Source organism: Rossellomorea aquimaris (assembly GCF_020172085.1).
Taxonomy (GTDB): Bacteria; Bacillota; Bacilli; order Bacillales; family Bacillaceae_B; genus Rossellomorea; species Rossellomorea aquimaris_E.
In genome coordinates this window covers 1-57,671 of record NZ_JAIVAT010000005.1, presented here as the reverse complement: position 1 = coordinate 57,671, position 57,671 = coordinate 1, and the positions used below count along the sequence as shown (strand labels likewise).

The window sequence follows — 57,671 nt, the reverse complement described above, 5'->3', positions numbered from 1 at the left end:
TCGCAAGGGTATGCGACCCGTTTGCAATAGAAACGTGATGACAGGGTCTTTGTATTCACCGCACGTCAGTTTCTTGATATATTCTTCAATCGGGATGGTTTTGGCCACTTTATGATAAGTGGGAATGCGACCGCCACCCAGTAAGCGGTCCAATTGTAAATGGACGACAATTTCATACATGGCATCCATCAGTACCTTCCCTAACTTAAATCCCCTGTAGTCAGGTTCGATGCATAAATCCACGACATATAAAGTATTTCCATTGTTATTATGATTTCTAATAAACCCGTGATCGGTCATTTCTTCCCATGTATGATGGGGATCTGAAGGATTGAAATCCACAATCAGACTCGTCATGCTACCCACCACTTTTCCGTCCACTTCCACACAAATAGATCCTAATGGGAAATGTAATACATGCTGGATAAGCTGATCCTTACTCCACCATAGATCTGAGGGGAAAGGTGGGGGAAATGCTTTTTTTTGGATTGAAATCAGGGCATCAAAATCATCTTCCGTATAATTTCTGATAACGGCTTTGTGTATATGGTCATCCTTGAAGACATACTGTTCTTTCATATACATAGCAAAACCTCTTTTCCCAGGATTCCCTCGTTTATTATACTTCATGAAAGCGCTTTTTTAAAGTGTTTTACTAAAATAACTTTTTGGCACTAATCAAAAAACAATCACAAATTTAAGGGTAATATCATTTTTAAAAAAGTTTATAAAAAAAGAATAAAAAATGGTTTATCAATCAGAAAAGCGGGTATTCTATAACTAAGCATGAAATTGGAGATTAATTTCTCACTAACACCCCCTTTTCCTTTTTTTGAACTAACTCAGTTATCTGTGTTGGTTCTTTTTTTGTCTAAAATATGTCCTATGAATAGTACATCAGCTGAAGTCGGATAATAATTATATGCTGAGCTGACAAAGGTTCAGCACAACAGATGAAGGGGTGAATGGATAATGGCCAAAAGGACAAATAAAAATGATCCACAACAAAAAAATAAAAAAGGATTCGATTCTTCAAAAATCAATGAGGAATTTGCCCACGAAATAGGAAGCGCGGCTACAAATAAAATTCACAAAGACAAAGCTAAAAAAGAAAAAGCATCAAAAAACAATGGTGAATATAAAGATTAATATAGAAGAGGGACGGACCTTGAAACAAGGTCCGTCCCTCTCATTATGATTGGATAAAGGATTGAATCCGGTTGAGTCCTTCTTTCAGTTGATCCATGGAGCAGGCATAGGATAGGCGGAAGAATCCCTCACCAAGTGGGGAAAAGGCGCCTCCCGGAACCACAGCCACTTTTTTCTCCTGGGCAAGGGCCAGGGAGAATTCGAATGAGTTCAATGGGATGTTGTCAGGGATTTTCACAAAGAAATAGAAAGCACCATGGGGTTTTACCAATCCCTTAAAGCCCATTTCCACTAGTCGATCATATACGTAGTCCCTTCGTTTCTTGTATTCGGACTTCATCTCGAATGCATCGTCTTTCCCGGCCGTTAGAGCTTCATAGGCAGCCTTTTGAGAGATGGAGGATGCACAGGATACATTGTATTGGTGTACTTTCAAAAGATGTTTGGAAATGGACTCAGGAGCAAAGATAAGGCCAATCCGCCATCCTGTCATGCTATGGGACTTTGATAAACCGTTCACCACGATGGTTTGTTCTCTTAAATATTCAGCAATGGAATAGTGAGGCTCGTCAAAGGTTAGTTCACTATAAATTTCATCAGCCAATACAAAGATGTCACGACTCTTAAGGAGATCCGCGATCTCTTTCAGTTCTTCCTTAGTTAAGCTGACCCCCGTTGGATTAGAGGGATAAGGAAGGATGATGCATTTGGTGGATGGGGTTAAATGTGCCTCGATGAGAGCGGCATCCAATTTGAATTCGTTTTGCGTAATATCAATATGGACCGGATTTGCTCCACATAATTTGATGATAGGCTCGTATCCCGGATATACGGGCCCTGGAAGGAGACAATCGTCTCCTCTGCATAAAATCGTCCGAAGAATCACATCGATTCCCTGGGATGCACCATTTGTGACAATGACCTCTGTCAAAGGGTCATATTGCAATCGATATTTCTCTTTAACGAATGAACAAGCTGCCTTGCGTAACTCGAGAAATCCTGCGTTGTGCGTATAAGAAGTGAAATTATCATCAATGGCTGCTTTCCCTGCATCCTTAATATGTTGTGGGGTAGGAAAGTCAGGCTGGCCGATTGTAAGGGAAATCATGCCGTCGATATCGGCCACCATGTTGAAAAATTTTCGTATACCTGAAATTTGGATGTCCCTAACCAGGGGATTGATATGCTGTTCCAATATGTACACCTACTTTAGTAATTTGATTCATATTTTAACACTAATTCATACTTTTCTATAAGGGTTTTGTTTGAAGGAAGGAGAAAAAGGGAATTGATAAATTGAAATAAGTCAGGTAGGGAGATCCATATGATACGAACAAGTGTAATCATGGAAAATGGGGAAATACAAAGTGATGTTCCCTTATCAAGAATAAAAGAAAAAGACGTAAAATGGTACTGGGTGGATTTTTCTGAGCCTACAGGGAAGGATGTACGGTTACTTAAACTGTATTTTCGATTTCATCCCCTCGCAATAGAGGATTGTTTGGACGATTTCAGTCAACGTCCAAAGCTCGATTTCTATGATCAATACATATTTGTCCTTATGCACGGAGTCAATCCAAAAAGCCTTGATTCCCATGAAGTAAATATGTTCGTGAATTCGAGGTTTATCGTGACGTTTCATAAAGAGCCTGTCCAAGCGATAAATCAATTATGGGGGAAAATGAAGGAAGAAGGGGAACAGCTGAGTCCCTTTAAGATCATGCATGGAATTGTAGACCGACTTGTGGATGATTACTTCCCCCTTGTCTATAAGATTGAAGATCGCCTCAATACGACCGAGGATAATACAAATGAAGAAGCCGACAGTGACCTTATGGATGAATTATTCGATATTCGTCACGATATGTCAAAACTCAGGAGAACCCTTGTACCGATGAGGGATCTTTTATACCGGATCAGTAACTCCGGAAGGTTAAATTCATTGAAGGAAGAACAATTATATTTCAATGATGTATATGATCATTTGATCAAACTGGTAGAAATGCTTGAGTCTTACAGGGAATTTTCATCCGATATACGTGATAATTACCTTTCAATCAATTCGGATAAAATGAATAACATCATGATGACCCTGACAGTCATCACGACGATCTTCATGCCCCTTACGTTTATTGCAGGGTTATACGGAATGAACTTTGTCTACATGCCTGAACTGGATGAGCGAAGTGGGTATTTTATCGTTCTCATGGTCATGGGGATTATCGCACTCATTATGTTCGGTTTCTTTATGAAAATAGGGTGGCTCAGATTCGGCACAAAAAGGCGCAAAAAGCGTAGAAGGCTGCTTCGTCTGAAATAATCAATAATAATCAGGTATTCCATGTGGAATACCTGATTATTATTGATAACTATTCCTTCAGAAGCCATCCTTTTTCAATGCCCATTCCAACCCATTCATTTATCTGTGAATAAATTGTAGGGGAGGCAGCCTTTATCCATTCATTTCGGTTTAACACCTGGTGAGCATAAATGTTATGCTCCATCCATGATTTTCCTTCAGTAGAAATATTCAAGAGAAGAGGCTGAATATGGTCAATGATTGATGCATAAAGAGCTTCATTTGTTTTACCCTCCTCGAATTCCTCCCATAGAGACCTATATTTGGTTCTTGCTCCTTCAGGGAGGAGTCCAAAGATTCTCTCGGCAGCACGTACTTCCCTTTCATGCTTGTCCTAATACCCATTTACATCAAAAGCGTACGTATCTCCTGCATCGATTTCCACAATATCATGTAGAAGCAGCATCTGAATGGATGTGAACAGATCTGTTTCGTTTTTTCGTTCAAACACTTCAAATAAGGTCATGGCCATCACACATACATGCCAGGAATGCTCGCCGCTATTTTCTCTTCGGCTCCCATCGCTTACGTACGTTCGGCGCTCGATTGTTTTCAGTTTATCCACTTCTTTGATGAATTTCATCATTTCTTCCAGCATGGTGTACCCTCCAAGAATTTGTATTTCTTTTTATTATGGGGAGGGATTGTGATTTCTGCAACTGTTCCATGATTGCCATCATATAAATTTGGTTCAAAATGTAGATTTTTTTGTGAAAAAACGTTATATTGGTTGAGGACAATAGAAGAAGAATTGGGATAAATGACGATTCCCGAGAGGTTCTAGCACAACCCTCTATAAAAAACTAAGGAAAACGACATCCTTAGGTGTCGTTATTTTTTGTTAGTGGCGGTTTTAATGCCGGAATTATAGAGTCTTACAGAATCTCTTTCTTCTTTTCATGGCAAAAGAGCCTGTAGAAAAGAAAGGAGAGCCATATATGAACACAGAAAAAGCGTTAGTGGTTTTCAGCGGAGGTCAAGATAGCACCACGTGTTTATTTTGGGCAAAGAAAGCATTTAAAGAAGTAGAAGCTGTGACATTTAACTATGGTCAGAGACATGTTGCGGAACTGGACTGTGCACGAGAGATTGCAGAGGATCTGAATGTGCCTCACCATGTATTGGATATGAGTTTATTGAATCAACTGGCACCGAGTGCATTGACAAGAGTGGATGAAGATATTACCCAAAAAGACGGGGAATTACCTTCGACCTTTGTTCCAGGAAGGAACCTATTATTCTTGTCATTCGCAGGGATTCTGGCAAAGCAGATCGGAGCGAAACATATCGTAACGGGTGTATGTGAAACGGATTTTAGCGGCTATCCTGACTGCAGGGACATTTTCGTAAAATCCTTGAATGTATCTCTCAATCTTTCTATGGATGAGCAATTTGTGATTCATACACCGCTTATGTGGATCAATAAGGCACAGACGTGGGAAATGGCCGACAATTTAGGAGCTTTTCAATATATTCAGGACAATACCCTTACGTGCTATAACGGACTGAAAGGCAGCGGTTGTGGCGAATGTCCAGCATGTGAACTTAGACAAAAGGGACTTGAGGAATATGTGAATGATAAAAAAGGAGGAGAGGGCCTATGATTCAACAGATTTATCCTACTCCTGACCATCACTATGAGTTTGAATTAAACAAAGACATGCATTTTGCAGCGGCTCACCATATTCCACATGTTGATGCAGGAAGTTGCCAAAATGTTCATGGACATACGTACTTTGCCAATATTACCATCGGTGGGGACCAGCTCGATGACTCTGGATTCCTCATTAATTTTCAACACATAAAAAAACTGATTCACAAACGATTCGATCACACCCTGATCAATGAGGATGATATGTTTACCTCCAATTCAGGCATGGAATTTCCTACAACTGAAGTGATGGCAAAAGTCATGTGGGAAATCATTCAGTCGCATTTAGACACGCTTCCTCATCAGCCAAAGTGTCTTCAGGTGTTTTTAAGAGAGACTCCCACAAGTTATGTCATATACAGACCAAAGGGGAATCGATCATGAAGAAAATTCCCGTTCTTGAAGTGTTCGGCCCTACCATTCAAGGGGAGGGAATGGTCATCGGCCAAAAAACGATGTTTGTCCGGACTGCCGGTTGTGATTACAGCTGTGCCTGGTGTGATTCAGCCTTTACATGGGATGGATCTGCAAAAGAGGACATAGAACTTTTGTCTGCTGAAGATGTGTGGAGTAGACTAAAGGACATTGGTGGAAATCGTTTTTCACATGTAACGATTTCCGGTGGGAACCCTGCCCTATTAGCCAACCTGAAGGAGCTTATCGACATATTAAGTGAAAATGGTATTGAATCTGCTCTTGAAACTCAAGGAAGCAGATGGCAGGATTGGTTTTATGATATTAGTGACCTTACCCTCTCTCCGAAACCGCCAAGTTCGGGGATGGATACCGACTATGAGAAGCTTGACCTGATCGTTAATCGATTATCTGAGAATTCTTCACAGTTCAGCTTAAAAGTGGTTGTCTTTAATGATCGTGATCTGGAATATGCCACAGGCATCCATCATCGATATCCACATGTCCCTTTCTATATCCAAACAGGAAATCCTTCAGTTTCTGAAGGGGATACGGACAAGCTGGTATCTGATTTGCTCTTGGATTATGAAACACTTATTGAAAAAGTATGTGAAAGAGAAGAATTAAATAATGTACGCGTCCTGCCTCAGCTCCATACTCTTGTATGGGGGAATAAGCGGGGGGTATAGATAGAAAAGCGATTGATAGGAACATGATCAATCGCTTTTTTTAATTTGTATAATCAAGAACGTGAATCATCATTGCTTTGATTACGGCTTTTTTGCCCTTCTATATAGGAAAGTTCATCAGGTTCATCTTTACCGTCCGCGTTCTTTCCAAGAGCAATCACGGGCATGGTGTTCTGTGCAGGGAGAATGTGGTCAGTAATATCGTTAAAATCAGGCATGCTCTTATTTTCAACATTTCTTCGATCCATTATTTTAACACCTCCTATATTTAGTATGTATAGGTGTGGCGATAATAATCAATGAGAATCATTTACCGCAAAGTATCATGGAATAGAGTGGATTTTTTCATATGTTCCTGTAAAGAAGTTGGGTAAATGTTCGATATAAAAAGGGATGGCAATAATGTATGGAAGGAAGAAGTCAATTGAAACAATCAAATGGAATACTTCTAGAGAGTGGAACAAATGAACTCGAGATTGTTGAATTCGAGGTTGGACATAATAAATTCGGAATCAATGTGATAAAAGTAAAGGAAATCATTCAGCCGACGACGGTTATTCCGATTCCCCATTCACATCCCCATGTTAAGGGAATCGTTCAATTGAGGGGAGAGGTTTTACCGGTTGTGGATATGGCAAGAGTGCTTGGAGTGGCAGAAGAAGAAACGTCAAAGTCCAAATACATAGTAGCTGAATTCAACCAACAGAAAGTCATTTTTCATGTTCATAACGTTACCCAGATTCACCGAATTTCGTGGAACCAAATCGAAAAGCCTTCCGAAATGTATTCAGGAGTGCATTCAGGAATCATAGGAGTGATTAAACGGAACGAATCCATGATCCTTTTGCTGGATTTTGAGAGTATCATGCTTGAGATCAATCCTGAAACAGGAATTAGAGTAGATCAAGTGAAAAAATTAGGTCCCAGGGAGAGAATGAACAAGAGAATTGTTGCAGCAGAGGATTCTCCCTTACTTCGGAAGCTCCTTCATGACACCCTAAAGGAAGCGGGTTATGAAGATGTGGAGTTTTTTGAAAATGGGGCAGATGCATTTCAATATTTAGAAACACTTGCTGAGGGAAATAAAGGCGTAAAGGAAAGTGTACAACTTGTTTTGACAGATATTGAAATGCCACAAATGGATGGCCATCACTTGACCAAGCGAATTAAGAACCATCCCAAGCTTAAGACGCTGCCCGTCATTATTTTCTCTTCTCTGATCACCAATGATTTAAAACATAAAGGTGAGATGGTGGGAGCGGAAGATCAAATCAGCAAACCAGAAATTGCGGAGCTCATCTTAAAGATTGATCAGTATATTCTCTAAGGATAGAATAAAGGGTTCTGACAAATGTCAAAACCCTTTAAAGAATATACGCGTTACTGTACTAAAATCATAGGGTGTTAAAAGAAGCTGTCGCCCAACTTTTTAAAAACGGGCTTTTGATACTGGCTTTTTCCTGTCTTTCGTATCTGGTCAGAATGATCCGACATTCCTGTATATTTCTCCAGGATTCCTTTTGCCTGCTGTAAACTCATTTTGCATTTAGGATTCCTTGATTGTTGATCGAGTGATCCAAGGTGGGGAAGCTCTTTGAAATCTTCCTTTGTTGGTGGAAGATGAAACGTATATTCTCCACAATCAACCAAAACGTCAGACTGTTGCTGGCTATTCTTTGGGTTTCTAGAGAAGTGGAGTCCAACTTTCTTTGCCTTACCTTCCCGGATCATCTTCATTAAGGCTCGTTTTTTTAAAGAATATAAGTATTTTGGGTTACCTGCTGTTTTCGCATGACGATTCACAGTGAAAATAGCTTGAGAGAGGGTAATGACGGATGTGGAAGAAGGGGTGGATTTACTAGTGTTTCTCAAGTTATTGGCTCCTTTCTAATGTATTCATTCCCATTATAACCCCTTTTCCTTAGATTGGAAAGGTACCGTGGGGAGTTTATCATTTTGGATATAGATTGTTGATTGTAGGTAATTCTGTAGCTTTAGAGGGATAGAGAAGGATAACAACAAAGAGGCTCTACCTAATACAAGCAGAATTAGGCGAGCCTTTTGATTATTTTCCGGGGTATATATTAATATTCTCCGTAAGGTTATACGGTGATGATTGAAAATTGTTACCTCCATAGGGTTGTGGATATCCAGGATAAGGATACCCTCCATAAGGCGGATAAGGTGGGTAGCATGCAGGACCATAACATGGTCTGTTAAAAAGTAATGGACTGATGGCCAATCCCGCTAAGCCACCGGCTAAGAATGGTAGTCCGAAGAATGGGAAGAAGCGCTGATCGCCTCCTCTAAAGGGTTGATAGCTTCTGTATGGGTAATATGCGTGTCGATACATAATCGTAAAAAACCTCCTCTCTCTATATTTAGTCTATGGATTATGATTAACCTGTGCGCCTGTCTCATATATATTGGGCGGTGAAAAGGACGAGGGAAGAATGGGGGTAGAACGAATATTCTTACAAGAATGTAGGATTATCTTGGATGAATGAGTAAAATGGAGTCAGTGCATGATTCTTATAAATTCATAAGCATAGAAGGATGACGAATCCATGAAATGGACAGAAAGAAATACCATTAATCAAGACCGGAAGTTCCTGGACAGGGTATTGAAGGAAATAATATTAGATCATATTCACGACATGGTTTTCATAATGAAAGTAGAAGACGGAAGAAGATTTAAATATGTATATGTAAATGAGTCTGCCAAACGTTATACATCGATCCGTCAGGAGGATATGGGACGTTTTCTTGAGGAAGTGATTCCGGGAGAAATGGCTGATGACTTAATGAAGAAATATGTGGAATTGGTGGAGACAGGGAAAAGGATCAGCTATCAGGATGTATATAATGTGAATGGGAATAGTGTGATAAATGAGTCCATCCTTACTCCAATCAAGACTGAACAGGGTCAAATAGAGTATGTTATTTCGATCACGAGGGATATTACACCCTCAATGGAAGAAAAGAAACATTTGTTAAGGGCGAAGGAACGATACAAATCGATCATCGAACATAATTTGGATGCCATATTCATACTTGACTCAAATGGGTTCATCACCGATTCCAATGGAGCAGGAAGCTCACTGACTGGCTATGCAAAAGAAACACTCGTCAATATGGAGTTATTTGACTTGTTCCATCCTCAAAATAAGGCGCTGTTAACCGAGTATCTTTATAAAACGTTACAGGGTAATCCCTCTTCGATCGATCATTGTCTGCTTATGAATGAAACGGGTGAGGATAAAATAACACAATTGAAAATGGTACCCATCGTGGTAGATGAAAAGTGTGATGGTTGCTATATCATCGTGAAAGATATCACGGCCAATCATATGCAAAATGAAATGATTCATTATATGGCTATGCATGATCAATTGACTGGTCTTTGGAATCGAAAGGCACTGGATGAACATATCCCCTTAATCATTCACAATATGGAAGAAAGAGGAGTTGAACTTTCTTTATTATATCTGGATATAGATCGGTTCAAATTTGTGAATGACACGCTTGGCTTGAAGGGGGGAGACCACCTTCTTAGAAGAATCACCGAGCGCCTGATGACCCTTACGAATGAAGACTGCTTACTATATAGGCAGGGAGGAGATGAATTTCTCTTCCTATTGAAGAATAGTAGTTTTGACGATACAAAAACGAAGGCAAAAGAAATCCTGTCTTTGTTCATCGACCCTTTTACAGTAAAGAACCAGGAGTTTTACATTTCTCCTTCCATTGGTATAAGCCGCTATCCTGCAGATGGATATGACTCGAACTCACTCATCCAAAAAGCAGCACAGGCATTGTTTGAGGTGAAAGAAAAGGGGAGGGCACATTACCTTTTCTACCAAACGCACATGAAATCAAGTTTTCCAAACCATATAATTATGGAATCCCACTTGAGAAAAGCAATAGAGAAAGAAGAGTTGTTCATCCATTATCAGCCTCAGGTCAATTTATCAACCGGAACGATTGACAGTTTTGAAGCTTTGATCAGATGGAATAATCGAAAGTTTGGATTCGTGTCACCAGCTCAGTTCATCCCACTTGCAGAAGAAACCGGTTTGATTCACCAAATTGGCGAATGGGTACTTGAGCAGGTGTGTATACAATTACAAAAGTGGAGAAACAAAGGGTACAGGTCGGTACGCGTGGCAATCAACATTTCGCCCAAACAATTCCTTCATGAGCATTTAGTGGACACGATCGATTTCTACTTATCAACCTATTCAATACCTGCTTCCTGTATAGAGATTGAAATTACTGAGGGAGCCATGCAAGACACACAGCAAACGTTAAAAATGCTGAAAAAACTTAAAAACCTGGGAATATTCATATCGGTGGACGACTTTGGGACGGGTTACTCTTCACTCCATTATTTGAAACGGTTCCCGATTGACATATTAAAGATCGATCAGTCTTTCGTTAAGGAGATCGGCATGAACCAGAAGGACTCTGCCATTACGACCACCATTATTCACCTTGCCCATAGCCTGGGGCTTGAGGTTATTGCCGAAGGAGTCGAGCGTGAGGGGCAGGTCGACTTTTTGAAGGAAGCGAAATGCCAGAAGGCACAGGGGTATTTCTTTAGTAAACCGATAGGGCCGAAAGAAATCGAACAGCAGCAATTTGTTCTTATGTGATGATGTTGAGAGCTCTCGGGATATTCTTACATCCTGAATGACCAGAGATGATCCTGCTAATTGTTTGACAGAATGATTCCTATGACTTATTTTAAAGTGAGGAGAGTTATAGGTTCATAGATGGAATGCGTAAGCATCGCTTTAAATATGGATCACGGTTTCGAATGCTTTAAAAAGGAGAGGGATTATGAATCAGACAAAACGTATGGATATCCTCTTCCTCCCAACCGAAAGAGGAACGATTAACGTGTATGTATCCGGCTTTAAATCTCCTCGATCTTTAGGTCAGGTAGTTGTTACGTATAACGATGTTTCCGTTGAAGCAAAAGGATATAAAAGAAATAAAACCATTATCAAAGCATTAGCACAGTTACACGAACTCATTGTAAACAACCCGGAAGGTTAGCTTTATTGGACTGATTTTTAAGAAAACAGTGTTTTCTTAAAAATCAGTCTTTTTTTTCGTAATAATGGTTGTAATACGATTTTATATGATAATATATGAGTGAGTATTCATTCATTAACAAGGGGGAGTTACATATGGGAGAAGAGCAAGTTGTCATTGTAACAGGCGGTTCAAATGGTATGGGGAAATATATGGCGAAGCATTTCGTTGAAACCGGTGCAAGTGTAGTCGTCACTGGGAGGAATGAGGAAAGACTTCAAGCGGTGAAGGAAGAATTTTCATCTCTAAAAGGGAATATTGAAGTATTTCAGATGGACGTAAGGCAAGAAGAGCATGTCAAGGCAATGGTTGAGTTTACGGCTGAAAAATTCGGGAAAATCGATGTGCTCATCAACAATGCTGCTGGAAACTTTATTTGTCCTGTTGAGAAACTTACACCGAATGGATGGAAGTCCGTCATAGATATCGTATTGAATGGAACTTTTCTTTGTTCACATGCTGTAGGGAACTATTGGATTGAACAGGGTCAAAAGGGATCCATCATTAATATGGTTGCGACATATGCCTGGAATGCGGGAGCAGGTGTCGCTCATTCGGCCGCAGCAAAAGCCGGTGTTTTATCGCTCACAAGAACCCTTGCCGTTGAATGGGGTCATAAATACGGTATTCGTACGAATGCGATTGCCCCGGGACCTATTGAACGGACCGGTGGGGCTGAGAAGCTTTGGATCTCAGAGGAAGCCGCAAAAAGAACCATTGACAGTGTACCACTAAAACGATTGGGGACACCGGAAGAAATAGCAGGTCTTGCCTATTTCATCGCATCTGAAAAAGCGGCTTATATTAACGGGGAATGCATTACCATGGATGGAGGTCAGTGGCTGAATCAATTCCCATTTTAATCTATTGGAGAGGCAATTCTTGTCTTCATAAAGCCTTCCCAATCCTGTCCAAGTGGCAGGGTTGGGAAGGCTTTTTCGTGTTTTCTTTTTTAAATAAACAGAATAATTGTGTTATAATTATGCAAAAAACATGAGTGTAGGTGGGGGAGTACGAATGGATGCATTAGAAGTATTAACCAATATAGATAAAGTGATTCCGTACTTTCAACCGATCTTCAGTGCAGATGAACATAAAATCATCGGTTACGAGGTATTGGGAAGAATGGTTACAGGAAATGATGAGGTTGAAAGCCTTGGCCCATTCTTCGGTGATGAGGAAATACCCGATGAGTATAAAATTGAAGTGGATGAGCGTGTCACTCGTCTGGCACTGGAAAAATTCTTAGTAGAGAAACAAGAGGGTTACATATTCCTAAACCGGGATGCGCGATTACTTATGCTTGACCACGGCGAGTCTTTCCTCGAGCTTCTATTGGATCATGAAAAAAAAGGGTTGGATTTGAACCGGACGGTCATTGAACTGTCTGAAAAAACATTTGTAGGGGACTTTGATCAATTGGTCCATCTACTTCTCTATTACAAAACATATGGCATTAAAATTGCCATCGATAACATTGGCGGTAACAGTGGCCAATTGGATCGGCTTTCCCACTATTCCCCCGACATTTTAAAAGTAGACCTATATCAACTGCGTAATGACGCGGGGAATAAAGCGTATAAAGATATTCTATATAGTTTATCGATGCTTGCCAGGAAAATCGGGGCATCCCTTTTATTCGAAAATATCGAGATCAACTATCAGCTCCAGTTTGCCTGGTTGAATGGTGGCCGATATTATCAGGGATTCTATCTAAAGCATCCGTCTGCCTCCTTTTTGAAACCTGATCTTCTCAAGGAGAAATTGAAGGAAAAGTGTCAGGATTATATCCGATATGAAAAAAAGCATCTGGAAGCGGGATATGAATTCGCAGAAGTCCTCCATAAAGAAGTCAGTCAGAAGTTAATGATGATCAAAAAACAGAGTGTAGAATTTGATGATCTCCTTTTTGAGATGGCCAAGCAATTTACGGATAAATGCTTCCGACTTTATATATGTGATGAGAATGGGTTTCAAGTAACGAGTAATGTGGTGAAATCCGATCAAAAATGGGTGGTAGAACCAATGTACAAAGGAAAGAATTGGAGCTGGCGCCCATACTTCCTTGAGAATATCATCCGGATGAGAATTGACAAAAAAGGATTATTATCTGATATCTATAGTGACATTGATTCAGGTGAATCCATCAGAACGTATTCGTATCCATTTGGAAATGGTCTATATCTCTTCATGGACCTTTCCTATGAATTTTTATTTGAAGAGGACGGTTTGCTTTTTTAAGTTGCTTGTCGGGCATGAGTAAGCCGCCTCCGCTTTTCGAGATGTCCAGCTCCAGGGGCTTGGGGCTCGAGGTCATAAGTCAAGTCACCCAAAAAGGCAAAGAACGCCTTTCCGGGTGACTCGTCTTATGCTTGTCGCCCCAGTGCGAGCCCCTTGCGCTTTTCGAGATGTCCAGCTCCGGCGGCTAGGCCCTCGAGGTCATAAGCTAAATGGTCCAAGAAGGCAAAAAAACGCCTTCCCGGCCCATTCATCTTATGCTTGTCGGGCCTGACCCAGCCGCCTCCGCTTTTCGAAATGTCCAGCTCGGGGCTTAGAGGCTCGAGGTCATAAGTCAAACCTGCCAAAAAGGCAAAGAACGCCTTTCCGGCAGGTTCGCCTTATGCTTGTCGCCTCTGGGCAAAGCCCCTCCGCTTTTCTTTGTATACCCTTCTGTTGTTGGGACAAATTAACTTTAAGGACATTTTGTAAGGAGGGGCTAAGATGAGTATTTTTATGATTGTGCTTGCCTTGATTGTGTTGGCGCTTGCCGGTTATTCGTTGGTGTATACCTTTAAGTTGGCCGGCCAGGAGAAGCGATTGAAGGGTGATTTTGATACAGATATTCCCGACGTTGTAAAGGAGCACCCTTTTATTCGGAATCCCGTGTTCCTGTCTATTCTAATCGGGACCATTTTGATTACATTATTCATAATCTACTGGTCCATTCGATATTTATCGTGATATTAAGGATGCTGCATGAACATTGTGCAGCATCCTTTTTTGGTTAAATGTACCACTGTAAAATGTGTTTGATCGGCAGAAGCAGGGGGAATTTTACAACCAAACCAAAAAATATGTCAGTCATTGTTACGATTTAACGAATGAATCGTATCCCATCGACATTTTTCCGTTGCTACAATAATTTCATCTAGTATTTAAAGGAGGGAATGCAAATGGAAAAGAAAAAGTTTTGGTTATTGTTGTTTATCATCGGCATCATTTCAGCAGCAAGTGGACAGGCAGGGCAAACACAAGCATCAGAGTTCACGAAGGAAAACGCATTAACTGTTGTAGAAAATGCATTTCGCACTCAAGTATCATTGAGTGAAAAACCACAATCACAAGAAAAGATCGAAGGCAAACTTTCAAAATATTTAACCGCCGATATGACAGAAAGCTTTATGAGTGAAAATGTTTATAAAATAGACGGAGGATTTATCACATTTGGCTCTGATTTTGCCTCCTATTATATTCCGTTTTTCAGCTACGATGAATCCACCAATGTGAAGTACATAAATGGCCATTGGTATATTTGGGAGGAACGTACAAATGAAGAGGAGGGACCGATTGAGAGCGTAGAAGGTATAGAAGCTGTGGTGTTGAGTGAAGAAGAGGGTACCTGGAAAGTGTCAGCGATCACATATGATGTACCTGATTTTGTACAATCCCGATAAAATATGAAAGCAGGCCAGGTTCCCATGCACATGGGGAACCTGGCCTGCTTTTTATGTTTTGCTGCCCTTATTTTGTTAAAGCAGTTGTTAGGGCTTCCAAATTAAAGCCTGAAATCACTTCTGAACCGATCGTTACGGTTGGAGTGGAATAAGCCTTTAAGTGGTTGATAAGATAATCCCTAGCTTGAGCATCTTCCTTTATGTTCACTTCTTTATATTTCACATTTTGTTCTTTCAGGAACATCTTGACCACTTCACAAGGTGGGCATTCCGGTTGAGAATATAGTGTGACTTCCTTCATTTTATATGATCTCCTTTATGCTGTTTATTTAAATAATCTACGATTCCCATTGCAGAAACGTTCATATCGAGCTGTAACAATGTAAAAATTGGGTTCTCGGGATCAACCCCTCTTTGCACCATTTCCTTTCTTGTCCGTTTACTCAATGCAGAAGTAATGGTCTTTACATTCTGCTCCATTGTAACATGGGAAGAATACAGTTCCACACTCATTATCATGAAAAGATCGAGCCATCTATCTACTTCTGAAAGGGCGAACGATACATCCTCCGTCACACCATAATGTCCAAAATATAAACGGTCCAGATCAAGGTCTTTAAACATGTTGATGGAACTTTTCATCTTGTCCGGATCAAACTGATTGGGCGAGGTTGAGGGGAAATAAAAACGTTCCGATCCAAGGGAATATTGAATTCCACACGTATCACCTGTGAACATTCCATTTGAAGCAGAATCAAAGATACTGAGGTGATGGTTGGCGTGACCCGGCGTATGATAAAACGTTAAGGTACATGAATCACTCAGATTCAGCTTTTCTTCATGTTCCATGATCAGGATCCGTTCTTCGGGGATAGGTATGATCGGGTTGAACAGTTCATCGAATTTTTCCCCGTAAACCGCTTTTGCACCTGAAATCAAACGTGCAGGGTTTGCGATATGACGCTTTCCTTTCGGGTGAACAATGATACTCGCATTAGGGCACTCCTTTAAGAAAAGCCCTGCTCCCCCAGCATGATCAAGATGGATATGGGTTAAAATTATGTATTGAATATCTTCAGGATTAATGTTTAACTTAGAGAGACCTTTTTTTAGATGAGATATTGAAGGACTGGCAGACGTTTCGATAATGGTCAGTGCCTCTTCGTCCAAAATATAACTGCCTGTGCGTTCCTTAAATGATAAATCCATTAAGTCGACGATTGAGATTCGGGAATCAATAGGGTATACACTCATCAAACCAATCCTTTCGGTGAAATAAGAATGTTATTCCCTTTCATTATAAAGGAATTTTTGAGAAAAAAGGACAAAACATTAGATTAAACAGGATATTATCTGGTACAATGCAAAAGCTATGACCAAGAATTAGATCAGGAAAGGAGAGAGTGATTATGTCTCAGCTTCTTGGAATTATACAAAGATTAAAATCATTACAAGAGCAAGGTGAACAAGGGGAAACTCAACAACGATTTTTTGAATACAATGGTAAGAAAATCTGTGAGGTAAAGTATCTTCCTAAACAGGATACATTCGAAATCGAAGTCATGAATGAAAAAGGAAACAGCTTTCCTTTCGATAACATAGACATCACGGCCATTGAGATTTTTGAACTTCTACAGGAAGCTCAACAAGATTAATCGAAACAAAAGGTAACCATTATGGTTATCTTTTTTGGTCTATTAGTCAATCGTCAAAACATACATTTTTCTTCCAGTATGTTAAAATGAATAGTGTCTGCTTGGCACTAAATTCATATTTTCTAAATGAGGGGTTATAGATGATTTCAATGAGTAGCAAGGAGTTATTAGAAACGAATATAAAGGATTTTATTATTCCTTCTGAGAAAGTAGCTCATGTACAAGTAGGGAATTCCCTGGAACATGCGTTATTATTGCTCACAAAGAGTGGTTACTCAGCCATCCCTGTTCTCGATCCGACTTTTCGCTTTCAAGGTTTGATCAGCTCTAGTTTAATCACCGATTCCATTCTTGGTCTCGAACGCTTTGAGTTTGAAAAACTGGAAGCCAAAAAAGTAGAAGAAGTTATGACAAGCGATGTTCCAATGGTTTCACTACAATCCGACTTCAAGAAGGCTTTGGAATTATTGGTCGATCACCCATTTTTATGCGTGGTGTCCGATGATGGATATTTTGAAGGCATCATGACCAGGAGAGTTGTGTTAAAACAGCTTCAACGTCAGCTGTTCAAAAGGGATTAAATCCTTTAAGGCAGTTACATAACGACATAACAAAGAGGGTGGCAGGCTGCCATCCTCTTTATTTGTTCATTTGTACCTGTGTCTTAGAAGAATAGGCTTTTTCCTAATTGGAGAATAAGAATGAAGGTCAATATGTTTAAAAGAATTCGTACATGACGTAAGGATAACCTGGTTGCCAATCTTACAGCGAATTGTGCACCGATGAGAGCACCAAGCGCAAATGGGAGGGCTACACCCCATTCTACATGGCCATTATGGAAATACACTATAAATGCACCGAGACAACTGAAGAACGTTTGAAAACGGGTGAGTGCAACTGATTTTAAATAAGACTGTCCGTGAAATAAGTGAGTATACATCAGCATGGTTGCTTGACCTGGTCCGAATAGTCCGTCATACGTACTAATGAAATACAAAAAGCCGAAGATTCTAAAGTCTTTCCGTTTAGTCTCCTTTAATTGGAATCCTTTCAAGAGACTTAAGCATAGTGCAATGATAAGAAAGAAGAATGCCATCCATTCTAGGACGAAAGGGGGGATTTTATCCGACAGAAAGGCTCCGGACAGCCCCCCGGCCAGTGCTATGGGAAGAATCGGAATACATTCCTTCCATGTGACCTTTTTGTCTTTCACTAAATAAACAAAGCTCGAAAGTGAACTAGTAATGTTCGAAAACTTAGCTGTTGCAATGGCTGTATGAATAGGCAATCCGATGAGGAGCATGATGGGCATGCCGATCAGTCCACCGCTGCCTGCAAGTGTACCAACTAAAGCGACTGCCAACCCGGTAAAAAATAAGATCACTTCCACTGATTCTCACCTCATTTCCTGTTACTCTCAGTATATTCCTATTGCACCAATAATGAAATTTTATATAAGTTAAGATATAATATAAGAAAAACTTATGAAGGTGAAAAAATGGCATTTTCGGAATATCAACTTCTCCATGTACTGGCACAGGAAATGAATATGAGGAAAGCCGCTGAACGATTATTTGTATCGCAGCCAGCATTGTCCCAGAGGCTCCAGACGATTGAAAAGGAATGGGGGACGAAATTGTTTATTCGTTCACAAAAAGGTCTTTCCCTTACACCTGCTGGGGAGCTTGTGGTGAAACTTGCAGATGAGATGCTCCTTAAAGAAGAGAGTGTGAAGGAGCGGATTCAGGCTCTTGAGTTTGAAGTGCACGGAACACTGAAAATTGCCTGTGCTTCAATCGTAGGTCAGAATTGGCTGCCAAAGGTTCTAAAACGCTTTGTTGATACCTACCCCCATGCAAAGATCTCTCTAATGACAGGGTGGAGCAGTGAAATTCTTAAAGCCATTTATGAAGATGAGGTCCATATTGGTATCATCAGGGGAACACCCGACTGGAAGGGGCCGAAACACCATTTGTTTCAGGATACTCTGTACCTGGTGGATAGGGAGATTCAGTCCATAGATGAGGTGATGAAAACAGATCGGCCCTTTATCCAATTTAAGAGTGACTCCAATTATTATCAGGAAATACAGGACTGGTGGCATCGTCAGTTTCAGACAACACCTAAACGGACGATAGTGGTAGATCAAATTGAAACGTGTAAGCAGATGACCCTGAATGGGATCGGCTATGCCATTCTACCAGCCATTACGTTGGACGGGATGGAACAAGACATTTATAAGATCCCTTTGATGGATGAGCATAATTCACTCATCCATCGTGACACTTGGTTACTCGGTTACGAGTCGGCCTTTCAACTAAGACAAGTGGAAGCCTTTGTGGAAGTTGTAAACGAATTCATTCAGGAAAACTCATAGTATTCGCGATTATGGGTTGTCTTCCACCCTTTAATTTGATAAAGTAATTCAAGAAACGAATTCTGAATTTTATACATAATTACGGAGGGAATTCTTATGAACATGATGGATGCAAACGAAATTATTTCTTTTATTCAAAATAGTACAAAGTCAACGCCTGTAAAGGTCTATGTAAAAGGGAACTTGGACGGGATCGACTTCGGTTCCTCACAGACGTTCCTTCAAGGCACTTCAGGTGTTGTTTTTGGAGAGTGGAGTGAACTTTCTACTATTCTTGATGAAAATAAAGATAAAATCGAAGACTATGTAATCGAAAATGATCGTCGCAATTCTGCAATCCCCCTACTTGACTTAAAAGGGGTCAAAGCCCGCATTGAGCCAGGTGCAATCATTCGCGATCAAGTGGAAATCGGTGACAATGCCGTCATCATGATGGGTGCAATGATCAATATCGGATCAGTGGTAGGAGCTGGAACGATGATCGATATGAACGTTGTACTTGGTGGACGTGCAACAGTAGGAAAGAATTGTCATATTGGTGCAGGAGCTGTCCTTGCAGGCGTCATTGAACCGCCATCTGCAAAGCCTGTGGTCATTGAGGATGACGTAGTCATTGGTGCCAATGCCGTTGTGCTTGAGGGTGTAACCGTCGGAAAAGGGGCTGTCGTAGCAGCCGGTGCGATAGTCGTAGACGATGTTGCGCCTTATACGGTTGTCGCAGGTACCCCTGCAAAGAAATTGAAGGATATCGATGATAAAACCAAATCAAAGACAGAAATTAAACAAGAATTACGTCAACTGTAATTCGAACTATCAATAGCATGATTTAAGAAAGAACGGACGGATGACGTCTGTTCTTTTCTTGTAAGGTCACTTATTCACGATCTATCAATGTTTTTTCTCATAATAGGAGGGTATTTATGACAACCGTAGACTTTAAGTCGATCAGGAGAGATCTCCACCAAATACCGGAACTGGGGTTTCAAGAATTTAAGACACAGCAATACTTATTGAATTATATATCCGGTCTGCCAGCTGACCGATTAGAAATTAAGACTTGGAAGACAGGGATTTTTGTTAAGGTTCATGGTACTAATCCTACAAGGACGATCGGGTACCGTGGGGATATTGATGGACTTCCTATCCAGGAAGAAACGGGATTGGATTTTCCTTCATCACATGAAGGGAGGATGCATGCCTGCGGACATGATCTTCACATGACGATTGAATTGGGAGTTCTCACTCATTTTGTACACCACCCGATAGAAGATGATCTTCTATTTATCTTCCAACCTGCAGAGGAAGGACCGGGTGGGGCGGAGCCGATGCTCCAAAGTGATATCATGAAGGAATGGAAGCCTGATTGCATCTTCGCCCTTCACATCGCCCCTGAATACGAAGTGGGCAAGGTTGCCGTCAAAGAAGGGCTTCTTTTTGCCAATACGTCGGAATTATTTATTGACTTTAAAGGAAAAGGCGGGCATGCTGCCTATCCTCATCATACCAAAGATATGATTGTGGTGGCCTCTTTCTTTGTCACACAAATGCAGTCCATCGTCTCTCGGAATGTCGATCCGTTGGACAGTGCGGTCATAACGGTAGGAAAGATGGAAAGCGGAACGGTCCAGAATATCATTGCCGAAACGGCAAGACTTGAAGGGACGATCCGTACCCTTTCCACACAGTCTATGGACAATGTGAAAAAGCGACTGGAAGCGTTGATTGAAGGAATGAAAATAAGCTATGACTGTGATATCGCAGTCAATTACGGAAGCATGTACCGGCAGGTATTCAACGATCCAGGATGGACCAATCATTTTATGTCGTTCTTAAGGGATACGGACCGAGAGCTGATCATCTGTAAAGAGGCGATGACAGGTGAAGACTTTGGATATATGCTTGAGGAAATACCAGGTTTTATGTTCTGGCTTGGAGTCGATTCCGCATATGGTCTCCATCACTCGAAATTAAACCCGAACGAAGAAGCCATCGATTTTGCCATCTCACTTCTTACCGATTATATCGAGACAATATAATTTTTTATAAGAGAAAGGACGCTTATCCTATGGATGCGCGTCCTTTTTTTTTACCCTGTAAAAGGGATACTCCAGAAAATCTGCCAATCTTTACAAAAACATCTTGAGAATAATCTGCAATAGTGTAAAAATACACTTAGGCTAGTTGGGCGAAAAAGGAAAAATAAAAGAAACTTTTTCCTTCTGAATTTCGTCTATGTTCTAGAGAGATAGAGAAAGAGAAAGGGGAATGCATGTGAAAAGGTGGGGAAAAGCATTATTCGTCGTGTTGTTAGGCTTATTGATGTTTCTGTTTATACAGGACACAACACTTGCAAAAGGACAAATAAAAATTTCAGTGGAAGAAGGAATCGACGGAAAAGTAAAGGAAGGGCGAGGTTTTCCTCTTAATGTTACGGTAGAAAATTCAGGTTCCGATTTTAAAGGGGATCTACTATTTGATTATGCTCCTTCCTATCAGACTGGAGGAGCAAGGGCATTGTCCATTGATGTTCCGGCTAATTCAGAGCGTACATACACATTTTCCATAACCGGTTTCAATGATGAAATCAGACATAATTCAAATCTTGAAACCATCCATCTGTTTGAAGGGTCATGGAAAGATGGAAAAGAAGTGAAATTTAAAGGAGATAAACGACTAACACCCAATTTCATCTATAGCAATAACACGACAATTGGTATATTAAGTGAAAATCCCGATCGCTTAAAAGGGATAAAAGGTACTTCTATGGGGGGGAACCGGGTCCAGGCATTGACTCTGACGAAAGAAACCTTCCCTGAAGAAGGAGTCGGCTTACAGATGCTAGATTATATCGTCATTGACCAATTCAACGTAACTGAACTCAGTCAAAATCAACAGAAGGCTTTAAAGCGATGGGTTGAAAATGGCGGGGTCTTAATGGTTGGTGCAGCTCCTCGATTGGAGGAAAGCCTTGGTTCTGTAGCCACAATGTTACCTCTTACCATACAAGAGGTAGAAACAGAGCTTTCCGATACCTCTTCCTTTAATGTGAAGAAAAGCATCAAAGCTTCTTTCAGCACGTTGCCTATCTTTAAAGGTAAAGTGAAGTCGGATGCAGAAATCATTGTTAAACAGGGGGATGTACCTTTAGTCACAAAGAGTGACAGAGGATTGGGGGAAGTATGGCAAACGTCCTTTTCATTGGGAGATCCCGCTTTGAACGACTGGGAAAATTATGATGAGTGGTTTGCGAACATGTTGTCTAAAACGGAACCCTACTATTTACTTGGACAGCAAAATGGTGATCAAAGCTTCTTGGAAAGAATTTATTATGATGTAGCAGACAGTAATGAACTTTTTCCATCGACCAATTTTAAAGTCAGCACGCTCGTTATCATTCTGATTTTGTATTTGATTGTCATTGTGCCTCTTTTGTATTTCTTATTAAGGAAACTGGATAAGCGTGAACAGGCATGGTGGATCATCCCGGCCCTATCAATCCTCGTCTCGACAGGGATTTTCGTAACCGGTGCCAAAGACCGTATCTCAAAACCCCATTTGAATCAAATGAGCGTTCTGAAAGTCGAGGATGATAAAAGCGCACATGGTATTTCAGCGTTTACGGCTCTTTCCAACTCCGGGGGGAATTATGACTTTGTGTCTGATAAGAACCAACTAGAGCTAACACCGGCAAGGATGAGGAATAATCCAGGTGGAGGCAATCAGTATAAATTCGCCATAGAAGAACTTAGTAAAGACGAAAGAAAGATCATCTTTAGAGATGTAGAGTACTGGTCAACGAGAACGGTGCTGGGAACCAGTGAGAGGGAGGATCTCGGGAGTTTCATCCCTGAATTGGTATTAAAGGATAAAACGATTACTGGAAAGATAAAAAATGAATTCCCATACGACTTTACCGATTTGTATATTTGGTCCGGTTCACGAATCTATCGAGTGGGTGAAGTAAAAGCTGGAGAAACCTTGACGATTGATAAAAAACTATCAACTGAATATTTATCATCGCCGATAGGGAACCCCAATATGGCAGCACCATTTCCGAATCAACAAAGCATCAAGCAGCAAAAGAAGGAAAGGTTGGAAAACTTCGCTTCGCAAATGATTTCAGCAGATAATGAGAATAATTCACCCGTCATATTTGGATATACAGAAGCTGAAATTTTCAATATGAAAATTAAAAATAAAGAATCTAAATCCGAAAATTTTTCGTTACTTTATCAACACTTTCCTTCACTAGGGCAGTATAAGGGTGCATTTACTCTTCGTAGTGAACAGTTGGATCTCGATGTCAAGCCGATAAAAGGACAAATCATCGAGCATTATTCCCATAATGGTGCAGATGAAATGGGACTGGAAGATGGTACATATGAAATGACCATCCAGCTGCCTAAACAAATGGATGTATCCAAGGTCGCTCTTCATTCATTAAATATGACACTGCACACGGGAGGGATTCTTCAGTACTCACTTATAGAGCCCAATACCGACGAGAAGCTTCTTCTTGAAGAATCATCTGCCAATACTATAGAAGTAAAGGAAAACTTGAATAACTATATGAATGACAATGGGGAAATCGTTTTTGAGTTTGAAAAACGTTCACAAGGGGATCCGTTTGTTCGTCTTCCTGCCATTGTGTTGAAAGGGGAGGTTCAGCCATGATTGAAATTCACAATTTATCCAAACGCTATGGGTCATTCCTTGCCTTGGATGATCTGAATTTATCCATTGATAAGGGAACAGTATTCGGTTTTGTCGGCCAGAATGGTGCAGGGAAGTCCACTACATTTTCAATACTTTCAACCCTTCTTGCCCCTACCACGGGAACGGCTACCGTAAATGGATACAATATCAGCAGTGAGCCGAAATCGGTGCGAAGACAAATCGGCTATATGCCCGATTTCTTCGGTGTGTATGATCAATTGAAAGCGGATGAATATCTGGATTTCTATGGTGCCAGCTACAAAATACCCGCAGCTCAAAGAAAAAAACTCATTCCACAGCTGTTGGAACTGGTGAATCTTTCTCATAAGAAAGATTCCTATGTGGACCTTTTATCGAGAGGAATGAAGCAGCGATTATGTCTGGCAAGATGCCTCATCCATGATCCCGAGGTCCTAATCCTTGATGAACCGGCTTCGGGGCTTGATCCGAGAGCGAGGATCGAAATGAGGGAAATCTTGAAGGAATTGAAGAAAATGGGTAAGACCATTTTAATCTCTTCCCATATCCTCCCTGAGCTAGCAGAAATGTGTGATGAAATCGGTGTGATCGACAATGGAAAACTTGTGGCTCATGGTTCTGTATCAGACATTCAATTTCAACTTCAGGCAGATAAACTGATTGTAGTGAAGGTTAGGGGACTTGTAGAAAGTGCTGTGGCATTTTTTGAAGATGATCCTTTTGTTTCTAAAATTGAAGTGAATGAGGAAACTAGAACCGTCCAATTCCTCTATAAAGGAGAGGAACGCGAGCAGACTGAATTATTGAAAAAAGCCATTCTGAATGATATTCCCATTTTGAGCTTCAAAGAAACAGAAACAAATCTGGAGGATGTCTTTATGGAGATCACGAAAGGAGTGACTCTTTCATGAAACAATTACTTATTAATCCCATGTTGAATAAGGAGTTTAAGCTTCGCTTTCGTTCGTTTAAATCATTTATCGGAATGTTGTGTTACCTTATCGCCATAGGCATTGTTGTAATCGGCTTCATCTACTTGCAAACACGATCTTCTAATACAGGCTATTTCCGCCCTGAAGAGAGCAGATCCATGTTTATGATTCTCTCTTTCTTGCAGCTTGCACTCGTTTTATTCATTACCCCCGGTTTAACAGGTGGGGTGATCAGCGGTGAAAGAGAGAAGCAAACGTTAAGCATGTTGTTAACGACAGAACAAAGTTCAATGAGCATTATCCTGAGTAAACTTGTTTCGTCGGTTTCTTATTTGCTGCTGCTCGTGATATCAAGTTTACCTTTATACAGCTTTGTTTTCTTGTTCGGTGGAGTATCTCCTTCAGATTTATTCACTGTGTTTGGATATAGTTTATTTCTCGTATTTACATTTGGCTCAATGGGAGTATTTTATTCAACAGTCATCCGCAAAACGATTGTATCCATGGTCACAACCTATGCAACGGTACTTTTTCTCGTGGGGGGGACATTATTCCTCTTCATGCTTTCCTTGGCAATTGGGAACGGTCCTTATCAAAATCAGACCACTCCAGTGCCGTACCTCATTGCGATGTTTAATCCTGCGATTGTTATCATGGGGCATTTTGAACCGATGGCCATTGAAGAAATCTATACACGAAGCGGAATCAAGTTTCCGTTATGGATCTCATTCCTGAGTATATACACTGTATTGGCACTGTTGTCATTGAGCTTAAGCATATTGAAGCTAAGACCGAACATGAAGGTGAAGAGCACAAAATAGAGGGTGAGAAGATGGACTCGAAACAATTTCTTCAATTACTTAAACAAATAAGGAAGAAACTCCTGATCAGGCAATTATGGCATGCGATCCAGCTCCTGGTTTTCTACACAGGAGCTCTTGCCCTGTGCGTCATCACTCTGGCAGCAATCACCCCCATTCCATACTGGGATAGGGGGCTTTGGATCGGGATCATCTTCATTTTTATAGTAGGTGGGCCAGCGGCCTTTCATAAAAGATCCACCATGCTGGATAGCGCACGCTACTATGATCACTTCATAGACGATAATCGAGTCACTGCAGCATATAGCAGTCTTCACAGTGAGCATGCATTATCACCCTTGGTTCTCCGTGATGCCCTGGAGAAAATGAGAGCGGCTTTACCTGAAATAAAGAAGGTTCGAGAAAGAATCATTCAGCCAAAATTGATGCTTTCCACCATTATGCTCGTACTTTTAGCCCTTCTGATATTCAATCAAAGAGATCACATGTTTAAAGAAGCACAGAGGTTGGAGGATGAAAAGGAAATCATTGCCCAATCAAACGAACGCATAAAAAAGAAGGCAGATAAAAAGGAGAATGCTGCCATTAAAGAAAGGCTTCTGAAGGAAAACGAAAAACTTAAGAAAAAGAAAGTAGTAACAGATCGATACGAAGAAATAACGAAAAAAGTAAAGGAACTGGATCTTCAGAAGAACAAAATGAAAAAGCAACATGCCAAGCTGGAAGAACTGAAGAAAGAAATAGCTGGTTTAAACATACCCGAAATTCAAGATGCCATTAGCGATAAAGACGTAAAAAAACTTCAACAGGGTTTCAATCAACTATCAAAACAACAAAAAAACAAGCTTATGAAAGCATTGAAGGATCATGATATCGCCTCTTTAAAAGAGTTAGAGGAAGTTTTGAAGGAAACAAAGGACTCGGAACAAATACAACAGTTGGCTAAACTTCAGGAGGAACTACAGGAGGAAGCAGAAGAATTAGGGGAATCCATCGGGGAAAATGCTGCGGAGGGTTCAGCTCAAAATGCGAAATCCAATGGAAACGGTGGAGCATCCTCTAAACAATCAAACACCCAGTCAAAAGGAGGTAAACAGACGGCCTCTTCTAAAGGTAGCAGTGGTGGTAAAGGGGCTGAGAACTCCTCTGGTCAAAAGGGAAATGGATCTGGAAACGGTTCGGGCAGTGGAAATGGAAATGGTGTCGGTAGTGGTCAGGGGTCCCGGGATATGCTATCAATTCCTGAGAAGGTAGAGGGAGAAGATAAGGTGGAACTCGACTCAGGTGAAATAGGTGAAGGTGAACGGGGAGATCAGTTTCAGACCGACGGACCGATTCAAAGAGGATCCTTAAGGCCTTATGAAGAAGTGTATCAGGACTATTATTCTTCATATCGGAATGGCTCAGACCGAGCTGACATCCCAAAAGATTTAGAACAAATCATCGAGTCCTACTTTAGTGAAATCGATCCAGGAGAGTGAAGAGGATGAATATCGAAGAAAAGGAACAGCAGTTTAAGGAAGCTGCCATGAAAATAAAAGAGGTGAAGGAGGAAGTACAGCGGTTCATCGTAGGTCAGGTAGACATTGTAGATGGGGTGCTTTGGACCATCCTGGCAGGGGGCCATACACTCTTGGAAGGTCTGCCCGGAGTAGGGAAAACGATGCTGGTTCGCACCCTTTCGGAAGTGATGGACCTTAGCTTTTCCAGAATACAATTTACCCCGGATCTAATGCCGACTGACATTACCGGGACAATGGTCATGAAGAAGGAAAGGGATCAAGAAAGCCCATTTGAATTTCATGAAGGGCCATTATTTCATCATCTGGTATTGGCGGATGAAATCAACCGTTCAACGCCCAAAACCCAAAGTGCCCTGCTTGAAGCGATGGCTGAGCATACAGTTACGGTAGTAGGAGAAACCATGACTTTAGAGAAGCCGTTTTTTGTCCTCGCCACACAAAACCCCATCGATCTAGAGGGAACGTATCCCCTCCCAGAAGCCCAGGTAGACCGTTTTATGAGTAAAGTACTCGTTTCTTATCCCTCTAGAGCTGAGTTGAAGCAAATCATTATGCGCACCACTGGAACAGAGGAAATTTTTCTTGAGAAAAAGGTAAGTCAAACGGAGCTATTGAAGATCCAGGGACTCGTAAAAGAAATCATGGCGACAGAAGAAATGATTGATTTTGCCATCGATCTCATAGACGCAACCCACCCAGATGGTGAGAAGACAACCGGGAACATCAAAGAATATGTGGACTTTGGGAGCGGGCCAAGAGGTCTTCAAAATGTCATACTGATGGCAAAAGCCAGAGCTTTAACACAAGGGAGATATCATGTGTCCATAGGAGACATTAAAAAAGTGGCACCTCTTGTATTGAGGCACCGGATCATCCTTAATTTCGAAGGAGAAGCCATGAATGTAAAGATTGATGATCTCATCTGTGAATTAATTGATTACATACAAAAGGGTGAGCATCAGTGAAATCCTTTTGGAACTCCCAGTTTTTAGCCCAGTTAAAAAGGCATAAGATCAGCGGTAGTCGAATGAGGATAGGGCATCATAAGGGATCGCGCATGGCAACATTCCAAGGCAGTTCCCTGGAATTCTCTGATTATCAAATGTATGAGATTGGTGACGATGTCAGGCAAATCGATTGGAATGTATATGCCAGAACGGAAAAAGTGTATATAAAAAGGTATCTAGATGAAAGGGAATTAAAGGTTCATATTTTTCTTGACTGCACGAACTCCATGTTGTCCGGGGATGAGAAGTGGAAGAGAGCGAGAGAATTGGCAGGAGCAATTGCATTTCTTGCTTTATCAAATGATGACCGTCTCACCTTGCATTGCATCGGGGTTCAAAAGACTTTCACCAAAAAAGGCGCACGGGACGCAAAAGGCATCCTGTTTGATATTCAAGAGCTATCACCAAAAAGGGAAGTGTTGGACAACACATTATTTTTTGATGAAATGGCAAAAGGTGACCGGACAAAAAGCGGAGTATCCTTCATCATCTCTGACGGCTTGGAACCCATTTCTGTGATCGAGGATGCCCTTAGGAGGCGTTCGATAAAAAAGGAAATGACCTACTTCATTCAATTGCTGGATGAGGAGGAGGTTGCACCAGCGTATAAAGGTGATGTGAAATTAATCGATAGCGAAAACCATCAGGAAGTGAATGTATCATTGAATCGCCAGCTGGTTGGAAAGTACCAGGAACGGTTGCTGGAACATAACAAACAGATCGAATCATTATGCCGGAAATGGGGATTTGGCTATCTGCGAACCAACAGCCTTCCGCCATTGAATGAGGTGTTTTTTAAAGAGTTTAAAGAAAATGGATGGATCCGCTGAGGTGATTGCATGGGAATAGGAAATCCAATCTTTTTTTTCTTATCTGCTTTTATAGTAGCAGTCATATTGATGTATTTCTTCCGAAAACGTTATCAAGATCAGCTTGTGCCCTCTAGCCTATTATGGGAAGAGGTGATGAAAGAATGGCAGGCATCGCCATGGTTTCATCGATTACAGAAAAATTTACTTCTTTTTATGCAGGTGCTGATTCTCCTCTTATTGATGCTAGCCCTCGTAAAACCATATACACTGGGTGAAATGGGAGAAACAGATCATACGATCATACTATTGGATACCTCTGCTTCCATGAATGCCACCATGAATGAACAATCGCACTTTGAGTTAGCGAAAAAAGACATTCAATCATTGATAAGCGATGCAGATGGAGATATAACCCTTCTTGCGGTGGGGAGTTCGGTATCCACTATTCTTTCAGAAGAGATGAATGACCAAGTTGTGATCAAGCAACTGCAAGATATTCCATTATCCAATGATCATGAAGATATGCAGAAAGCGTTTCACCTCGCTCAAGCACTTGGGAAAGGTTCCGAGTCCATTATCCACATCTACTCTGACTCGGTAAGAAAAGCCAATTTTACAGAAGAAAAAATCACGACTCCGGTTCAGGTGCACAATCTCCTAAAGAATTCCAAGAACGTTTCCCTTACAAGCTTCGGGGTGGAGAAAGTGGGGTCCCTCTATCAAGGAGTCGCTGTCATTGAAAATCAAAGCAAAGACATGCAATCAGGGAAGATCACCATCTACGCTGCTAATAAAATAGTCTCATTCAAGCGACTTGAAATCGGTGCAGGGAAAGAAGAGGTAATTCCCCTGCCTGAATTACCGGAAAGTCCAGTATATAAGGCCGAAATATCTTTCCAGGATGATTTCAAGGTTGATAACGTCCTATCCAGTATCCAAGCCACTTCAAAGCCAGCCATCTCGGTAATAGGTGAAATAAATCCTTTCCTATTAAAAGGATTTCAATCACTTGGCGTCGAGGTGAAGACCATTGCAGGAAATCAATTGAAAAAAGGTGACGGAATTCTCGTTACGACAAATGATAAGTGGAAAGAGTTATCGGTCAAAAACCCTGCCATGATCATTCCTGGATCTTCTGCACAATTGACGGGGCTTACATCCGGAATCGACGTGAAAGAAGGTGACCCCCTGTTAAAGCATGTGGACTTGGAAAAAGTATATGTGGAAAAAGCGGGTTCCATTGAAATGGAAGGATTGGAAACACTCGCAATGAGTGATTCCATACCGCTGATTCAAAAAGGGGAACGAGATGGCATAAAGAATGTCCTTGTGAACATGCGACTGAACGATACGGACTTTCCACTACATCCCGGATTTCCGATTTTTCTTCATAATGTCTATCAGTACTTATCAGAAGATCAAGGATTTATAGGGTATTTTCAGCCTGGCGAGGAAAGAACTGTCCCCGGCGGGAAATGGGATATCTATTCAGGTGGAGATGAGTATATAAAAGAATCCGGTGATGGGGATGTCTTTAAAGCTCCTTTGAATCCCGGGGTATATCAAGCAGTCCAGGGGGATGTAATGAAGTATTTCAGTGTAGTACTTGACGACAGGGAAAAGCAGCTTGGAGGAGAATCCTTTACACTAGAATCTTCAGAGAGAAAAGGAGAAAAGGAAGAAAAAACTGTGCCCCAAGTTCTGTCTTCATGGTTTCTGTTGTTGGCGATCATTGTGTTTTTTATAGAGTGGGAGGTTTATAGACGTGGGAATCGAATTTAATGAAATTCTATGGTTATGGTTCCTGGTTCCCCTTGGTTTCGTCCTCTTCCTCTATGCTAAACAGGGTTTTGCCAAAAAGGATGGTAAAATCATTCTTTTATTAAGAGGGAGTGCCATGAGCCTTGTGATACTGGCCCTTGCCAATCCGTTCATCATTCTGCCAGTAAAGGATAAGTCGGTCCTCTTTTTAGTGGATCGATCAGCTTCTGTCTCGAATCAGGAGGATCAAGTCCTTGAAATGATCAATCAGAGCACTCATTCAAAAAAAATACAGGATCATTATGGGATTATTGCATTTGGAGAAAATGCTGAAGTTGAACAGACCCTTTCAGATGAGCAGAATGATTTAGATCGATTTAGAAGTGAAATCAATGTAGGTCATACAAACCTCCAGGAAGGGCTGGAATATGCCTCAAGTCTTCTTCCGGAGGGAGGGAGGATTGTCGCCTTGACAGACGGTAAAGAAACAATGGGCTCAGGGGAGGAGGCGATCCCATTACTGAAAGGAAAAGGCATCGAAGTGGACTGGTCCCCTCTCGCATCCGATACGCAAGAAGACGTGGCCGTACTGAATCTCTCTACCCCCTCCATTCAATATGAAGGTGAAGAAACAACCATCACGGTCAATACGTACAGCACCACTCAAAAAGAGATTGACATGCGCATAACACTGAATGATCGAACGATCATAAAAGAAAATCTACGTGTGCAGGAAGGAGACAATGAATTTCAGTTCAAGCATATAGTCGCTGAGACCGGCTTATTAGTGTACAAGGCAGAGGTGTTTTCAAAAGGAGATGAAAGTCCTGAAAACAATTCACACTACCATCTGTCCCGTTCAGAGGGTGCCGCCAAAGTGATGCTCGTAGAAAATGAAGCCGGTGATAGCCCATTAATTCCGATCTTACATTCACAAGGTGTTACGGTGGATATCTATAAGCCTGAACAATTGCCGGGTAAACTGACTTCCTATTTGCAATATCAGAGTATTATGTTTGATAATGTAGCGGCCACAAGCATACCAGAAGACAAAATGCTTCTTATGGAAAAAAGCGTGAAAGAATTCGGAAGAGGATTCATTATGTTCGGCGGTAATGACAGCTTTGCCCTTGGTGGATACTTTAAAACACCGATTGAACGATTGCTCCCTGTAGATATGGATGTGAAAGGTAAGAAGGAATTACCGTCACTTGGACTGGTGATCGTTTTGGATCGATCGGGCAGTATGGATGGGGAGAAAATCGCCCTTGCAAAGGAAGCTGCCGCAAGAACGGTTTCTCTTCTAAGAGACAAAGATACGCTGGGAGTCATTGCATTTGATGACCGGCCATGGGAAATCGTCAAAACGCAACCCCTGACCGATCGAAAAAAAGTAGAAGAACAGATTCGCTCCATCTCTTCAGGGGGAGGAACGGAGATCTTCAGCTCCTTACAGCAAGCCTACGAAAGTCTAGAAAGTCTTCCGTTAAAGAGAAAGCATATCGTCCTTTTGACCGACGGGCAATCAGCCACTACCGGGAATTACCAGACCCTGGTGGAAGATGGCCATGATAAACATATCACTTTATCCACTGTTTCGATCGGTGAAGGGGCGGACAGGGCACTCTTGAACGAATTGTCCGAGTGGGGGAAAGGGAGGTTTTATGATGTCGTCGATGCCAGTGTGATTCCGAGCATATTAACAAGGGAGACCGTGATTACGACCAGAACCTATATTGAAGATCAACCATTTTATCCTTCTATTGCATCTTCGAAGTGGTCAACGCTATTTGCGGGAGGGATCCCCAAAATGAATGCTTATATTGGCACCTCCCTGAAAGGTACGGCCCAAATGGAAATGGAGAGTGGGAAGAAAGATCCGATCCTGGCTACTTGGAGATACGGGCTAGGGAGGTCTTTTGCCTTTACTTCTGACACGAGTGGTAAATGGACGGGGGATTTTGCCAGGTGGCAAGGATGGCCGGTGTTCGTGAATAATCTCGTTAGCCGCTCCTTTCCTGAAATTCACTCCAATCCTTTCACCATCGATGTGAATGAAAGTAACGGAAATACCAGATTAAAGTTATCATCTTCTGACGGGAGCGTATCACCACTTGAAGTGACGGTCTTATCCGAGGATGGAAATCCGATTCCTGCGACAACCAGAATCACATCACCGGGAGATTATGAAGTCGAATTTGAAGACCACCTGTCTCCCGGACTATACAATATGAATATTTCCAACAGAGGAGATACTGCTGGGAACTCGTACCAGACAGGCTTTTCCGTCCCATATTCAAAAGAATACAGCTTCAGGGGGGGAGACGGATCCCTGAATACAATCGTGAAAGAGACCGGTGGAAGGAAAGCATCTTCACCGAAAGAAGCTTTCAGGGACCTTCATACCCACACAAACAAAGAACTGTCCATACAGTCCATGCTTGTCATGGCAGGATTTCTGCTTTTCTTTAGTGAAATATTTATTAGACGATTCGGGACAGGCTCTTTTAGAACTATATGGAAGATGGTTAAACCGAAAAGGACTTCACCTACCGTTAAAGAAAAAACAAGTGTAGAACAACTAGGCAGAAAAGTGAAACGGGATCGACAGAACATCGAGCGGAAAAAAGCGGACACTAAACCATCATTACATGCTGTCGGTGAATCAAAGACACCCGTAAAGAAAGTGAAAAAAGAGAAGAACAAGCAGGAAGAAGGATCAAAAGAGAGTGATGATCGAATCAAACGCCTTCTGGAAGCAAAGAAGAGAAAAGATAACTAAAAAAGAGAAGGCGGCGGCCTTCTCTTTTTTAGTCTTTAGCTTTCTTTCTTTTCAATGAAGACCTGGTGTGGATAAGGGATTTCGATTCCATTTTGATCGAGTGCCTCTTTTAATGACTTACGAAGCTTCCTTTCCACTCCCCATTGCTCCATATTCTTCGTTTTACATAATACTCTAAGAACCACATCGGAGGATCCGAGCGTCTGAACTCCCAGTACATTGGGACCTTCAACAATGTTTTCATCTTCTTGGGCAATAGAATCGCATACCTGCTGTAGAACGACCATCGCCTTATCAATGTCATCATCATAGGATATTCCAATATCGACAAGTGCTCTCATATTTCCACGGGAATGATTGCTGACACTTGTAATTTCCCTGTTCGGTACATAATGAAGGGTCCCATCAAATCCGCGGATATGAGTCGTTCTCAAGCCGACCTCTTCGACGATTCCGGAGAAGCTGCCGGTCGATACATAGTCACCCACGTCAACTTGCTTTTCAAGTAGAATGAAAAATCCGGTAACCACGTCGCTTACCAATCCTTGGGCACCAAATCCGACGGCTAGTCCGACGATTCCGGCTCCGGCCAGAATCGCAGTCACCTGGATACCGAAGATTTGCATGATCGTTACGAAGAAAACGAATATCAGTATATAGCCGATAATATTTTTAGAAAGACTTTGTAATGTCTGCGCGCGACCATCAGATACATCATTTCTCTTTCGATACTTGTCAAAAATTCTTTCAATTACTTTGTTTGCTGCACCTTTAACAATAATAAAAGCAATCCAAATCGCTAAGATTTGCAATGCACCTATTCCAATCGTTACTAAAAGACCGCTCCAATTAAAGTTGGAAAGTCGATCACCTAAAGCCGTAAGACCAAGTGTGTAACCCAAATCAAAACATCCTTTCCTATTAAATAATGACCACTCTAGTATACACAAAACTACATAGGGTATGTCAAAGGAGAATGCTCATTCAAACCAAATATGGAAAAGAGATCGGTCAAAAGACCGATCTTTTTAGGTGGGTTCATTTTTAAAATAAATATGAACAATGAGACTTGAGGGAGAATTCGTAAAAAGTGAAAAATTCTAAAAAAAGGGTAGATAAATATTTCGAAAGTCGATATATTTAGTAGTACATTGTTTTTTTATGGAATATGGAGGGGAGAGGAATTATGGATACATTTAAAAAATTGAAAGCCTTTTATTGGCCGTATAAAAGGCATTTTATCATTTCAATGATTTTTTTAATATTTGTAACCGGTATCACAGTGGTATATCCGATGATCCTGCAGGTTACAATCGACGATGTCATCTTGCAAGGGAAATATGAGTGGATCCCGTACTTAGCTTTTGGGTTCATCGGCATCATGGCAGTGAAAGGAGTCGCAACATTCATTCAACAATATAATGGAGATCTATTCGGTATCACCTCTGTGTACCGACTGAGAAACGAACTATATGAGAAGCTCCAGTTTCTTCCGTTCAGTTACTATGATAATGCCAAAACAGGGGATCTGATGTCTCGTTTGACGGCGGACGTAGAAGCCTTCCGTTTCTTCTTATCATTTGGTTTCTCAGAACTGCTCCGCTTCTTCATGTTGGTGACGGTCAGCTTTGGGGTCATGTTCTATTATTCTCCGTCGTTAACATTTGTCACATTGGTTTCCTTGCCATTCCTTGCGATTGCCGTGTACAAATTCGATAAGGCTGTCCACCCTGCCTTCCGGGGTATCAGGAAGTCCTTCGGTAAATTGAACACGAATGTTCAGGAAAATATCTCCGGAATTAATACGGTTAAATCCTTGTCTCGTGAAGATTTTCAAATCAATAAGTTCAATCGCTCCAACGGTGATTATAAAGATAAATACCTGTTCACCTCTGACATTTGGGCAAAATACTTCCCATTGATGGAGTTCTTGGGGAATGTGAGTGTAGTCACTCTCCTCGCATACGGAGGTTACCTCGTCATGAATGACAACCTTCAACCCGGAGAGCTTGTCGCATTTTACAGCCTTGTATGGTATATCATCTGGCCGATCATGAATCTTGGCTTCACAATCAACCTATTCTCCCAATCCAAAGCATCTGGAGAAAGATTATTAGAAATTCTTGAAGTCGATGAAAAAATTAAAGATCATGAAAACGTCCTTCACGTCGATCGAATGAAAGGGGAAGTGGAGTTCAAGCATGTTTCACTGAATTACACCGTACATGACGAAGCTGCTCTTGAGGACATTTCCTTTAAAGTGGAACCGGGTAAAGTCATCGGTCTCATCGGGGGTACCGGATCGGGGAAAACCAGCATCACCCAGCTCATCACCCGTTTCTATGAACCGGAAAAAGGTGACATCCTGATTGATGGAAAAGACGTGAAAAATTACTCTTTAAAATCCCTCCGTCAAAATATTGGATTCGTCCTGCAGGAATCATTCTTATTCTCGTCCACCATTAAAGCGAATATTTCCTATGGTCGCCCGGAAGCGTCCATGGAGGAAATCATCGAAGCTGCCAAACGGGCACAGGCACATGAATTCATTTCAGAATTGCCGGACGGCTATGATACAAGACTCGGAGAAAGGGGCTTAGGTCTTTCGGGAGGTCAGAAACAAAGGATTGCCATAGCGAGGGCCATCTGCACAGACCCATCGATACTGATACTGGATGATGCAACAAGTGCAGTTGATATGGAAACAGAATTCAGGATTCAGAAAGCATTGAAGGAGGTCATGTTCGATCGAACCACCTTCATCATCGCACATCGGATTTCATCCCTTAAGCATGCAGATGAAATTCTCGTCCTTGAAAACGGGAAAGTCGTTGAACGGGGGGTTCACGATTTCTTAATGAAAAACAATGGACCGTATCAGCGAATCTACGACATTCAGTACAAAGATCAGAAAAAAATATTGCAAACGCAGGAAGGGTAGGTGAGTGGATATGAGTAAGAAAAACAAAGTAAATAAGAATATACTGAGCAGATTTCATTATTCAACAGATCAAGTGATTGATAAACCATTCAATTGGGAACAACTCTATCGATTATTATCCTATTTAAAACCCTATTCGAAAAAACTGCTGCCCTTGTCCATCATCACCGTTCTGATTACAACGGCCATCCGGCTGATCATCCCGATTTTAATCGGGGTATATACTCTCGATAAAGCGATTCGGCAGAAGGATGGAAATCTCTTATTCACACTGGTGGGGATCATTGCGGGGCTGTACATTCTGAATTATGTAGCCAATGTCCTTCGGATAAGATGGATGAACCAATTGGGCCAAGGGGTCATTTATGACCTTCGAAAACATTTGTTCAGCCATGTCCAGTGGCTTTCCCACCGTTTCTTTGATCAGCGCTCAGCAGGCTCGATCCTAGTCCGGATCATGAATGATATCAATTCACTGCAAGAATTGTTCACTAATGGGGTTATCAACCTCTTGATGGACATCATCCTTCTTATTGGGATCATCGTGATACTCTTTACACTAAGCCCTGAGTTGACACTGGCCGTCATGGTCATTTTGCCGATCATGTTCTTCATCTCGACAAGCCTGCGAAAGAATATCCGGAGATCTTGGCAGATGGTGAGACTCAAGCAATCGAAGCTAAACTCCCATTTGAATGAAAGCATCCAGGGAATCCGGGTGACACAATCATTCACACAGGAAAAGGAAAACATGGCGTTCTTTGATGGAATCAACACTGAAAACTTTGATAGCTGGAGATCGGCCACAAAGAAAAATGCTATGTTCCGCCCACTGGTGGAATTGACGAACGCAATCGGAACGGCAGTACTCATATGGTTCGGTGCCCATTTAATTCAAAATGGATCACTTGAACTTGGTGAATTTGTTTCGTTTGCATTCTATTTAGGGATGTTCTGGGAGCCGATTTCGAGACTCGGTCAGGTATATAACCAGCTCTTGATCGGAATGGCTTCATCTGAGCGAATCTTCGAGTTCCTAGATGAACAACCGATTGTAAATGAAAAGGCGAACGCCATGAATCTAACAGACATAAAAGGAAGAATTCAGTTTGAAAATGTGGAATTCTCTTACGATGATAAACGAAAAGCACTGCGTAATATCAATCTTGAAATGAAAGCTGGCCAAACTGTCGCATTAGTCGGTCATACAGGATCAGGTAAGACGACGATCGCCAATCTGATCAGTCGATTTTACGATCCGACCAACGGAGTGGTGAAGATTGATGGAGTAGATTTAAGAGATGCGTCGGTTTCCAGTTTGAGAAATCAAATCAGCATCGTACTGCAGGATACATTCATCTTCTCCGGAACCATCATGGATAATATCCGGTTCGGACGCCCGGATGCATCCGATGAAGAAGTCATGAAGGCAGCAGAAGCAATCGGTGCCAACGAATTCATCCAAAAGCTTTCTAATGGATTTGAAACGGAAGTCGAAGAACGGGGAAATGTGTTATCCGTCGGTGAAAGACAATTATTGTCCTTTGCTCGTGCCCTTTTGGCGAACCCGAGGATCATCATCCTCGATGAAGCGACAGCTTCCATCGATACAGAAACAGAAGTCAAAATCCAAAATGCTTTGAAGAAATTGCTGAACGGACGTACCGCGATCATCATTGCCCACCGTCTATCCACCATCCGTGATTCCGATAACATCTTTGTCCTTGAAAATGGAAGAATCAAAGAGTCCGGAAACCACGATGAGCTAATGGAACAGCAAGGTGATTATTTCGAGCTGGTGAAATCACAGTTCAGGATGTTGGAAGCCATGTGAGTTTGGAATGGAGAAACCCCGCGCTTTGGTGTGGGGTTTTTGTTTTTTATTGGGGGAGAGGGAGGGGGTGGAAGTGTGTGTCGATATTTGTCGTATGGCAGATATAATTAAAATTTGGCAGATATATGTGAAAATCCGCAGATAAAAATATATAATGGCAGATATTTTAAAAAATAGGCAGATAAACCTCCGAAATAGGCAGATATAATTTCCAAGGGTAAAAAATAACCAATTTATGTAATTCTCAAGAGGGTATTGACGATAAATAGCGAATACTAATATACATAAAATGAAAAGGAGTGACACCTTGATACTAAAAGAAAGAACTATCCCCCTTAAAATCCCCTATTTAGAAGCAATGATGAGACGAAATCTTCAAGGAAGCATTAAGACCACAAAAATGGATGAGCAACTGCTAAAGTTATGGGCAGGTTACCATGGTGAATGTAAATTAGATCGTCACATCAGTACAATTGATAACGAAGAATTATTGATTCTTAATGACCTCTGTATACCAATAGGAACTACATTTTTCCAAATAGATTCACTCATACTATCCCGTTATCTTGCATTAATCCTGGAAGTGAAGAATTTTTCAGGGATAATTGATATAGGAGGAGAGTTTGAACAAATGTCGAGAGTGATAGATGGAGAGAAGATCGGCTACAGCAACCCTATTGAGCAAGCGAAGAGGTGTAAGGTTCACTTGAATCAATGGATGAAAACAAGAAAGTTACCGATGCTCCCTATTGATTATCTCGTAGTATTTACGAATACTTCTTCTGTACTGAATTCATTGGGACAAAACCATAAACACAAAGGAAAAATTTTAAAAATAGAAAGATTTGTCTCAGAATACCTCTCTCTTATCAAAAACTATACGATTCCTCATCTAACAAAAAAAGAATTGAAAAAAATATCCCATTTCCTTATTAAAAGCCATACCGAGTTCAGACCAGGTCCAATTGAAGAAGAAGTAATTAATGGAGTGCAATGTAATTCGTGTTTATCTTTTTGTATGATTCGAAACAAAGGCTCATGGTTTTGCCCAAGTTGTAAGACATATGATCGACATGCCCATATTCAAGCGATTCATGATCTACTATTGTTAAAAGGACCTAGTATTGGAAACAGGCAAGCTAGAGAATTCCTAGGCATTGAATCCCCAAAAATCATCCATCATCTCCTCAACAGCATGGAGTTAAATGTGCACGGGAAGGGTAAGGGTCGTACTTATTCCATCCCATTTCCTCAATTATTACAAAAGCCCATTGGATCAATCAAACCCACTCAGAGATTTTAAAAAAATAGAATTTGTGAAAAACGTCACATAATATTCATGTTCAACACTTCACAAACTCTACCCTAGGTTTTATAATGAACGTTAAGTGATAAACAGTAGTAAGAAGATGTTTACGATAATGAGTAATTCGGTAGGGGGAGTATTGAATGGTGTTGGATAGTGTAATGTTAAGCAGGATGCTTACTTCGACAACGCTCGCGTTCCATATTATTTTTGCGACAATCGGTGTGGGGGTTCCAGTTATGATTTCCATAGCCGAGTTCATGGGGATTAAACGGAATGATCCTCATTATTTATTGCTTGCACGAAGATGGGCAAGGGGATTTACGATTACTGTTGCGGTGGGGGTCGTGACCGGTACTGCGATTGGGCTGCAATTGTCCATGTTATGGCCATCCTTTATGCAGGTGGCGGGACAGGTGATTGCCCTGCCTTTATTCATGGAAACCTTTGCGTTTTTCTTCGAGGCAATCTTTTTGGGAATTTATCTATATACATGGGACAGGTTCAAGAATAAGTGGATTCATTGGCTGTTGACGATCCCTGTTATGATCGGCTCTTCGGCATCTGCTCTGTTTATAACGACGGTTAACGCGTTCATGAATACGCCGCAGGGATTTGAGTTGAAAGATGGAAAAGCCATCAATATCGATCCGATAGCAGCGATGTTAAATCCGGCTACACCTACAAAAGTGTTTCACGTCTTAACGACGGCTTATTTGACATCTGCTCTTATACTGGGTGCTATTACTGCATTTGCGATCCTCCGTAAAAAAGGAGGAGACTATCATAAGAAAGCTCTTCGTTTAACAATGGTATCCGGTCTGATCTTTGCATTTGGTTCTGCACTGGCAGGAGATTTGTCAGCGAAATTCCTGGCTGAATATCAGCCCGAGAAACTTGCTGCGGCAGAGTGGCATTTCGAGTCTGAAAAGAATGCCGATCTGATTGTATTTGGAACACTGGATGAACAAAATGAAGTTCATAATGAGATTCGATTACCTGGATTTCTAAGTTTCCTCGCAGGCAGCTCATTTGATACAGAGGTCATCGGTTTGAATGAATTTCCTGAAGACGAGCGCCCGCCATTATGGGTCCACTATTTATTTGACCTGATGGTTTCGATTGGGTTTTACAGTATCTTCATTGCTGCAGTATTTATCGTGTTTTGGAAGTGGAAAAAACGAAATGAATGGAATAAGCCTTTGTTATGGGGGATTGTAGCCAGTGGGCCACTCGCGATGCTGGCCATTGAATTTGGCTGGATTTATGCTGAGGTCGGCCGTCAGCCTTGGATATTAAGGGGTTATATGAAGGTGGCTGAGGCAGCGACGAAAGCAGATGGAGTGGGCTTGACGTTTGCTCTTTTTGTTGGATTATATATTATTCTCGGTATTCTCTGTGTGGTTGTGTTGATTAAAATGTTCAGAAATAAGCCTGCAGAAGCTGAACTTGAACAGCGCTTTCCCAGAAAGGCCAGCTAAGTAGATTGCTAGTCTCTTTCCTGTGAAGGGGACGATCGTTTAGATTTTGTAAAGAGGGAGGAATGGGTATGAGTTTGGAAATCGTGGGGATTACCGTCTTGTGGATTTTTCTTTATGGTTATTTAATAGTGGCTTCGATCGATTTCGGAGCAGGTTTCTTTGCTTTTTACGGAAGAATAAAAGGGAAAGAGCATACTTTGAATGTGTTGATCAGTCGTTATCTTTCCCCTGTATGGGAAGTTACAAATGTCTTTTTTGTCTTCTTCTTTGTTGGGCTAGTCGGTTTTTTTCCTGATGCGGCCTATTATTATGGGACAGCATTATTGCTACCGGGTAGTATCGCCATCATCTTGCTTGCCATCAGGGGGAGCTTTTATGCGTTCGGAAACTATGGTTCAAAAGACAATATTGTTTACTTGTTTCTATATGGGGCAACAGGATTATTGATTCCTGCCTCTTTGTCGACAGCGTTGACCATTTCAGAAGGTGGTTTTTTGGAGGAACAGGGTGATAAGGTTGTGTTCCTAGCCCGGGAATTATTTACGAGCCCATATTCATGGAGCGTTGTGGTCCTGTCGATTGTATCGGTCCTATTCATCAGTGCGACATTTCTCACTTATTATGCCAATCGCGCAGGGGATCTGGATTCAAGGGAAGAGCTGAGAAAATTTTCTCTATTCTGGAGTCCTCCTACAATATTAGCAAGTTTGCTTGTGTTTGTGTCTTTGAGAGAACATAATCCTGAGCATTTTGCGAGCGCCATTGATATTTGGTGGATGTTCGGACTATCTCTCCTATGCTTCCTTGGTGCATCACTTTTCATTTATAGAAGAAAACATTTCGGACTGGCGTTCACTCTTGTGATGTTGCAATTCTTCTTTGCTTTTTTCGGGTATGGAGCGTCCCATTTACCATACATCTTGAAGCCTTTTATCACGATTGAAACAAGTGTCACGAATCCAACGATGGGAATGGCGCTTGTCATCGTTTTTATTGCAGGCCTGTTGTTGTTGATTCCGTCTCTGTATCTTTTAATGAGACTCTTCTTATTCGATGCCGATTATGTAAAAGGGAACAAGTAACAGTGGTGTTCAATGAAATAATGTATAGGAAAGGGAGAAAATTCATTTTCTCCTTTTTTTTATGCTAAAATAAAAGCTATAGAGAGTACGGGGGGATACATGGTGAAAAAAGAGTTTGTAGTAATTGGATTGGGTCGGTTTGGCGGCAGTATCGTGAGATCGTTGACAGATCAAGGTATGGAAGTTATGGCCATCGACCAGGATGAAGACAAGGTGAATGAGTTCTCTTCCATTGCATCACATGCGGTAGTGGCGGACTCTACTGATGAATCAGTCTTGAAAAGCCTTGGGATCCGCAATTTTGATCATGTGATTGTCGCAATTGGTGACGATATTCAGTCGAGTATCCTGACGACATTAATGTTAAAGGAGATCGGTGTGAAGAAAATCACAGTGAAAGCGCAAAACGACTATCATGAAAAAGTACTCCGAAAGATAGGGGCTAATCAAGTCGTTCATCCGGAGAGGGATATGGGAAGAAGGATTGCACATAATATCATCTCAAATAATGTGCTGGATTATCTGGAGTTATCAGATGAACATTCGATTGTGGAGATCGTGGCGAATGAACAACTTAGTGGAAACTCTTTGATCGATTTGGATATACGTGCACAATTCGGAATTAACATTGTGGCGATTAAAAGGGAAAAAGATATTATTGTATCCCCACAGGCTGATGAACAGATTCGCGTAGGCGACATCCTCATTGTGATAGGGGCCGATACAGATATTAACCGATTTGAAAAAAAAGTTTTATAATACGAAAGAAGAGGCTGATCTTTAAGATCAGCCTCTTTTTACATAATCACACTTCCATGATGATTGGTAATATCATTGGACGGCGTTTTGTTTTCTCATATAAGAATGGAGCTAGTGTATCTGTGATTTCGTTTTTGATTTCAGACCATTGTGACGTTCTTCTTTCAAGGACCTTGTTCATATGTTTAGAAATAAGTGTCTGAGCTTCATTGATCAGATCACCTGATTCACGCATGTAAACAAATCCTCTTGAAATTAAGTCCGGACCTGATGCAATCTTGAAATCCTTCATATCGATGCTGACAACGACGATGACCAATCCTTCTTCAGAGAGGATGCGGCGATCACGAAGAACGATATTCCCGATATCACCGATTCCGCTTCCATCGATATAGACATTTCCGGAAGGGATCTTACCTGCTACCTGCGCGGAATCATTGCTCAAAGCAAGGACTTCACCATTGTCCATGATAAAGCAGTTTTCCTCTTGTACGCCACAATCAACACCAAGTTGAGCGTGCATCTTCTGCATACGGAATTCACCGTGAATCGGCATAAAGAAGGTTGGGTTCATTAAACGAAGCATCAACTTCATCTCTTGCTGTCCGCCATGCCCGGAAGTATGGATATCGCTTAATGGACCGTGAATGACTTCAGCACCGGCACGATATAAGAGATTAATCGTACGGTTAACGCTGATTGTATTCCCTGGAATTGGTGATGAAGAGAATACTACAGTGTCGCCAGGCTGGATCTGGATCTGACGGTGAGTGCCGTTTGCGATCCTTGATAATGCAGCCATCGGTTCACCCTGTGAGCCAGTGCAAAGGATAGCCACTTCATTTGCAGGAAGGCGATTGATCTGATTATGTTCAATGAATGTATCCTTTGGTGCATTGATATAACCTAGTTCCTGACCGATCGTGATGGCTGCCTCCATGCTTCTTCCGAAAACAGCGACCTTACGATTATGGAATACGGCCGCTTCCACCACTTGTTGAAGGCGGTGAATATTCGAAGCGAATGTAGCAAAGATGACCCTTCCATCCACTTTACGGAAGATATCATTGATGCTTTCTCCAACTTTTCGTTCTGACATGGTGAAGTTTGGTACCTCAGCATTTGTACTGTCAGACAGTAGACAAAGAACGCCTTCTTTTCCGATTTCAGCCATCTTGGTTAAGTTCGCAGGTTCACCAACAGGAGTGAAGTCGAATTTGAAGTCACCTGTATGCACAACATTACCAGGTGGTGTTTTAACAACGATTCCATATGAGTCCGGAATACTATGGGTAGTTCTGAAGAAGGTTACAGATGTTTTGCGGAATTTAATAATATCATCTTCCTGGATGACATTTAATTTCGCATTACGTAGTAAACCGTGCTCTTCAAGCTTATTCTTGATCAGGCCTAGTGCTAGTTTCCCACCGTATATTGGGATATTTAATTCGCGAAGTAAATATGGAATTCCACCGATATGGTCTTCATGTCCATGAGTGACGAAAAGACCTTTGATTTTATCCGCATTCTTCACCAGATAAGTATAATCCGGGATAACATAATCGATACCGAGCAGTTCGTCCTCAGGGAACTTGATACCAGCATCGATTAGGATAATTTCGTCTTGGAATTGTACGCCGTATGTGTTTTTACCGATTTCACCTAAACCGCCAAGGGCAAATACAGCGGTTTGGTCATTCTTTACAAATTTCATTGCTTATTGCTCCAACTCGAAAGAATGGTGGTTTTGTTCATACTCTAAAAAAGCGCCCTCAAGCTTTTGTACGAATTCGATATTATACGGTTTGTCTTTTAAATTCAGGCGTACTTCACGTTCTGAATCTGCTTTCATGTAAAGAGATTGAGTGCATTCGCGAACAGGCACTTCTGCTTTACTTTCTTGATAAAATACTTTAAAAATCATTTTTCTCTCTCCTTATCCGTTTTCAAAAAATCTAACTTTCATCTATGATAAAAAAGTTATCAACTACATAACATAAGCGGCATCGTAAACTCTTGAAGGTATGGAAGCACGTCCCATTTCAGTAGGACGGATCATGACGATCAAGACCGGATGCTATAGAGCAAAGACATTAGAGGGCAGGTTTCCCTTCTAATCGGTATAGTATACCTGTTTAGTCTGAATATGACGATGTTCATATTTGGCTCGTATACGCCCTGTGGTAAAAAAACGATGATTTCCCAGGTATCATTTTCTTATCACAGGGCGACCAATCGATGAATGGAAAGGCCTGTAATTAAAGGTTCATCAGAATGGTCCATGACCGGCAGTATTTGCTCAAAAATCTTATATAATAGCCTGTCATTCATATAGGGAATGAATCGCATAGTTTATGTATGTAATAAATTATAAAGGATTCTTCTCTGTAAATAAAGTTTTTGAATAATCCTTTACTAAATCATGATAAAAAGTAGAAGAGGGACCAATACCAATGGAGACATAAAACTCACTAGTGGCGTCAGTCCCTTTTTCTTTGTGTATAAATGTATGTCGGTATCTCCGAAGAGCGTGCATTCCGGTTATGCTGCTTTTCGTGAATCGATAGATTAGGCGATCGTTTTTTTTCTAAGCAAATCTTTCCACTGTTTTAAAAGCTTTTTTCTCAGCTTCTTTAACATGGTGGATCACTCCTTATCAATAGTTTACCGAGATTTTCCTTTGAAGTAAAGGAACAATAATAGGGACGTCTCTGTTGTATTACTTATATTGTACGGAATTTATGGAATCTCTTACATGGTTATGTTTGGTAAATCGTTGTGTTCGGTCGTCTTCATTGACATTTCTACCGTAAAGGATTACCTTAAACAACGTGTAAAATAGATTGGTAATCGAATATGACGGAAAAGGAGAACGATCATGTCTAAAATAGTTTTCTTTGATATAGACGGTACCCTGCTTGATCACGATAAGAAACTGCCTCAAGCAACGAAAGAAGCCATTCAGACGCTGCAGGAAAACGGTACGTATGTTGCAATTGCGACGGGAAGAGCTCCGTTTATGTATGAAAGCCTGAGAGAAGAGTTGGGGATTGAATCTTTCGTTTCCTTTAATGGGCAATATGTGGTGTTTGAAAATGAAGTGATTTATACGAATCCGTTGAAACTCGAAACGTTGGAAGAGTTATTAGAGGATACGTATAAGAAGGAGCATCCTGTCGTACACCTCAATCACCAAACGATGAAATCAAACCATCAGCACCACGATTATATTGAAAAAAGCATGAGCAGCTTGAAGTTCCCTCATCCGGGATTCGACCCGGATTTTTACAAAGGGAGAGACATCTATCAATCCTTATTATTCTGTTCCAAAGAAGAAGAAGCCTTTTATCGGGAGAAGTATACCGATTTCACGTTTATCCGCTGGCATCAATACTCCATGGATATTCTGCCTAAAGGCGGTTCAAAGGCCGAGGGAATCAAAAAGATGATTGCAAAGCTCGGATTCAAAATGGAGGATGTTTACGCATTTGGCGACGGTTTGAATGATATTGAGATGATACAATCAGTCGGTACAGGTGTTGCTATGGGAAATGCGGTACAGGAAGTCCAACACCATGCAGACCTGATTACAAAACATGTGGATGAAGATGGAATATACCACGGTTTAAAAGAACTCGAACTGATCTAGATATTGAAAAAGCCTCCCGCGTGACGGGAGGCTTTTTAGTAGGTTCATCGTTCAATTGCAATTGCATCTGGGATCGGTTCGAATGGATTGTTAGGATTAATGTGGTCATAAAACATGACTCCGTTCAAGTGGTCGATTTCATGTTGAAAGACGATGGCAGGAAGCCCTTTAAGACGGAGCTTTACTTCATTGCCGTCCACATCCCATCCTCTCACTGTCACTCTCGCATACCGAGGGACAAAGCCCGGCACATTCCGATCGACGGATAAGCATCCTTCCCCAGAAGTTAAATAGGCCTTCTCGATGGAATGACTGATGATTTTTGGATTGAAAAGCGCGTGACTGTAGAGCTTTCCTTGATTGTCTGTGACATTGACGGCAAGCATCCGTTTTGAGACATTTATCTGAGGTGCAGCGAGACCAATTCCAGGTCTTAGTCCATATTTACTTGCCGTTTCAGGATTTTGACTATTTATGACATATTCTAATAAGCTTCTCAATATCTCCTGGTCTTCTTGGGATGGTGGGAGAGGCACTTCCTTAGCCACCATCGTTAATGTAGGGTGACCCTCACGGATGATGTCATTCATCGTAATCATTGTTCTTCCTCCTCGCGTACAATAGAAATAACGGGTCCCGGCTGTCCATGGAACACAAAAAAAGACAGGGTGCCTAGATGATCCCTTCTCTACTTTACGTTTTAATATAATCTATTATGTATGATAACAGTCTATCATTTTCCTTTGGAAAAGTTAATGAATGAGAACTGAAATTATCAGGAATACTCAAGCACCAATATACATACTCTTTTAATAGGAATAATAGTCTAAACGACATTTTTTTCCACAGTTGTAAATCCCTATTGTCAAAAGATGTAGACATAGATATAGTAGAAGGTGGTAAATAGGTAAGGGGGATCTGGTTGTGTCGAAATTTCGTTTTGCTTTCATTTTAGGAGCCGCTATCATTGTCCTTATGGGATGTGTCGGTGGTTCTACACCCGAGGAAAATTTGTATAATGTTCTTGAAGAAACTGTTGCGAAAGAAAGTCAATACGTTGAAGTTCAAAAGCCTCTTCAAGAGTCTGAAGAAAAAGAAAAAGAGATTTATACGAAAATCATGGATCTCGGAATGAAAGAGTTTGACCAAATTGTTAAGCTTTCCGATGAAGCTCTGGACAACATCAGTAAAAGAAAAGAGTATATCGAAAAAGAACGTGAGTCCATGAGTGAAGCCAAAGAAGAGTTTGCGAAAGCAAAGGAATATATGGATGAGTTAAAAGATACAGACCTTCAAAAAGAAGCGAAAAAGCTCAATGATACGATGAAAGAGCGATATCAGCTCCATGAAAAACTCACATCCTCTTATTTAGAGGCCCTTTCTCTTGATGAAGAACTTTATAATATGTTTAAAAAGAAAGATCTTACGATGGAAGAACTAGAAAAACAAATCACTTCCATTAATGAACAATATGAAATGATCGAGAAGTTTAATGAAGATTACAATACGAAGACAGATTCATTCAACAAGCAAAAACAAGAATTTTACTCAAAGGCAGAACTTGATGTCCAAGAGTCAGAATAATATGTACATAAAAGATGAAGGAAGGCAGTTGGCCATCCTTCATCTTTTTTTATGCTGGGAGAGATTCATTACTCTATAACAGGAGAGGATTTTTTGTTGGTTTATATATAACAGGTGATGACTGTGTATTGATACAGTTTTGAAAATAATTGGTAGAAAGTATAAATGAGGTAGTGAAGAAACATTAATTTATAATACTTTGTCGTTGACTAACTGATTTTTAATATTGTAAACTAAGTAAGGTATTCATGAATTGTATTAGTCGAGTTAAAATTTTGATTAATACAGATGAACTCGGATGTAATTTCGGGTTTTCTTTCTTGGTATTTGTGGAAAACTACTATTAGTGTGTGTATCCGCAAGTATTGTGGTAGTCATACTGAATTTGGGTAATCTAAACAATGTATGTAAAAAAACCAAAATAAATGTATAAAGGAAGGATAGGTGACTTCGATGGCTTCTAAATCAAAGAAGGCACAATTCGATGCAGTTAAGACGCTCGAACAAATTGAAGACAAGTTTGAAATGTTCCAAATTTTGAACGAAGAAGGCGAAGTAGTAAACGAAGACGCTATGCCGGAGATCTCTGATGAGGATCTTCAGGAATTAATGCGCCGTATGGTTTACACTCGTATTCTTGATCAGAGATCAATCTCCTTGAACCGCCAAGGACGTTTAGGTTTCTACGCACCAACAGCTGGACAGGAGGCATCACAGATCGCTTCTCACTTCGCTCTTGAGAAGGAAGATTGGATCCTGCCTGGATATCGTGATGTTCCACAAATCATCTGGCACGGTCTTCCGCTTGCTAAAGCATTCTTATTCTCACGCGGCCACTTCCAGGGTAATCAGGCTCCTGAAGGTGTAAATGTATTATCACCACAAATCATCATCGGTGCTCAGTACATTCAAACTGCCGGAGTGGCTCTTGGCCTTAAAAAACGCGGCAAGAAAGCTGTTGCAATCACATATACAGGAGACGGTGGATCTTCACAGGGTGATTTCTATGAAGGAATCAACTTTGCAGGTTCATATGCTGCTCCTGCGATTTTCGTTGTACAAAACAACCAATTCGCGATCTCTACACCTCGTGAAAAGCAAACAGCAGGACGTACGATTGCTCAAAAAGCGGTTGCAGCAGGTATCCCTGGTATCTTAGTTGACGGTATGGATCCGCTAGCGGTTTATTCTGCAACTTTAGAAGCCCGTAACCGTGCAGTAAACGGCGAAGGTCCTTCACTGATCGAAACACTATGCTATCGTTATGGTCCACATACAATGGCTGGAGATGATCCTACACGTTACCGTACTTCAGAAATGGATACAGATTGGGAAAAGAAAGATCCATTAGTACGTTTCCGTAAATTCCTTGAAGGTAAAGGATTATGGAGTGAAGAGAAAGAAAACGAAGTGATCGAAGAAGCAAAAGAAGATATCAAAAAAGCGATCAAGGAAGCAGATTCAGCTCCTAAACAAAAAGTGACTGACTTCATCAACAACATGTATGAAGAGCTTCCTTATAACCTAAAAGAACAATTAGAAATCTACAAAGAAAAGGAGTCGAAATAAGCCATGGCGCAAATGACAATGATTCAAGCGATCACTGATGCACTGCGCACAGAACTACGCAACAACGAAGACGTTTTAGTTTTTGGTGAAGACGTAGGTCTTAACGGTGGTGTATTCCGTGCAACGGAAGGACTTCAGAAAGAATTCGGTGAAGACCGTGTATTCGATACTCCACTTGCAGAATCAGGAATCGGTGGTTTAGCAATCGGTTTAGCATTAGAAGGATACCGTCCAGTACCTGAAATCCAATTCTTCGGTTTCGTATATGAAGTAATGGATTCAGTAAGTGGACAAATGGCGCGTATGCGCTACCGTTCAGGTGGCACGTATACGTCACCGATCACGATCCGTTCCCCATTCGGTGGTGGAGTACATACTCCAGAACTTCATGCGGACAGCTTAGAAGGATTGATGGCACAACAACCAGGTCTTAAAGTGGTTATTCCATCTACTCCTTACGACGCTAAAGGACTTTTAATCTCATCTATCCGTGATAATGACCCTGTCATTTTCTTAGAGCATATGAAATTATACCGTTCATTCCGTCAAGAGGTTCCTGAAGAGGAATACACAATTGAAATTGGTAAGGCGGATGTGAAACGTGAAGGTACAGACCTTACGATCATCTCATACGGAGCAATGGTACACGAATCATTGAAAGCCGCTGATGAGCTTGAAAAAGAAGGACATTCAGTTGAGGTAATCGACCTGCGTACTGTAAGTCCACTTGACATTGACACGATCATGGCATCTGTTGAGAAAACAAACCGTGCAATCGTAGTTCAAGAAGCTCAAAAGCAAGCGGGTATCGCTGCGAATGTTGTTGCTGAAATCAACGACCGTGCAATTCTTAGCCTAGAAGCACCAGTACTTCGTGTTGCGGCACCAGATACAGTATTCTCTTTCTCTCAAGCAGAGCCAGTCTGGTTACCGAATCACAAGGACGTTATTGAAACGGCGAAAAAAGTACTTAACTTCTAATTGAGAAGGAGCAGAGAAGCTCCTCCGTTAATACGCAAATGAAAACAGAAGGGCATTCCACCCTTCTCTTTTCCAATTATAGATAGTAGAGATAGAGACAGATTAACTTAAACATTCATCTATTTTAATCATTATTCAATACAGGAGGTCGAGTCCATGTCATTCGAATTCAAATTACCAGACATTGGTGAAGGTATTCATGAAGGTGAAATCGTCAAATGGTTTGTGAAACCTGGCGATAAAGTGGAAGAAGACGATGTACTATGTGAAGTCCAAAATGATAAAGCTGTAGTAGAAATCCCATCTCCGGTAGCAGGAACGGTTGAAGAGCTTCTTGTAGACGAAGGTACGGTAGCCGTTGTAGGCGACACACTGATCAAGTTCGACGCACCTGGTTATGAAGACCTGCAATTCAAGGGCGGAGAAGACAAGAAAGAAGAGAAAGCGGAAGAGAAAACGGAAGAGAAAACGGAAGGGCAAGTTCAAGCGACTGCTGAACAAGGACAGGATGTTAAGAAAGATGCGTCCCCTGAAGCTTCCGAAGAATCTGAAGTTGACACTAATAAGCGTGTAATCGCGATGCCTTCTGTACGTAAGTATGCAAGAGAGAACGGTGTTGAAATTCGCCAAGTATCCGGATCAGGTAAAAACGGACGTGTCGTGAAAGAAGATATCGATGCATTCCTAAGCGGAGACGCTAAACCTGCGGAAGCAAAAGAAGAAGCGAAGACAGAAGAAAAAGCTCCAGAGGCTGATTCTAAAGCTGCAGCTCCTAAAGCTCCTGAAGGTGAATACCCAGAAACTCGTGAGAAAATGAGTGGAATGCGTAAAGCAATTGCCAAAGCAATGGTAAACTCTAAGCATACAGCTCCTCACGTAACATTAATGGATGAAATCGATGTGACGAAACTTTGGGCTCACCGCAAGAAGTTCAAAGAAGTTGCTGCTGAAAAAGGAATCAAATTAACGTTCTTACCATACATCGTAAAAGCATTGACAAGTGCATTGCGCGAGTATCCAGCTCTTAATACGTCTATTGACGATGCTACAAGTGAAATCGTTCAAAAACATTATTACAACATCGGTATCGCTGCGGATACAGACAAAGGTCTATTAGTACCGGTTGTGAAAAATGCAGACCGTAAATCGATGTTCTCGATTTCAAATGAAATCAATGAACTTGCTGGTAAAGCGCGTGACGGTAAACTGTCAGGCGATGAAATGAAAGGTGCATCATGCACGATTACGAATATCGGTTCTGCCGGTGGACAATGGTTCACTCCGGTTATTAACCATCCAGAGGTTGCTATCCTTGGGGTTGGACGCATTGCCGAAAAACCTGTGGTTAAAAATGGTGAAATTGTAGCGGCACCTGTGTTAGCATTATCATTGAGCTTCGATCACCGCATGATCGACGGAGCTACTGCTCAACATGCACTTAACCACATCAAGCGTTTGTTGAACGATCCAGAATTATTATTAATGGAGGCGTAATACAATGGTAGTAGGAGATTTCCCAATCGAAACAGATACAATCGTAGTTGGTTCAGGTCCCGGAGGATATGTAGCTGCAATCCGTGCAGCACAGCTCGGGCAAAAAGTGACAATCATCGAAAAAGAAAACATGGGTGGAGTATGCTTAAATGTTGGCTGTATCCCATCTAAGGCTCTTATCACAGCAGGTCACCGTTTCCATCAGGCGCAACACTCTGATGACATGGGTATCGTTGCTGAAAATGTAAAAGTGAATTTCGATAAAGTTCAAGAGTGGAAAGCTGGCGTCGTTAAGAAATTAACCGGCGGTGTTGAAGGACTTCTTAAAGGAAATAAAGCTGAAATCGTTCGCGGTGAAGCTTACCTTGTAGATGCCAATACACTACGTGTAATGGATGACAACTCAGCTCAAACATACAAATTCAAGAACTTGATCCTTGCAACTGGTTCACGTCCGATTGAAATCCCTAGCTTCAAGTTTTCTAAACGCGTCCTTGACTCTACAGGCGCACTTGCATTGGAAGAAATCCCAAGCAAGCTTGTTGTAATTGGTGGAGGTTACATCGGAACTGAGCTTGGAACTGCTTATGCAAACCTAGGATCTCAAGTAACAATCTTGGAAGGTGCTGACGATATCCTTAGCGGATTCGAAAAGCAGATGACTTCCGTTGTGAAAAAAGAACTTAAGAAAAAAGGCGTCGAAGTTGTAACAAAAGCAATGGCTAAAGGCGTTGAAGAAAGTGACAGCGGAGTCGTTGTGAAATATGAAGTGAATGGCGAAGAAACATCTGTTGAGGCAGATTACGTCCTAGTAACGGTTGGCCGTCGTCCAAACACGGACGAAATTGGTCTTGAAGAAGCTGGGATCGAGATGACAGACCGCGGAGTTATCAAAATTGATAAACAATGCCGCACGAACATCCCGAACATCTTCGCGATTGGTGATATCGTTGACGGACCACCACTTGCTCACAAAGCATCATACGAGGGTAAAATTGCTGCTGAGGTCATCTCAGGTGAACCTGCAGAAATCGACTACCTTGGTATTCCGGCTGTATGCTTCACAGACCCTGAATTAGCAACAGTGGGGTATTCTGAAGCTCAAGCGAAAGAAGAAGGCATCGAAGTAACCGCTGCTAAATTCCCATTCGCTGCTAATGGCCGTGCATTAGCTCTTAATGCAAGTGATGGCTTCATGAAGCTTGTTACTCGTAAAGAAGACGGTTTAATTATCGGAGCTCAAATTGTTGGTTCTGGAGCATCAGATATGATCGCAGAACTAGGACTTGCAATCGAGTCCGGAATGACGGCCGAAGATGTTGCGATGACGATTCATGCACATCCAACTTTAGGTGAGATTTCCATGGAAGCAGCGGAAGTTGCGATGGGAAGCCCAATCCATATCATTAAATAATCGTAAATACTCAGGATGATCCCCTTTTTAGGGGTTCATCCTTTTTATTGTTCTGCAAAAGAATAGGACCGGAGCTAAGAAGCCCCGGTCCTATTTTTACTATATGAAATGATGATTACCACGATTTAATAGCCTTAGTAACAGGCTGTATAATGTTTTCTTTAGATTTGTGCCCTTCGACTTTACAAATAATCTGATTATTTTCCACCACTACTATGGCTGGTGAGGCAGGGGGTGGATCAGCGATTTTAGTTGTGGCTTCAGTGTTTAAACTAACGACTTTCAACTGCTTAAAATGATCAGGGTACCGTTTTTTTAGTTCAATGATCGCATCGTAATAGGGTATTTCTCTTGAGACATTTCGTTCATCTGTAAAAAAGATAACCTGTTTTTCAATAAATTGATCCTGTGCTAAAGCCACTTTATCGGTAGAGATATCATCACACGAAGTCAAAAGCAACATTGTGGAAGTAAGTATCAAAAAAGTTAGTATATGTTTCATACATCATCCTCTTTTCTTAAACGATGCTATGAACGTGAAGAATGAATTTTGTAGAGAATTGACTTTTTAACTGATCTTACGTCACATTTTATCATAGGGTAAAATTAAAAAGAGCCGAGTCATTAAAATGTTACAAAAATGAAAAGACATACATAATGAAAGTAATCGGAAAAGAATATACTATGTTAATACAGCAAAATCATAAAACAATTCATATGCTGGACAATTGGTTTTATTCTCGCAGGACGGGTATATAGAAAAGCATAATAGATCAATAATTCATTTAAAGGATGTTTAATTATGAAATCGTATATTGCTTTCTTGGTTCAGATGGTACTTTGGAGTGTGTTTTCCATAGCAGAGTGGATTTCAGAAAAGGATCATTTAGAATATAAATGGATCATGTTTGTCCTGTTTTTTTATCTTGCCTTTATGTCTGCGAAGAAGATCGTTCAATCAAGAAAGCTTACATTATTTATAACTTCATTTAGTCTGACATGCTTTTTTATTTTCAAAATCGCCTTTGAAAATATAATGGAAATATTTTAATTCTTTCCCAGATTCTCTTTGGAATATGTTAAAATATTCAAAGTGAATAGGGAAAGGTGAGAGACATGAAAAAGATTTTAGCATCCGGATTAACCCTTATACTCCTGACAGCTTGCGGAAGTGAACACACGGGCACCAAACCGGTATCCGAGACTTCCGATCAGACTGAAGTGAAACAAGAGGTTCAAAAGCCAAGTGATAGCGCTAATACCGAAAAACCTGACTCAAACGAAAAAGCTGAGCCAACAAAAGAAGTGATACAGACCCAGGACTATAAGATAAATGAAAATAATTGGAGTATTAATCCAATCGGTGATGCCAACCCTAAAGTAGTGTTGCTAACGTTTGATGATGCCCCTGATCAGCATGCTCTCCAAATGGCAAAAGACTTAAAAGCGTTAAATGCACCAGCCATCTTCTTTGTGAATGGACATTTCCTCGATACACCGGAGGAAAAGGAAACGTTAAAAAAGATTTATGATATGGGATTCATGATTGGGAATCATACGTATAGTCATAGCAGCTTAAAGGATCTTCCACCTGAAAAGCAAAAAGAAGAAATTCTGTCTGTAAGTGATTTAGTGGAATCCATCACTGGAGAAAGGCCGAAATTCTTCAGAGCTCCTTTCGGCCAGAATACGGATTATAGCCGGCAGCTTGCCGCAAAAGAAAAAATGTCCTTGATGAATTGGACATATGGTTATGATTGGGAAAAGCAATATCAAAATAAAGCCGCCATTACGGATATCATGGTAAACAGCCCTTTTTTGAATAATGGGGCAAACCTCCTCATGCACGATCGTACCTGGACAAGCGAAGCACTGGTTGACATAGTGAACGGCCTTCGTGCAAAGGGATATGAAACATTGGATCCAAAGCGGATTAAAACAATCGAATAGTCGAGCCGCATAGATGAGTCACTTCATTTATGCGGTTTTTTTATGAACTTTTGCATATACAAGAAAACCCTTACATAAAATATTAAAATTAATAGTATGAATGATTGCAAGGAGAAAAAGTTAAATATGTTATACAATTTAGGCTTGATATTTTAAATGTGTTATATTATTATAGAAACAGATAAGATAAAGCGTTTACAAAAACAACACTTGAAGGAGAGGAAAAAGAATGGGAACAATTGTATGTCAATCATGCCTAAGCACTATTGAGCATTATGAAGATGAGAAGGTTTCTGTTTTATTCTCTAACTGCTGTGACTGCAACGACGAACAAGAATTAGATGATTAATGCCTGCTTAGGGGAGCGGGAGTTAATAGAGTCTTAAGGGGTTCTAAATAAATAAAAAGGATGAAGAAGGTGTGACCTTCTTCATCCTTTTTTTATCGTATGGCGCGATGTTCCTTGATGACTCTTAAATGCCGTAAATCATAATCTTCGGGTCCCTGCACTGGCAGGCCGGCTTCTATGTTGGTTTTGATATAATGGATATTTTCCTGGGTGATGATTTCCCCAGGAATGAAAATAGGAATACCTGGAGGATAGACCATGATGAACTCTGCAATGGTTCTTCCTACAGATTCATCAATCGGGATCACCTCGGTATCGGCGTAAAATGCATCCCTTGGTGTGATAGACAGCACCGGTATATCGGGCAGCATCACTTTAACAGGAGCCATTTCCCCATGCTTCTTAAGGCTTGTAACAAGTTCCTTTAGGGCTGAAACCAATTGATTGCCTTCATGTTCCGTATCGCCAGGTGTGATGATACAAAGAATATTGTAAAGGTCAGACATTTCAACCTCGATATTATGTGCTTCTCTCAACCACTTTTCCGCATCAAAACCGCTGATTCCAAGATCCTTGACCGATACAATCAACTTCGTCGGATCATAAGCATATGTGGCTTTGGTGCCAAGTATTTCTTCTCCTACGCAGTATAATCCATCCACTTCATTGATTTGTCTTCTGATATCCTGGGAGAGTTCGATCGTTCTAGAGATGAGTTCCCGCCCTTCAGTAGCAAGTCGTTTTCTAGCCACATCAAGGGATGCCAGCAGTAAGTATGAAGTAGAAGTGGTCGTCAGCATGCTTAAGATGGTCTGTACACGCTTAGCTGAAACGAGCCCTTCTTTCATGTTAAGAACGGAGCTTTGCGTCATGGACCCACCGAGCTTATGGACGCTAGTTGCTGCAAGATCAGCTCCTGCCTGCATGGCTGATAACGGAAGATCGTCATGGAAATGAATATGAACGCCATGTGCTTCATCCACCAGAACGGGAACCTGGTAAGAATGAGCAATTTCTACTATTTTTTTAAGGTCTGCTGAAATCCCGAAATAGGTTGGATTGATCACAAGTACACCTTTTGCGTCGGGGTTTTGTTCCAATGCTTTTGCAACCGCATCGGTTGTAATACCATGGGAGATCCCCAGGTCCTCATCGATATCCGGATGGATAAAGATAGGGGTGGCACCGGAGAAAACAATCGCAGACATGACGGATTTATGAACGTTTCTTGGAACAATGATTTTGTCCCCTGGCCCACAAACACTCATGACCATCGTCATGATTGCTCCGCTGGTCCCTTGAACAGAGAAGAATGTATGATCTGCACCAAACGCCTCTGCTGCGAGATCCTGGGCTTTCTTGATCATCCCTTTCGGTTGATGCAAATCATCCAGAGGACCAATATTAATCAAATCAATGGATAATGCATTTTCCCCGATGAAATCTTTAAATGCAGGATCCATACCTGCACCTTTCTTATGGCCGGGAATATGAAACTGGACAGGATTCTTTTTACTATGTTCAATTAAGCCGGTAAACAACGGCGTTTCATTCTGAGACAATTCATTCAACACCTCTTTATATTCTTCATAACAAAAACATCTATGCTAAAGATATCATAATATAAAATTTCAATCACAATTTCATGCACTTTCTTACGATATTTTCAACAAACAAAAGAATTATAGCACTTACTAAATCCTTTGCATAGTGACATACGCCTATGGTGGGGATATTTTTTCATAGCACAATAAAAAGAAGAGTCATCAAGTCATCAATGATTTTTGGCTCATTTACGTCCAGTGTCAGAGCACCCGCAAGATCAAGCTCGCTTGATCAGATCGGAAGAGCGTCGTGTTGATCAGATCGGAAGAAAC

The 57,671-nt window shown here is 41.1% G+C and carries 54 protein-coding genes, 1 pseudogene and 1 riboswitch (1 of these 56 running past the window's edge); of the genes and pseudogenes, 40 read left to right on the top strand and 15 right to left on the bottom strand.

From position 1 onward, the window contains the following. Positions 1–585 carry the 5' portion of a GNAT family N-acetyltransferase gene (locus LCL96_RS10520; protein WP_224941434.1) on the bottom strand. 78 nt of this gene lie to the left of the window's left edge, so only the first 585 of its 663 coding nucleotides appear in the window; the start codon lies at positions 583–585; the stop codon falls past the left edge of the window. A gap of 387 nt (positions 586–972) precedes the next feature. Here LCL96_RS10520 and LCL96_RS10515 point away from each other — a divergent pair, with 387 nt between their 5' ends. Further along, entirely contained in the window at positions 973–1,149 is a 177-nt protein-coding gene (locus LCL96_RS10515; RefSeq protein WP_224941433.1) for a hypothetical protein, read from the top strand. 43 nt (positions 1,150–1,192) lie between these two features. Here the strand turns inward: LCL96_RS10515 and LCL96_RS10510 are convergent, their stop codons facing one another. Continuing rightward, positions 1,193–2,344, bottom strand: coding sequence for an aminotransferase A (locus LCL96_RS10510; RefSeq protein WP_224941432.1), 1,152 nt, complete (start codon positions 2,342–2,344; stop codon positions 1,193–1,195). Between the two features lie 129 nt (positions 2,345–2,473). Here LCL96_RS10510 and corA point away from each other — a divergent pair, with 129 nt between their 5' ends. After that, entirely contained in the window at positions 2,474–3,469 is a 996-nt protein-coding gene (gene corA, locus LCL96_RS10505) for a magnesium/cobalt transporter CorA (protein WP_224941431.1), read from the top strand. Between the two features lie 49 nt (positions 3,470–3,518). Here the strand turns inward: corA and LCL96_RS10500 are convergent. Continuing rightward, positions 3,519–4,091 (bottom strand): annotated as a pseudogene (locus tag LCL96_RS10500) (HD domain-containing protein). Between the two features lie 185 nt (positions 4,092–4,276). Then, a riboswitch (PreQ1 riboswitch) is annotated at positions 4,277–4,321 on the top strand. Between the two features lie 125 nt (positions 4,322–4,446). Between LCL96_RS10500 and queC the strand changes: the two are divergent. The 3 genes from queC to queE are packed head-to-tail and all read left to right on the top strand — an operon-like array spanning position 4,447 to position 6,262. Beyond that, entirely contained in the window at positions 4,447–5,112 is a 666-nt protein-coding gene (queC, locus tag LCL96_RS10495) for a 7-cyano-7-deazaguanine synthase QueC (protein ID WP_224941430.1), read from the top strand. Beyond that, positions 5,109–5,543 carry a 6-carboxytetrahydropterin synthase QueD gene (gene queD / locus LCL96_RS10490; protein ID WP_224941429.1) on the top strand — a complete coding sequence of 145 codons (435 nt, stop codon included), beginning with the start codon at positions 5,109–5,111 and terminating at the stop codon, positions 5,541–5,543. Before queC ends, queD begins: the two co-directional genes overlap by 4 nt. Next, a complete protein-coding gene (queE, locus tag LCL96_RS10485) occupies positions 5,540–6,262 on the top strand; it encodes a 7-carboxy-7-deazaguanine synthase QueE (protein ID WP_224941428.1) in 723 nt (240 codons plus the stop codon). The genes queD and queE overlap by 4 nt, the downstream gene beginning before the upstream one ends. 53 nt (positions 6,263–6,315) lie before the next feature. On the opposite strand, the gene LCL96_RS10480 is transcribed toward queE, so the two are convergent. Further along, positions 6,316–6,510: a hypothetical protein gene (locus LCL96_RS10480; protein ID WP_224941427.1), complete on the bottom strand. Its 195-nt coding sequence runs from the start codon at positions 6,508–6,510 to the stop codon at positions 6,316–6,318. Positions 6,511–6,686: 176 nt separating this feature from the next. Here LCL96_RS10480 and LCL96_RS10475 point away from each other — a divergent pair, with 176 nt between their 5' ends. After that, a complete protein-coding gene (locus LCL96_RS10475; RefSeq protein WP_318246417.1) occupies positions 6,687–7,589 on the top strand; it encodes a chemotaxis protein in 903 nt (300 codons plus the stop codon). A gap of 77 nt (positions 7,590–7,666) precedes the next feature. Here LCL96_RS10475 and LCL96_RS10470 read toward each other — a convergent pair whose 3' ends face one another. Beyond that, the gene (locus LCL96_RS10470; protein WP_224941425.1) at positions 7,667–8,134 is read right to left on the bottom strand and encodes a YkyB family protein; all 468 of its coding nucleotides are present in this window, start codon (positions 8,132–8,134) and stop codon (positions 7,667–7,669) included. Positions 8,135–8,327: 193 nt separating this feature from the next. Continuing rightward, on the bottom strand, positions 8,328–8,615 hold the full coding sequence (locus LCL96_RS23705) for a hypothetical protein (protein WP_412103568.1): 288 nt from the start codon (positions 8,613–8,615) through the stop codon (positions 8,328–8,330). A 214-nt stretch (positions 8,616–8,829) separates the two neighbouring features. On the opposite strand from LCL96_RS23705, the gene LCL96_RS10465 reads away from it, so the two are divergent. From LCL96_RS10465 to LCL96_RS10440, 6 genes are all read left to right on the top strand, one after another. Then, positions 8,830–10,917 (top strand): EAL domain-containing protein, encoded by a 2,088-nt coding sequence (locus tag LCL96_RS10465; protein WP_224941424.1) that lies wholly within the window; start codon positions 8,830–8,832, stop codon positions 10,915–10,917. A 187-nt stretch (positions 10,918–11,104) separates the two neighbouring features. Continuing rightward, positions 11,105–11,323 (top strand): hypothetical protein, encoded by a 219-nt coding sequence (locus tag LCL96_RS10460; RefSeq protein WP_224941423.1) that lies wholly within the window; start codon positions 11,105–11,107, stop codon positions 11,321–11,323. A 134-nt stretch (positions 11,324–11,457) separates the two neighbouring features. Then, a complete protein-coding gene (gene fadH / locus LCL96_RS10455; RefSeq protein ID WP_224941422.1) occupies positions 11,458–12,225 on the top strand; it encodes a 2,4-dienoyl-CoA reductase in 768 nt (255 codons plus the stop codon). A 154-nt stretch (positions 12,226–12,379) separates the two neighbouring features. After that, positions 12,380–13,603 (top strand): EAL domain-containing protein, encoded by a 1,224-nt coding sequence (locus LCL96_RS10450; RefSeq protein ID WP_224941421.1) that lies wholly within the window; start codon positions 12,380–12,382, stop codon positions 13,601–13,603. Between the two features lie 480 nt (positions 13,604–14,083). Beyond that, the gene (locus LCL96_RS10445; RefSeq protein WP_224941420.1) at positions 14,084–14,323 is read left to right on the top strand and encodes a hypothetical protein; all 240 of its coding nucleotides are present in this window, start codon (positions 14,084–14,086) and stop codon (positions 14,321–14,323) included. Positions 14,324–14,535: 212 nt separating this feature from the next. After that, a complete protein-coding gene (locus LCL96_RS10440) occupies positions 14,536–15,036 on the top strand; it encodes a DUF3993 domain-containing protein (protein WP_224941419.1) in 501 nt (166 codons plus the stop codon). Positions 15,037–15,103: 67 nt separating this feature from the next. On the opposite strand, the gene LCL96_RS10435 is transcribed toward LCL96_RS10440, so the two are convergent. After that, positions 15,104–15,337, bottom strand: coding sequence for a glutaredoxin family protein (locus tag LCL96_RS10435; RefSeq protein ID WP_224941418.1), 234 nt, complete (start codon positions 15,335–15,337; stop codon positions 15,104–15,106). Further along, complete coding sequence (locus tag LCL96_RS10430; protein WP_224941417.1) at positions 15,334–16,290, bottom strand: MBL fold metallo-hydrolase; 957 nt, start codon at positions 16,288–16,290, stop codon at positions 15,334–15,336. Before LCL96_RS10430 ends, LCL96_RS10435 begins: the two co-directional genes overlap by 4 nt. A gap of 155 nt (positions 16,291–16,445) precedes the next feature. Between LCL96_RS10430 and LCL96_RS10425 the strand changes: the two genes are divergently transcribed. Next, positions 16,446–16,691 (top strand): YkuJ family protein, encoded by a 246-nt coding sequence (locus LCL96_RS10425; RefSeq protein ID WP_034756109.1) that lies wholly within the window; start codon positions 16,446–16,448, stop codon positions 16,689–16,691. A gap of 140 nt (positions 16,692–16,831) precedes the next feature. Continuing rightward, positions 16,832–17,272, top strand: coding sequence for a cyclic-di-AMP-binding protein CbpB (gene cbpB, locus LCL96_RS10420; protein WP_224941416.1), 441 nt, complete (start codon positions 16,832–16,834; stop codon positions 17,270–17,272). An 83-nt stretch (positions 17,273–17,355) separates the two neighbouring features. On the opposite strand, the gene LCL96_RS10415 is transcribed toward cbpB, so the two are convergent. Continuing rightward, complete coding sequence (locus LCL96_RS10415; protein ID WP_224941415.1) at positions 17,356–18,081, bottom strand: sulfite exporter TauE/SafE family protein; 726 nt, start codon at positions 18,079–18,081, stop codon at positions 17,356–17,358. A gap of 108 nt (positions 18,082–18,189) precedes the next feature. Here LCL96_RS10415 and LCL96_RS10410 point away from each other — a divergent pair, with 108 nt between their 5' ends. The 11 genes from LCL96_RS10410 to LCL96_RS10360 all read left to right on the top strand — a co-directional run bounded on the left by LCL96_RS10410 (position 18,190) and on the right by LCL96_RS10360 (position 33,401). Continuing rightward, complete coding sequence (locus LCL96_RS10410) at positions 18,190–19,068, top strand: LysR family transcriptional regulator (protein WP_224941414.1); 879 nt, start codon at positions 18,190–18,192, stop codon at positions 19,066–19,068. Positions 19,069–19,164: 96 nt separating this feature from the next. Further along, complete coding sequence (dapD, locus tag LCL96_RS10405; RefSeq protein ID WP_224941413.1) at positions 19,165–19,872, top strand: 2,3,4,5-tetrahydropyridine-2,6-dicarboxylate N-acetyltransferase; 708 nt, start codon at positions 19,165–19,167, stop codon at positions 19,870–19,872. A 116-nt stretch (positions 19,873–19,988) separates the two neighbouring features. Then, positions 19,989–21,104 carry an N-acetyldiaminopimelate deacetylase gene (locus LCL96_RS10400; RefSeq protein WP_224941412.1) on the top strand — a complete coding sequence of 372 codons (1,116 nt, stop codon included), beginning with the start codon at positions 19,989–19,991 and terminating at the stop codon, positions 21,102–21,104. 235 nt (positions 21,105–21,339) lie between these two features. Next, positions 21,340–23,742 (top strand): hypothetical protein, encoded by a 2,403-nt coding sequence (locus tag LCL96_RS10395; RefSeq protein WP_224941411.1) that lies wholly within the window; start codon positions 21,340–21,342, stop codon positions 23,740–23,742. Next, complete coding sequence (locus LCL96_RS10390; RefSeq protein ID WP_224941410.1) at positions 23,739–24,674, top strand: ATP-binding cassette domain-containing protein; 936 nt, start codon at positions 23,739–23,741, stop codon at positions 24,672–24,674. Before LCL96_RS10395 ends, LCL96_RS10390 begins: the two co-directional genes overlap by 4 nt. Further along, entirely contained in the window at positions 24,671–25,516 is an 846-nt protein-coding gene (locus tag LCL96_RS10385) for an ABC transporter permease (RefSeq protein WP_224941409.1), read from the top strand. Before LCL96_RS10390 ends, LCL96_RS10385 begins: the two co-directional genes overlap by 4 nt. Before the next feature lie 11 nt (positions 25,517–25,527). Next, positions 25,528–26,997 (top strand): hypothetical protein, encoded by a 1,470-nt coding sequence (locus tag LCL96_RS10380; RefSeq protein ID WP_224941408.1) that lies wholly within the window; start codon positions 25,528–25,530, stop codon positions 26,995–26,997. 5 nt (positions 26,998–27,002) lie between these two features. Further along, complete coding sequence (locus tag LCL96_RS10375) at positions 27,003–28,004, top strand: AAA family ATPase (RefSeq protein ID WP_224941407.1); 1,002 nt, start codon at positions 27,003–27,005, stop codon at positions 28,002–28,004. Positions 28,005–28,096: 92 nt separating this feature from the next. Continuing rightward, positions 28,097–28,876 (top strand): DUF58 domain-containing protein, encoded by a 780-nt coding sequence (locus LCL96_RS10370; protein WP_224941406.1) that lies wholly within the window; start codon positions 28,097–28,099, stop codon positions 28,874–28,876. Positions 28,877–28,885: 9 nt separating this feature from the next. After that, positions 28,886–30,640 carry a vWA domain-containing protein gene (locus LCL96_RS10365; protein WP_224941405.1) on the top strand — a complete coding sequence of 585 codons (1,755 nt, stop codon included), beginning with the start codon at positions 28,886–28,888 and terminating at the stop codon, positions 30,638–30,640. Then, positions 30,624–33,401 (top strand): VWA domain-containing protein, encoded by a 2,778-nt coding sequence (locus LCL96_RS10360; protein ID WP_224941404.1) that lies wholly within the window; start codon positions 30,624–30,626, stop codon positions 33,399–33,401. The genes LCL96_RS10365 and LCL96_RS10360 overlap by 17 nt, the downstream gene beginning before the upstream one ends. 35 nt (positions 33,402–33,436) lie before the next feature. Here the strand turns inward: LCL96_RS10360 and LCL96_RS10355 are convergent, their stop codons facing one another. Then, entirely contained in the window at positions 33,437–34,303 is an 867-nt protein-coding gene (locus tag LCL96_RS10355; protein ID WP_224941403.1) for a mechanosensitive ion channel family protein, read from the bottom strand. A 284-nt stretch (positions 34,304–34,587) separates the two neighbouring features. Here LCL96_RS10355 and LCL96_RS10350 point away from each other — a divergent pair, with 284 nt between their 5' ends. The 6 genes from LCL96_RS10350 to LCL96_RS10325 all read left to right on the top strand — a co-directional run bounded on the left by LCL96_RS10350 (position 34,588) and on the right by LCL96_RS10325 (position 42,804). Continuing rightward, positions 34,588–36,342 carry an ABC transporter ATP-binding protein gene (locus tag LCL96_RS10350; protein WP_224941402.1) on the top strand — a complete coding sequence of 585 codons (1,755 nt, stop codon included), beginning with the start codon at positions 34,588–34,590 and terminating at the stop codon, positions 36,340–36,342. Positions 36,343–36,352: 10 nt separating this feature from the next. Beyond that, a complete protein-coding gene (locus LCL96_RS10345; RefSeq protein ID WP_224941401.1) occupies positions 36,353–38,176 on the top strand; it encodes an ABC transporter ATP-binding protein in 1,824 nt (607 codons plus the stop codon). A gap of 307 nt (positions 38,177–38,483) precedes the next feature. Beyond that, positions 38,484–39,479, top strand: a complete 996-nt coding sequence (locus LCL96_RS10340; RefSeq protein WP_224941400.1) for a nuclease-related domain-containing protein — start codon at positions 38,484–38,486, stop codon at positions 39,477–39,479. Positions 39,480–39,625: 146 nt separating this feature from the next. Then, complete coding sequence (locus tag LCL96_RS10335) at positions 39,626–40,963, top strand: cytochrome ubiquinol oxidase subunit I (RefSeq protein ID WP_224941399.1); 1,338 nt, start codon at positions 39,626–39,628, stop codon at positions 40,961–40,963. A gap of 68 nt (positions 40,964–41,031) precedes the next feature. Then, positions 41,032–42,045: a cytochrome d ubiquinol oxidase subunit II gene (locus LCL96_RS10330; protein ID WP_224941398.1), complete on the top strand. Its 1,014-nt coding sequence runs from the start codon at positions 41,032–41,034 to the stop codon at positions 42,043–42,045. Positions 42,046–42,147: 102 nt separating this feature from the next. Next, complete coding sequence (locus LCL96_RS10325) at positions 42,148–42,804, top strand: potassium channel family protein (RefSeq protein ID WP_224941692.1); 657 nt, start codon at positions 42,148–42,150, stop codon at positions 42,802–42,804. Positions 42,805–42,850: 46 nt separating this feature from the next. Here LCL96_RS10325 and rnjA read toward each other — a convergent pair whose 3' ends face one another. Both rnjA and LCL96_RS10315 read right to left on the bottom strand, forming a co-directional pair. Then, positions 42,851–44,518: a ribonuclease J1 gene (gene rnjA / locus LCL96_RS10320; protein ID WP_224941397.1), complete on the bottom strand. Its 1,668-nt coding sequence runs from the start codon at positions 44,516–44,518 to the stop codon at positions 42,851–42,853. A gap of 3 nt (positions 44,519–44,521) precedes the next feature. Further along, a complete protein-coding gene (locus tag LCL96_RS10315; protein WP_224941396.1) occupies positions 44,522–44,728 on the bottom strand; it encodes a DNA-dependent RNA polymerase subunit epsilon in 207 nt (68 codons plus the stop codon). A 954-nt stretch (positions 44,729–45,682) separates the two neighbouring features. Here LCL96_RS10315 and LCL96_RS10310 point away from each other — a divergent pair. After that, positions 45,683–46,453: a Cof-type HAD-IIB family hydrolase gene (locus tag LCL96_RS10310; protein WP_224941395.1), complete on the top strand. Its 771-nt coding sequence runs from the start codon at positions 45,683–45,685 to the stop codon at positions 46,451–46,453. Between the two features lie 44 nt (positions 46,454–46,497). Here the strand turns inward: LCL96_RS10310 and def are convergent, their stop codons facing one another. Further along, complete coding sequence (gene def, locus LCL96_RS10305; protein ID WP_224941394.1) at positions 46,498–47,052, bottom strand: peptide deformylase; 555 nt, start codon at positions 47,050–47,052, stop codon at positions 46,498–46,500. Positions 47,053–47,377: 325 nt separating this feature from the next. Between def and LCL96_RS10300 the strand changes: the two genes are divergently transcribed. From LCL96_RS10300 to lpdA, 5 genes are all read left to right on the top strand, one after another. After that, on the top strand, positions 47,378–48,037 hold the full coding sequence (locus tag LCL96_RS10300) for a YkyA family protein (protein WP_224941393.1): 660 nt from the start codon (positions 47,378–47,380) through the stop codon (positions 48,035–48,037). A 453-nt stretch (positions 48,038–48,490) separates the two neighbouring features. Then, positions 48,491–49,606, top strand: coding sequence for a pyruvate dehydrogenase (acetyl-transferring) E1 component subunit alpha (gene pdhA / locus LCL96_RS10295; protein ID WP_224941392.1), 1,116 nt, complete (start codon positions 48,491–48,493; stop codon positions 49,604–49,606). A 3-nt stretch (positions 49,607–49,609) separates the two neighbouring features. Beyond that, a complete protein-coding gene (locus LCL96_RS10290; RefSeq protein ID WP_224941391.1) occupies positions 49,610–50,587 on the top strand; it encodes an alpha-ketoacid dehydrogenase subunit beta in 978 nt (325 codons plus the stop codon). A gap of 156 nt (positions 50,588–50,743) precedes the next feature. Next, a complete protein-coding gene (locus tag LCL96_RS10285; RefSeq protein ID WP_224941390.1) occupies positions 50,744–52,081 on the top strand; it encodes a dihydrolipoamide acetyltransferase family protein in 1,338 nt (445 codons plus the stop codon). A gap of 4 nt (positions 52,082–52,085) precedes the next feature. After that, positions 52,086–53,495 carry a dihydrolipoyl dehydrogenase gene (gene lpdA / locus LCL96_RS10280; protein ID WP_224941389.1) on the top strand — a complete coding sequence of 470 codons (1,410 nt, stop codon included), beginning with the start codon at positions 52,086–52,088 and terminating at the stop codon, positions 53,493–53,495. A gap of 115 nt (positions 53,496–53,610) precedes the next feature. On the opposite strand, the gene LCL96_RS10275 is transcribed toward lpdA, so the two are convergent. Next, positions 53,611–53,997, bottom strand: a complete 387-nt coding sequence (locus LCL96_RS10275; protein WP_224941388.1) for a small peptidoglycan-associated lipoprotein — start codon at positions 53,995–53,997, stop codon at positions 53,611–53,613. A gap of 300 nt (positions 53,998–54,297) precedes the next feature. On the opposite strand from LCL96_RS10275, the gene LCL96_RS10270 reads away from it, so the two are divergent. The 3 genes from LCL96_RS10270 (at position 54,298) to LCL96_RS10260 (ending at position 55,794) form a co-directional block, all read left to right on the top strand. After that, entirely contained in the window at positions 54,298–54,546 is a 249-nt protein-coding gene (locus LCL96_RS10270) for a hypothetical protein (RefSeq protein WP_224941387.1), read from the top strand. A 65-nt stretch (positions 54,547–54,611) separates the two neighbouring features. Further along, entirely contained in the window at positions 54,612–55,445 is an 834-nt protein-coding gene (locus LCL96_RS10265; protein ID WP_224941386.1) for a polysaccharide deacetylase family protein, read from the top strand. Between the two features lie 229 nt (positions 55,446–55,674). Then, positions 55,675–55,794, top strand: coding sequence for a GapA-binding peptide SR1P (locus LCL96_RS10260; RefSeq protein ID WP_224941385.1), 120 nt, complete (start codon positions 55,675–55,677; stop codon positions 55,792–55,794). A gap of 92 nt (positions 55,795–55,886) precedes the next feature. Here the strand turns inward: LCL96_RS10260 and LCL96_RS10255 are convergent, their stop codons facing one another. Then, positions 55,887–57,356 carry an aminotransferase class I/II-fold pyridoxal phosphate-dependent enzyme gene (locus LCL96_RS10255; RefSeq protein WP_224941384.1) on the bottom strand — a complete coding sequence of 490 codons (1,470 nt, stop codon included), beginning with the start codon at positions 57,354–57,356 and terminating at the stop codon, positions 55,887–55,889. Between the last annotated feature and the right edge of the window lie 315 nt (positions 57,357–57,671).

What these genes read in the sequence shown, in the direction of transcription:
- LCL96_RS10430 (WP_224941417.1), bottom strand. Translation starts at nt 16,290, where the DNA reads ATGAGTGTATACCCTATTGATTCCCGAATCTCAATCGTCGACTTAATG.
- LCL96_RS10335 (WP_224941399.1), top strand. Translation starts at nt 39,626, where the DNA reads ATGGTGTTGGATAGTGTAATGTTAAGCAGGATGCTTACTTCGACAACG.
- LCL96_RS10385 (WP_224941409.1), top strand. Translation starts at nt 24,671, where the DNA reads ATGAAACAATTACTTATTAATCCCATGTTGAATAAGGAGTTTAAGCTT.
- dapD (WP_224941413.1), top strand. Translation starts at nt 19,165, where the DNA reads ATGAACATGATGGATGCAAACGAAATTATTTCTTTTATTCAAAATAGT.
- LCL96_RS10425 (WP_034756109.1), top strand. Translation starts at nt 16,446, where the DNA reads ATGTCTCAGCTTCTTGGAATTATACAAAGATTAAAATCATTACAAGAG.
- LCL96_RS10440 (WP_224941419.1), top strand. Translation starts at nt 14,536, where the DNA reads ATGGAAAAGAAAAAGTTTTGGTTATTGTTGTTTATCATCGGCATCATT.
- LCL96_RS10480 (WP_224941427.1), bottom strand. Translation starts at nt 6,510, where the DNA reads ATGGATCGAAGAAATGTTGAAAATAAGAGCATGCCTGATTTTAACGAT.
- queE (WP_224941428.1), top strand. Translation starts at nt 5,540, where the DNA reads ATGAAGAAAATTCCCGTTCTTGAAGTGTTCGGCCCTACCATTCAAGGG.
- LCL96_RS10270 (WP_224941387.1), top strand. Translation starts at nt 54,298, where the DNA reads ATGAAATCGTATATTGCTTTCTTGGTTCAGATGGTACTTTGGAGTGTG.
- LCL96_RS10515 (WP_224941433.1), top strand. Translation starts at nt 973, where the DNA reads ATGGCCAAAAGGACAAATAAAAATGATCCACAACAAAAAAATAAAAAA.
- LCL96_RS10445 (WP_224941420.1), top strand. Translation starts at nt 14,084, where the DNA reads ATGAGTATTTTTATGATTGTGCTTGCCTTGATTGTGTTGGCGCTTGCC.
- lpdA (WP_224941389.1), top strand. Translation starts at nt 52,086, where the DNA reads ATGGTAGTAGGAGATTTCCCAATCGAAACAGATACAATCGTAGTTGGT.
- LCL96_RS10435 (WP_224941418.1), bottom strand. Translation starts at nt 15,337, where the DNA reads ATGAAGGAAGTCACACTATATTCTCAACCGGAATGCCCACCTTGTGAA.
- LCL96_RS10260 (WP_224941385.1), top strand. Translation starts at nt 55,675, where the DNA reads ATGGGAACAATTGTATGTCAATCATGCCTAAGCACTATTGAGCATTAT.
- queC (WP_224941430.1), top strand. Translation starts at nt 4,447, where the DNA reads ATGAACACAGAAAAAGCGTTAGTGGTTTTCAGCGGAGGTCAAGATAGC.
- LCL96_RS10275 (WP_224941388.1), bottom strand. Translation starts at nt 53,997, where the DNA reads ATGAAACATATACTAACTTTTTTGATACTTACTTCCACAATGTTGCTT.
- rnjA (WP_224941397.1), bottom strand. Translation starts at nt 44,518, where the DNA reads ATGAAATTTGTAAAGAATGACCAAACCGCTGTATTTGCCCTTGGCGGT.
- LCL96_RS10460 (WP_224941423.1), top strand. Translation starts at nt 11,105, where the DNA reads ATGAATCAGACAAAACGTATGGATATCCTCTTCCTCCCAACCGAAAGA.
- LCL96_RS10400 (WP_224941412.1), top strand. Translation starts at nt 19,989, where the DNA reads ATGACAACCGTAGACTTTAAGTCGATCAGGAGAGATCTCCACCAAATA.
- queD (WP_224941429.1), top strand. Translation starts at nt 5,109, where the DNA reads ATGATTCAACAGATTTATCCTACTCCTGACCATCACTATGAGTTTGAA.
- LCL96_RS10290 (WP_224941391.1), top strand. Translation starts at nt 49,610, where the DNA reads ATGGCGCAAATGACAATGATTCAAGCGATCACTGATGCACTGCGCACA.
- LCL96_RS23705 (WP_412103568.1), bottom strand. Translation starts at nt 8,615, where the DNA reads ATGTATCGACACGCATATTACCCATACAGAAGCTATCAACCCTTTAGA.
- pdhA (WP_224941392.1), top strand. Translation starts at nt 48,491, where the DNA reads ATGGCTTCTAAATCAAAGAAGGCACAATTCGATGCAGTTAAGACGCTC.
- cbpB (WP_224941416.1), top strand. Translation starts at nt 16,832, where the DNA reads ATGATTTCAATGAGTAGCAAGGAGTTATTAGAAACGAATATAAAGGAT.
- LCL96_RS10350 (WP_224941402.1), top strand. Translation starts at nt 34,588, where the DNA reads ATGGATACATTTAAAAAATTGAAAGCCTTTTATTGGCCGTATAAAAGG.
- LCL96_RS10380 (WP_224941408.1), top strand. Translation starts at nt 25,528, where the DNA reads ATGGACTCGAAACAATTTCTTCAATTACTTAAACAAATAAGGAAGAAA.
- LCL96_RS10465 (WP_224941424.1), top strand. Translation starts at nt 8,830, where the DNA reads ATGAAATGGACAGAAAGAAATACCATTAATCAAGACCGGAAGTTCCTG.
- LCL96_RS10410 (WP_224941414.1), top strand. Translation starts at nt 18,190, where the DNA reads ATGGCATTTTCGGAATATCAACTTCTCCATGTACTGGCACAGGAAATG.
- LCL96_RS10365 (WP_224941405.1), top strand. Translation starts at nt 28,886, where the DNA reads ATGGGAATAGGAAATCCAATCTTTTTTTTCTTATCTGCTTTTATAGTA.
- corA (WP_224941431.1), top strand. Translation starts at nt 2,474, where the DNA reads ATGATACGAACAAGTGTAATCATGGAAAATGGGGAAATACAAAGTGAT.
- LCL96_RS10450 (WP_224941421.1), top strand. Translation starts at nt 12,380, where the DNA reads ATGGATGCATTAGAAGTATTAACCAATATAGATAAAGTGATTCCGTAC.
- LCL96_RS10375 (WP_224941407.1), top strand. Translation starts at nt 27,003, where the DNA reads ATGAATATCGAAGAAAAGGAACAGCAGTTTAAGGAAGCTGCCATGAAA.
- LCL96_RS10285 (WP_224941390.1), top strand. Translation starts at nt 50,744, where the DNA reads ATGTCATTCGAATTCAAATTACCAGACATTGGTGAAGGTATTCATGAA.
- LCL96_RS10370 (WP_224941406.1), top strand. Translation starts at nt 28,097, where the DNA reads ATGGCAACATTCCAAGGCAGTTCCCTGGAATTCTCTGATTATCAAATG.
- def (WP_224941394.1), bottom strand. Translation starts at nt 47,052, where the DNA reads ATGATTACGATGAATGACATCATCCGTGAGGGTCACCCTACATTAACG.
- LCL96_RS10345 (WP_224941401.1), top strand. Translation starts at nt 36,353, where the DNA reads ATGAGTAAGAAAAACAAAGTAAATAAGAATATACTGAGCAGATTTCAT.
- LCL96_RS10310 (WP_224941395.1), top strand. Translation starts at nt 45,683, where the DNA reads ATGTCTAAAATAGTTTTCTTTGATATAGACGGTACCCTGCTTGATCAC.
- LCL96_RS10330 (WP_224941398.1), top strand. Translation starts at nt 41,032, where the DNA reads ATGAGTTTGGAAATCGTGGGGATTACCGTCTTGTGGATTTTTCTTTAT.
- LCL96_RS10390 (WP_224941410.1), top strand. Translation starts at nt 23,739, where the DNA reads ATGATTGAAATTCACAATTTATCCAAACGCTATGGGTCATTCCTTGCC.
- LCL96_RS10315 (WP_224941396.1), bottom strand. Translation starts at nt 44,728, where the DNA reads ATGATTTTTAAAGTATTTTATCAAGAAAGTAAAGCAGAAGTGCCTGTT.
- LCL96_RS10265 (WP_224941386.1), top strand. Translation starts at nt 54,612, where the DNA reads ATGAAAAAGATTTTAGCATCCGGATTAACCCTTATACTCCTGACAGCT.
- fadH (WP_224941422.1), top strand. Translation starts at nt 11,458, where the DNA reads ATGGGAGAAGAGCAAGTTGTCATTGTAACAGGCGGTTCAAATGGTATG.